We start from the raw sequence: 57671 nt of genomic DNA, 5'->3' as shown, positions 1-57671 counted from the left end.
CCCCGACCACACCGTCATACTGCCCTTCACGCGGCTGCAAGGCGGACCGATGGACTACACGCCCGGAATACTCGAGACCCAGCTCGGCACGTGGAGCGACAACCCCAACTTCGTCCACACCACGCTCGCCGGGCAGCTCGCCCTCTACCTGACCATGTACAGCCCGCTCCAGATGGCCGCCGACCTGCCCGGGAACTACAGGAAGTACGACGACGCCTTCCAGTTCATCCGCGACGTAGCCTGCGACTGGGACGAGAGCATCTACCTCGAGGCCGAGCCGGCACGCTACATCACCGTGGCGCGCAAGGCAAAGGGCACGGACAAGTGGTTCATAGGAGGCAAGTGCAACGAGGACGGGCACAAGAGCGTCATCAGGCTCGACTTCCTCGACAAGGGACGCACCTACGACTGCACCGTCTACGCCGACGCCAAGGATGCCGACTACGAGAAGAACCCGAAGGCATACGTCATCACCAAGAGAAAGGTCAGGAAAGGCGACGTCCTCAGGCTGACCGAGGCACGCGGCGGAGGCTTCGCCGTCAGCCTGATGTAAGTTTGCGAAAATACCTTACATTTTCGGACGCCATATACCTTCCCCGGAAAAACATCGTACGTTTTGCCCAAAAACATCGTACGTTTCGCCCAAAAACATCGTACGTTTTGTCCAAAAACATCGTACTTTTTCCCGAAAAGGTATAAAGGCGTTCCGAAGAAAGTAGCACCAAATCTGCAATGAGCTGATATTCAGACGATTGAAAAATCGAACTTTCACCCTCCGGCCATCCGCCTCCATTCGCTTCCGTCCGCTTCCATCCGCAGAACCATCTATAAAATATTTTTACAAAAACAATCCGATTATGAACATAAGACACTACATGGCAGCCGTCATCACCGCCCTCCTGCTCCCGCAGAACGCAACGGCACAGGAACAGTTCAACGAAGTATCCTACTCGCCCAAGGCAACCGTCTTCCGCCTCAACGCGCCCTCCAAGCCCACCCTCCGCCTCTACGAGGCCGGACAGGGCGGAAAGGCCTGCAAGAAAGTCAGGCTCGCATCCGCCGGCAGCAACCAGTGGACAGCCACCGTCAAGGGCGACCTCAAGGGCAAGTTCTACACCTTCGACATCGGACAGGGCGAGACGCCCGGCGTATTCGCCAAGGCCGTCGGATGCAACGGCAGGCGCGGTGCCGTGATTGACCTCGACGACACCGACCCCGAGGGATGGGACGCCGACCGCCGCGTGCCCACCAAAAGCCCGGCCGAGCTTATCATCTACGAGCTGCACCACCGCGACTTCTCCATCGACCCGTCGTCGGGCCTGACCCACAAGGGCAAGTACCTCGCCCTCACCGAGCCTAAAGCCATCGCCCACCTCAAGGCCCTCGGCATCAACGCCGTCCACCTCCTCCCCTCGTTCGACTACGCCTCGGTAGACGAGTCGCGCCCCGACCTTCCGCAATACAACTGGGGCTACGACCCGCTGAACTACAACGTCCCCGAAGGCAGCTACTCCACCGACGCCGCCCGGCCCGAACGCCGCATCACCGAGTTCAAGCAGATGGTGCAGGCACTCCACAAGGCCGGCATCCGCGTCATACTCGACGTAGTCTACAACCACACATTCGACCTCGCAGGCAGCAACTTCGAGCGCACATTCCCCAAGGCCTACTACCGCTACAATGCCGACGGAACACCTTCCGACGGCTCTGCCTGCGGCAACGAAACCGCATCGGAGAGGCCGCTCATGCGCCGGTTCATGCTCGAATCCATGAAATACTGGGCCGACGAATACCACATCGACGGATTCCGCGTCGACCTCATGGGCGTGCACGACATAGAGACGATGAACCTCATCCGCAAAGAAATGAATGCCACCGACCCTCCATCTTCATCTACGGCGAGGGCTGGAGTGCAGGCCGCTGCGCCTATCCGCAGGAAAAGCTCGCCATGAAGGCAGCCATACCGCAGATGCCCGGCATAGCCGCCTTCTCCGACGACATGCGCGACGCACTGCGCGGCCCGTTCTCCGACGACCACAAGGCAGGATTCCTCGGAGGCGTCGCCGGACAGGAAGAGAGCCTGAAGGCCGGAATCGCAGGCATGATAGCCCATCCGCAGGTAGACTACTCGAAGGTCAACTACTCCAAGCAGCCCTACGCCACCGAACCCACGCAGATGATTGCCTACGTCAGCTGCCACGACGACATGTGCCTCACCGACCGACTGCGCGCCTCCATACCCGAAACCGAATACGACGACGAGCAGCTCATCCGCCTCGCCCTCCTCGCACAGACCGCCGTCTTCACCTCTCAGGGCGTGCCCTTCATGCTCTCGGGCGAGGAGATGCTGCGCGACAAGAAGGGAGTGCACAATTCCTTCAACTCACCCGACAGCATCAACCACCTCGACTGGAACAACCTCGAAGCCTATCCGCAGGTGTTCAACTACTACAGCGGACTCATCCGTCTCCGCAAGCTCCACCCTGCCTTCCGCCTCGGCAGTGCAGACCTCGTCCGCAGGCACCTCGAGTTCCTCCCCGTTCAGGACTGCCTCGTCGGCTTCCGGCTGAAGAACCATGCCGGCGGCGACAAGTGGAACAACATCTACGTCATACTCAACGCCGGCAACGAGCTGCGCACCGTCAACATCCCGCAAGGCCAGTACACCATCGTCTGTACCAACGGCGAGGTCAATGAGGCCGGACTCGGCGAGATGGAAGGCGGCGAAGTGATGGTCGACGGACAGAGCGCGCTCATCCTACACGACTAAATCACCGAAACATTCCTCCAACCCTTCCACTCCGGAGGGGTTTCTGCGACGGCTGTCAGCAATGTCAGCCGCCAGTTACCCGTAAAATCCATATACAAGCAACAAAGTATAATATGATATCCCGACAGATTTTCAGCAATCTCAAACTCGCCTCCTCCCGGAGAAGTTGGCTTTTACTCCTTATGATTCTTCCTTTAGTGCTCAATGCACAGCCCATTACCCGCATTGACCCTACTGACTGGTATGCCGGCATGAAGGATACGTCGCTCCAACTGATGGTCTACGGCGACGGAATCAAGACGTCAGAGGTCAGCATCGACTATCCCGGCGTGAAGATAGATTCCCTCGTCCGTCTCGATTCCCCGAACTATCTGCTCGTCTATCTGAATTTGAAGGGCGCACAGCCGGGCAAAATGAAGATAAACTTCAGGAACAAGGGCAAGAAGTTCTCTTCCGCCTATCGGCTTGAGCAGCGCGAAATGGCGGGCGATGCCCGAAAGGGATTCGACAATACCGACGTGCTCTATATGCTGATGCCCGACCGTTTCGCAAACGGAAACCCTCAGAACGATGCCTTCAAGACGATGGAGGACAGGGACTGCAACCGAAACGAGCCGAGTCTCCGCCACGGCGGCGACATTGCAGGCATCCGTCAGCACCTCGACTACTTCACCGAACTCGGCGTAACTGCTCTCTGGTTCACTCCCGTGCTGGAGAACAACGGCCCCAACAACGGCAGGCACAGCACCTATCACGGCTATGCCACCACAGATTACTATCGCGTAGACCCGCGCTTCGGCACGAACGACGAGTACAGGGCACTGACGGATGCCTGCCACGCAAAGGGAATAAAGGTAGTGATGGATATGATTTTCAACCACTGCGGCGACTATCATCCGTGGAGCAAGGACGTTCCCTCGAAGGATTGGTTCAACCATCCCGGCTACGGACTCCAGACTTCCTACAAGCTCACACCCGTACTCGACCCATACGCAAGCAAGGTGGACATGGCCGAGACCGCAGACGGATGGTTCGTAAAGTCAATGCCCGACCTCAACCAGCGCAATCCTCACGTGATGAAGTATCTCATTCAGAATTCCGTCTGGTGGATAGAGTCTGCCGGCATCGACGGCATCCGTATGGACACCTATCCCTATGCCGACCGTGAAGCGATGGCACAGTGGATGAAAGTGCTCGACCGCGAATACCCCAACTTCAATACCGTCGGCGAAACTTGGGTTACCGAGCCTGCCTACACGGCTGCATGGCAGAAGGACAGCAAGCTCTCCGACACGAACAGCTATCTGAAAACCGTCATGGACTTCGCCTTCTACGACCGCCTTTCGATGGCGAAGAACGAAGAGACCGACGAATGGTGGAAGGGACTCAACCGCATCTACAACGTCCTCTGCTACGACTATCTCTATGCCAACCCGTCGTCCGTGATGGCGTTCGTCGAAAACCACGACACCGACCGTTTCCTCGGCAACGGCAGCGACACCGCAGCCCTCAAGCAGGCCTATGCCCTTCTGCTGACGATGAACCGCACGCCGCAGCTCTACTATGGTACGGAAATTCTCATGAACGGCACGAAGGAAGCAACCGACGGCAATGTCCGCAAAGACTTCCCCGGCGGTTTCCCCGGCGACAAAGCCGACAAGTTCACACGCGAGGGGCGGACCGCTGCCGAAAACGCCATGTTCGACTGGACAAGCCGCCTGCTCCACTGGCGGCAGAACAATGAAGTCATTACCCGCGGCTCGCAGACCCAGTTCATACCTTGGCACGGTGTCTACGTCATCGCCCGTCAGCAGAATGGCAAGAACGTCCTCACCATCCTCAACGGCAGGAAGGCCGACAACCAGCTTGAAGCAGCCCGCTATGCCGAGGTCATCGGCAGGCACACTACCGCCACCGACATCACCACCGGTGCAACCGTCGACCTCACCAAGAACATTCCGCTCGGGCCGCGCCAGACAATGGTTCTCTCTTTCTAAGAAGATGCCCAAGCCCAAGAGGAGTTATCCGTAAGCCTGAGGAGTCAGGGGAGTCAGGGAAGCCGGCGTTCCCTGCATCCGCCAAGGAGCTGAGCCAGCGCCATTAAGCCCCCTCGCTCCCTATACCATTATATAATAAGCACGGGCTGCCGAAAGCGGCACTTTCACCATGCGAGAACGGCACTTTCATCCTGCGAAAGTGCCGTTTTCGTTTTCCGAAAGTGGCACAATGAACATTCTCTTTCTTAATCCCCTGCGTGTCAATACGTTGCATCCGTCAGCCTGCCATAGAAGAAAGAAAGCCACCTTACGCATGCTCAGAATCGCAACATCAGAGCCTTGCACGGCTGAAAAATTTTGCACATATACCTGCAAACCATCAGAACAGCGCATGTTCCCGTATCAAGGCTGTGCCACGAAACACGTACCGCCTCCGAGCTTTCCTGTCCCTGACCGGGCGCAAACGTTTGCACACTATTTGTCGTTTGATGTATGTCAATTTCATATACTCCCCTCAATAAATTCGTACCTTTGCACAGATTTCACAGAGAAGCATTAAAAAGAATCTATATGAAGCGGATATTATCAAGCGTTTTCGCCTTGGGACTTTCACTTACCGCCCTTGCACAGGGCTGGCCTGCCAACTATGGCGGTGTCATGCTCCAAGGCTTTTACTGGGACTCCTTCGACGACTCCAAATGGACCGTACTCGAAAATAAAGCCAACGACTTCGCCGGCTACTTCGACCTCGTATGGGTGCCGCAGAGCGGAAAGGCGTCCGCCTCAACCTCCATGGGCTACGACCCACTTTATTATTTCAATCAGAACTCCTCATTCGGAACAGAGGCCGAGCTGAAGAGCATGATTGAGACTTTCAGGCAGAAGAACATCGGAACCATTGCCGACGTGGTCATCAACCATCACGGCACCGACAACGGATGGTTCGGTTTCCCTGCCGAGACCTACAACGGCACTGCCTATCAGCACAAGCCTGCCGACATCTGTGCCAACGACGACGGCGGAAAGGCTGCCACCGAAGCCGGGAAACAGGGAATAGAACTCAGCAGCAACTACGACGAGGGAGAAGACTGGGACGGCATGCGCGACCTCGACCACAAGAGTGAGAACGTGCAGACCATAGTCAAGGCCTACGAGAAGTTCCTTCTCAACGACCTCGGCTACACAGGATTCCGTTACGACATGGTGAAAGGCTTCAACGGCTCGCACATTGCCGACTACAATCAGGCTGCAGGCGTTGCCTACTCCGTCGGTGAATGTTGGGACAGCAAGCAGACCATCACCAACTGGATTGACGCCACCGGCCGGCACAGTGCCGCCTTCGACTTTCCATTCAAGTACAACGTCCGTGATGCAGTAGACGGAAGAGACTGGCGCAAGCTCAAGACTGACAATAATCTCATAACCGAGCCTGCCTATCGCCAGTATGCCGTAACCTTCGTAGAGAACCACGACACCGAGGTACGTGCCAGCGGCAACGGCAATGGCCCGATTCGTCGCGACACCCTCGCTGCCAATGCCTACCTGCTTGCCATGCCGGGCACTCCCTGCGTCTTCTACAAGCACTATCTTGCCTACCCCGGTGAGATTAAGGCAATGATTACTGCACGCAAACTGGCAGGCATTACCAACATGAGCAACTTCACCAACAAGTGGACCAACCAAGACCTGTACGCCAACGAGGTCAACGGAACGAAAGGTAACCTGTTGGTTGTCCTCGGCAACACGGCCAACTACCAACAAAATATCTCCGACTATGTACAGGTTCTTTCCGGCTACCACTATGCCTACTATCTTTCCAAGAGCATCAACTCGGCATGGGTAACCCTCCCCGGTGGAACCTACGACGGTGCACAGGAAACGACACTGAAAGCCATCACTGCCGATACCGACGCGCAGCTCGTCTACACCATGGACGGCAGCGAACCGACTGCATCCAACGGGACGAAGGCGTCAGACGGTACAACCATTTCCATCCCCGCGGGTGCAACAACCGTCCTGAAAGTCGGTCTGCTCATTAATGGCTCCGTTACAGGTATCGTCAGCCAGACCTACAGCCTTGTCGACTTCAAGCCCTACGACATCAAGGTATATGTAAATGCAGACGATGCCGGGGCTGCATGGGCCAGTGCCTCCACCACGGCAGCCAGTCCGGCCATCAATTCATGGATTTGGGGCGGCAACCATGCCACCAAGTCAGGCAAGTGGCCGGGCGACAAGATTACAACCCTTGAAACCGTCGACGGCAAGAAATGGTTTGTCCAGAACTTCACTATCGAAAACTCCTCAGACCTCGTGAACTTTGTCTTCAGCGTAGGCACAGGCAGTCCTCAAACCGTCAATGCCGAGAACATTAGGCAAAGCACCTTCATTACCGTCAACCCATCAACCGATGCACAGGGGCATTACAATCTCACTATTAATACGGCTACCGGCATCGACAATATAGAAACAGACAATGAGAAGCTGAACAACAGCGACCTTTACTACTATACGCTCTCCGGACAGCGTGTTGCCAAGCCTACTCAGCGCGGCATCTACATCCATCAGGGCAAGAAGATTATCATCAGATAATTACTCTTCAGTACAGCATCGTGAGATGCCATATAACCTTACAAACTCAAATAAGAATAACGACTGATGCAAAGACGGGCACTTGGGTGTCCGTCTTTTTTATGTACCCCCGGGGCGGTAAGGCATCATTACAACAACGCGGAAACAACTTTTCGTCAACTTTGCGGTTATCTTCAAAGGCAAAGACTAATTCGATGTAAAACTTGGAAAAATAAAAAAACTTTCATTAACTTTGCAACAAGGAGGAAACTAAAGCATCCCATCAAACGATTCACAAGTCTTTTGGCTATGGATAAAATCATAACACTGCTTTTCGCCTTGCTCCTGACACCTGTATTCGCCTTTCCGCAATACCACATACAGGGAAAAATAACTGACGAGAAAGGCACTGGAGTAAAAGGAGCCAGCATCTATCTTTACAAGAACGGAGAACTGACTGTACATACCCATTCGGCAGCCAGTGGTGAATACCATACCGGCAACATACCGCAGGGGAAATACAATATGGTTATAAGCCATATAGGCTTCCGCAATCAGGAAGATTCCGTGGCCGTCCCCAATCAGGACGTTACCTTAGATTTCATCCTTGAAACGGAAAGCACCATGCTCGACAGCGTCGTCGTTGAGGGAAGACTCAGCCGGACCACCTCAAAGGGATATGTCTTCTACCTTTCGCAGAAAGCCAAGGAAAGCGGAAACCCGTTTGTTGCCTTGCAGGAGATACCGCTCATCTACAGCGACCCTATCAACGAGAGCGTGCGCTCTGCCGACGGTCAGGCTATGGCCATACTCATAGACGGCATGCGCGTAAATTCAGGCATAAGTCCCATTGACCCGTCGCGCATCAAGTCGGTAGAGATAGAAGACGTGGTCGGAGCCAAGTATATGCGCCAAGGCGTGAAGCGCGTGATGAACATAAAACTGAAAAAGACCACCTCGCTATACACATACGAGCAGCTCTCGGCACGTGCAGACTATCCGAAGAAAGACTATTTCATCATGCCGAAGTTTGAAATCGGCAACAGCAGCATTTCGTTCTACGGAGACGCCTCACCCGGTGCAGGGCACAGCAGGAAAGAAAACAGGTACAGCCTCGTTACTCCCGTGCTTGCGAAAGAATATTGGGGAGAGTCGGAAAACAAGAACAGAGAATTTGACTATTCTTTTATGACAAAGTGGCGAATGGGCGAAAAAGACTATCTTGCAGCATATATTCAGGGCAACATAAGCAAGGAAACCAACGATTACCTCTCTCACGGCGAGCAGAACAAGCACAGCATTGTCCGCAACAACACGTCCGAATACCACTCGCATCTGTTTTCTGCAACAGCCTACTACAAGCACCTGTTTGCCGAAGATGAAGAGCTGGAGGCGTATGCCGTTTATTCCGACAACCGCGCTGACAACACCAACAACTTGGAAGAACACATAGACGGGAAAGGAGGAGAGAACTATCAGAAATACAGCAACGACCGCAAGCTGATGACCCTGACGTTAGACTATTCCAAGGACTTCGACAATGGCGGAAGCCTCAACTTTGGAAACGAGACGCAATACTCGTATGACAGGATTGAAAGCACAGGCACCGGAAGCCATCTTTACGGACACCACAGGCTGAACGAGTTTGTCTTTGCAGGCTACAGCGGCCAGCTGATGCGCAGACTGACCTATAACGCCATGGCAGGAATGGAGTATGTATCAATGAAGTCGGACAGCATTTCGCACCATTATCTCAAACCGCGGATGTCCCTTCACGCCTTCTACAACATCACCAACAGCATAAAGACAGGCGTCAGTTACAGATACAGCAACACAGCACCGGATGTAACTCTGCTGAATCCGTACAACACGTCAGCCGACACACTCCTTATCAGCCGTGGAAATCCATTCCTCATGCCCTCAAAGACGCACACTTTCGGGATAGATGTCTCTTATTTCGACAAAGGGCTGAGCCTCAGCGCAAACATGTCATACGGCATATCCAACGATATTGCCAAGTCTGTCAGCATGACACTGGACAACGGAGGACTGCTGACAACATACAGAAACGAGGACCGATTCCGCTCACTGAAAATGCAGCTCAACCTGCTTTGGCTGAAAAATGGATATACCCTTCTGATGAACACGGCACACAACGTAGACTACTATACAACCGCAGGAGCCAAGAAATATTTCACCGCCATGCTCTTTATCAGAAAGAAATGGGGCGACTTTGAGGTACAAACTTCACTCAATTACCAGAATTACATACACACGGAGTTCTCAAGAACAAAGAATTTTAACCCCACGAGTACGCTTGTCCTATCATACGGCTTTACTCCCGACATCGTTTTGTCGGTAGGATGCACGAGTTTCATCGGCAATCCCCGAAGCAAGACCACCATCAGCACAGGTGCCTACCGAAGTGTGTCCTACTCAACGGAAAGGACATTCACGCCATGGATACTCTTCCGATGGACCCTGAGGAAGAACGACAAAACCAAGATTGATTTCGACAACGACATCATGAAAGATCACGAAGGAAAGATAAGGCTATAAGGCTATTGCCAACGCCTCGCGCTCCCTGCCATGAAAGCCGTCGGGAACAAGACAAAAGCCAGCATCGGTGAAGCCGCAGCATGAACCGACTGACAAACCGCAGCGTGTTCCATGCCTGCTAATCCATACAGGCTACAGAACACATTGATATGACAAAAAGCCACGGGCAACCCGGCGTTCATGCAGTGAAACCTCCGCTGAACAACCTTTTCAGCATAAAGGGAATCGACATACAGACCTGAAAACAAACCAAGGATAAAATCGTAAAGGCAAGCATGCCGCAAAAAGCCATTCATGAGTATCCGACCTTACCAGTATTTTCAGGAGGAGAAACAAAGTGCAGAACCACGGGAATATCCTGAGGTTTGCCATTTCCCATCTTTTGCACATTGCCGTAGGACCGACCGAAAACGTATCATTCTCTCCGCGGCAGACAAAGGATGCAATCGGCAGTGTAGGAATACCAAGATATTTTAATTCGACAATAATCTGGTCGCCCTCTTGTGCATCAAACACACAATAATCCTTCTTCACGGAGCAAATCCTTATTCTTTGCCCGTTCTTGAATACTACGAGCCTTGCAGGGCTATATCCCAACCCTCGGCTAAATATAATTTTCATCTGATATAATGAGTTCCCTAAAACAGATTTATAGCATTAACCGGCTGAAACAAACGTTCACTTATTTTACAGCGAACATCATGCAGCACCAACAGAATGTGTCAAAGATACAAATAATATCTGAGAAAAATCCTGTCCTTGCCAAAATTTTCATACGATAAAGTTTTTTGGGCACCTTGACAAATCTCTCAAGGGCCTTTTGCGGCTCAAGGACTTCGCCGGCAAAGACCTGACCGGGATTGTCGGGAGCACCCATTCTTTACAGAAGAACAGAGAACAAGAAAGAAACGGAAGACCAAACAGAATTGCCCATACAATGAAAGTGCCACTTTCGCATGACGAAAGTGGCACTTTCATTGGGTCAAACGGGCTTGCTGACAAAACGGAAAAGACGCTTTCGCCCAACAGCAAGACAACTATCTGTTACTCAATCAATTATCAGTAAGTCTATTCGCGACTTTCTTACTTGGCTATCAGGCAGACCGCATACGCAGCCATGCCTTCCTCACGTCCCACAAAACCCATTTTCTCAGAGGTGGTAGCTTGATGGAGATGGCGTCCTCGCCGCAGCCAATGACCTCGGCAAGACATTTCTGCATGGCAGGGATATGGGGATTTATCTTCGGACGCTCTGCACAGATGGTGGCATCAATATTTCCGACGCGGTAGCCCTTAGCGGCAATCAGCTCAACGGTCTTGCGAAGGATTATCTTCGAGTCCATATCAAGGGTGGCATCCGACGTGTCGGGAAAGTGATAGCCGATGTCGCGCATGTTGGCAGCACCGAGAAGTGCGTCGCAGATGGCGTGAATGAGTACGTCGGCATCGCTGTGCCCAAGCAATCCAAGGGCATGGTCAATTCTGATTCCACCCAAGAAGAGGGCGCGACCTTCCACGAGCCTGTGGACATCGTAGCCCATTCCGACGCGGAAAGAGGGAACAACAGATAATTGAGAGTTTTGCATAATATGTTGAATAGAGCCTCCCCACGCCCCCAAAAGGAGGGAACGCAAGAAAGGACAGGTGATTTCCATAAGTCGGGCAGGGACTCCCCAAGCCCCTCCGAAAGAAAGAATGTGAGAAAGGAATTACCCTTTCCGTCAGGAAACAGCCTGCAATGGCAATCCTTCTCCCTCCCTTACAGAGAGGGGAAGGGGCGAAACCTTATCTTCTGTGAAACAAGTCCTTTATGCCGTCCATATCGAACGAAAGGGAGACACGCAGCGTCTGGTCGAGCGGATTGCTCTTGGCGGTGGCAATAACGTAGCCTGCATCGAGCGAGAAAACACTCATTTTGAAGCCTGCACCAACCGTGAAATACTTTCGGTTGCCCTTATTCTCGCTCTCGTGGTGATAGCCTGCACGCAGCGAGAAACGGTCGTTGTAGCTGTACTCGGCTCCCACGCTCCACTGAACCTCCTGCAACTCTTCGGAAAATCCGTTCGGTGCATCGTTGAAACTTTTGAAGATACCCGAGATAGACGACACTCCGTAATACTCCTTGTTAAGTCTTTCGGTATAGTCCGATGCCGACTCGCCTTCATTCTGCACAGGCACTGAAGGAACAAGGAGCTTGTTGGCATCTGCCGAGATCGTAAAACGGTTGAACTCGTCGACGGGAATCATCACCGAAGCTCCCAGCCTCATGTTGGTAGGAATAAACTCCGAACGGTTGTCTCCGCCAAAAGTAATCTTCGAACCTATGTTGGAGACATTCAGACCCAAGCCCAACTGGCACTCGCGGTCGCCCATGTTGAAGTAGTTCTGATAGTAACAGGAGATGTCGGCAGCAAAGGCCGACCCGGGAGAGGTGTCCTGCGTGTAGTCGTAGGTAAGGTCTGAATAAATCCAGCGGACGGCGGCACCAAGCGAGAAATGCTCGCTCAGCATCAGAGAGTAGGCAACATCGACTGACATCTCGTAAGGACTGATGGTCATGCTGCCGTCGTCGTCGAGCTGAACCTCACCCAAGGAGAAGTAGCGGAGCGAACCCGAGACGGCACTGTAGTCGCCGATGCGGTAGTAGCCCGCCAGATAGGCAAGGTCCATGTCGCTGACCAGCTGACGAAGCCAAGGCGTATAGTTGAGCGCAACGCCGGCACGGGAGATGGTGAACGGGTATTTTGCAGGATTCCAGTACTGCGAATTAACATCGGGGTCGGTAGCCGCGCCCACGTCGCCCATACCTGCGGCACGGGCATCAGGGGCAATGGTCTGTGAGGTTACGGAGTTCTTGATAGGGTTGAACATGTCTTTCTTGCTCTGTCCCCACACGGTGGCAGTGGCAGAAAGGAGGAGAGACAGCCCTATGAGCCTGTATGATTTATTCATGCTTCTATGATTACCATATCTCAATGCAGCAATAGGCATGCGCACGTTGATATTCATTATTTTGTTTCTTCACTATCGGAATACGCACAGCAATATTCCCTTATACCGCTTCTTCGCCATGGAAACATTCCATCTGCCATTTCACGATTTCATTCTTTCATTTTTCCAATATTCAAACGCCTCTACTGCGTCAATTATTGTTCAGGATGACGAGTTTCTTCGCCTTCGATTCCTTCATCGCACCATCGCACCCGAGCCTTACACGGTAGAGATAGACACCCGTCTTAAGGGCGGCACCGCCGTTGGAGACAAGATTCCATTCTACGGTATAGGTGTTGCCCGAAGACACTCCGGTCTCCTTATGCTGCCAGAGAATACGCCCGGATGTGTCGAAAACCTGAACCTCAACGTCTACATTCGACCCGATGTAGTCGTGGGCTACGATGAACGTCGTATTCGTCGTGGCAGGATTGTTCGTGCAGCTGATGCTCTCGATATTGGGGGCAAGCCCCTTTACCACCTTGAAAGTGAGGGTGGCCTCAGACGGATTGTTGAGAATGTCCCATACGCGGAACTTCAGCTGATGGACGCCCTCGGAGAGTTCGGGGATGGAGTAGTGGGTGCTGCCCTTGGTATAGCTGCCGAAATCGAAAGCGAAATTATCGTTCAGGGTGTATGTCTTAGCCATGTCGCCGTCGATGATAAGCTGCATGTCGTGCCCGATACCGTTACCTGATGCGTTGATACCGTCTTTGTCGCTCACTTCTGCCACGAAATACGGTGTGGTATTGACGCTGCCTCCGTTGACGAATGAGGGGCTATTGAGATAGCAGTAGACAGACGGGCCGATGGAATCGGTACTTACCTGCTCCGAGCCATTGATATAGAAACCTTCCTCGTCACCGTTGGCCATCAGCGTGTGCGCCTCATTGACGGCATAGATGTTGATAAGCCCCGTGCCGTCGGCATAGTTCAGGTCGCGCGGAACAGCAAAGATGAAAGAGAAACGCCCGTCCCTGACACTGCCGGAGCCGTTGTAGAGCACCTTCTGCCGGTCGTAGAACTGGAAGGCAGAAGCCGAGGTCTCCTCCTGTTTCTTGCAGGTTATCAGTTCGCGGGTATCGCGCACGGTAGCGGTCATCCTGCCTTGGAAATCAGACTGCAGCTCTCCCTCCCTGACAATGTGGCCCACCACTTTGGCAACGGCACCTCCTTTAAGCGTTATCTTCTGTGCGCCGCCTACGGGAATACCGTCAATAGAGTCGATGACAGCCTTTAGCCGTGGCAAGTTCAACGACAGAGCAGGGTCGCCAAGAAGGGCATATTGCAGCTTGTTCCGGGTCTGGTCGCTGCGCGAGTCTATCATCTCGCATTTTGCCAACCGCTGTGCCTCGCCGATAGTGGTAGCTTTCCGTCTGTAAAACTGAGAACATGGCGGAGAAATGCCGTATTAATGGCCTTGTTGTAGTTGGCATATACGGTTCGGGTTGTACCCCAAAAAGCCACCGAGCCGCCTTTTTTGTTAAGCATGCTCTCCTCGCCGATGGTGGCAATCGTGCCGTCGTAGGGCATGATGTCGCACGAGGCGGTAATCCATAGGGGAAGATTGTCGTTCGTAAAGTTCGTAAAGTCGTTCTGGCGGAGCACTGACTCGTGTGAGATTTGGATTTCCGAACCATGTCCGGCATAGTCCATGATGAGTGCTCCCTGTGCCTGCTGCTGCTTGATGAGCCTCGACACGTCCGGGTAAGCGTTACCTGTAGCAGACGTAACACGCGTATAGGCATCCCACATTACCTTTTTGACCTGATAGCCGGGATACTGCGACATGATGGTCTCGGCAGTCTGATTGACGTCGCGCATGTGAAGGTTGTTGTTACCATCGTCGCCCATGAACATTATGACGTTTTCCCAACTTCCGGCATTGGCGTTCTCAGCATACGATATGGTCTTGTCTACCATTGTCTGGGCATCGCTGACGTTGCTTACTGCAAAGCGTCCCACACCAAGGTCTTCCCTGTCGCGCGACAAGAGGTCGCCTCCCTCGCCATCGTCCATCAGGGTCAGCCATCCATCGTTGACATAGCAGTCGGTCAGGCTGAACGAGTTCTCGCTCTCGTACGCCAAAAGGTAATTGTCGGGGTCAAGCTGACTGCAATCGGCAGTAAGCATGCGGTTATCCCAGACGCAGTCGCCGAAGAGCAGAAGCGACTTGGGCAGCTGGCTATCGTCCTCTGCACGGTCGTACATCATCTTGAGATAGCGGCGATAGGCCATCGCGTCGGGAGTACCGCTGGAGTATTCGTTATATAGCTCGTCGGCAGGCACGACTCTGACCGTGACGCCATCGTGCTGCTGGTGGAACTCAGCCAGCCGCTGAGCCTGTGGCAATAGTTTCTGATTGGTAGGGATAATGATGACCATATCGACATTTTTGTCAGAGTGATGGTCCTGATTGGTTATATTGTACACGAACTCGGGCGTGGCAAACGAACCTGCTGACAGATTGGGCATAGGCCGTGGACTATCGTAGGCAATGGAAATATAGTCCAAACGGGCCGGCCCGCCTCCCGAAACAATGATGGAGATGGTATCTGTGGCCTGCAAATTGCGTACGGTATAGACACGTTCAAGTTCATATCCCTTGTCGAACATGTCTCCGGGCTTCACCGTTGCAGTACCAAGGACAGAGTCGTTGAGGGCAATAGAGACAGAAGAGGAATATATGCCCGTAGTTATCCCTACCGAGAGTTTCCCGTTTTTTGTCTTCGCTGCGTTCGGAAGCACATACTTGTAGGTCTTTCCAGCATACAGCGGAGTCTTGTCGAAAAGGTTTCTGCCACCTGCGAACCATGCGTAATTGTCAACCTCATACAGCGAATGATAATCGTCAGCCTTCGGGTAATTCTCGTTGAGGAAAGCAACAGAGTCTACCGTCAGCGGCTCCGCATCGCTTTCGGTCAGGAAATAATACCCATATTGCGAATAGGGATTGCGCGTCCGGCGCGTCGCATCCTTGCTTTCCCAGCTGACAGGGCCGCGTCCGTAGAACAGCCGCTTCCCGTCCACCGTGCAGGTAGGCACTTCGGGCAGGTCGTCGAACTTCCGCAGATAGTCGTCAACAAGAGTCTCGTTCTGCAAATTTCCTCCATAGCCATACACCTTCACCTTATCGGGATGGCTGAATCCTGCCTGCCGTATAAGGGCAGGGGTCAACTGATAGATGCCGTTGGCCGGTACACGAATCTTTGCCCATTTGCCGGAGGCAAAACCGAGTGTCCGGCATAACGGGACGACTTAGCCGGGGCGTGCTGCATGGCTTTGCGGACTGACCGGGAAACAGGCCGGGAGGTCAGGGCTATCATGAAACTGACAAGAAACTGCTTCTTTCCCCCACGCTCCACAATGGGAACAAGCGAAAATTCCAGTGTTCCCTTCTTTCTGGCGATGGTAATCTGCTGATGAATTTCGGGTAAGGCTGCAGGCACTTCCGCCGTGATGGCATTGTAGAGAGCCTCGTCATCCTTACTCATATCAATGAACTCGGGATAGCGAATCTCCAAGTCATAGACCGAATCGGCATAATTCTCGCCCAAAGGAATGGCATACGAGAACTGAGGCAGCACAGAGTCGATAGCGACATCCTCCACCGTGAGGTTGAAGAAACGCTGAGCCTGCGCACTTGCCGTAAGGCAAGCAAGCCACGAAAGGATACCTATTATTGTTCGCTGGATATTCATTTGCATCTTTATATCGGGGATTTGGGGTGAATAAAAAGAGGACAAGAGAACTATTTGCAGTTAAATTCAAGCACCTTGCGTTCCTCCAAGTAACCTTCGAGATGGTCGTCTATCTGCACGGGGCCGCAGCCCGTGGGACAGCCAGTATAGAGAATGTCGCCCGTCTTCAGCGTAAAGAACTGGCTGACATAGCTGATTATCTCGTCAATCCTGAAGAGCATGTCTGCCGTACAGCCTTCCTGAACGGTCCGCCCGTTAATATCAAGGTGGAAACGAAGCCGCTGAAGGTCAAGAAACTTCTCCTTCGGCACCCACTCACCGATAACTGCCGAACCGTCGAAGCCCTTGCAGAGCTCCCATGGCTGTCCTTTCGCCTTGAGCTTCTGCTGCAATTCGCGCGCGGTAAAGTCAATTCCGACCGTAACGGCATCGTAATAGCGGTGGGCAAACCGCTCGGGAATGGTCTTGCCAAGACGGCTAATACGCACCACGACTTCCGTTTCATATTCTATACGTCCCAAATGGTCGGGGATGAAGAAAGGCTTTCTGTCCTTCAGAAGGGCGGAATCCGCTTCGTAAATATTACGGGCGTCTCTGGTTTATCTAACGCTCCATGCAGCGATTTATTGTGTTCGGCATAGTTCATGCCGACGGCAAATATCTTCATAATGATAGTTGGATTTTTGATATTGGGCCATTTTCCTTGTCAGGGTTATGAGGCCGGCATAACAACGGCCTGAATAAAAAAGGAGCTACAGGAGCCTGAATAGGCCATCCTGCAACTCCTGTTTATCTTTCTTGAAAAAGAAGCGCGGTTACTCGGCAGCGAGCGTGAACCGACGATAATCAACCACCTTCAGTTCCTTGTCCTGCTGCTTCAGCCATTCAGCCACATTTACCTTGTCGCCTTCGCTGAACTGGAATTCCTGCTCTACAAGACAATTGTCCTTGAAGAACTTGTTCAGACGCCCCTTGGCGATGTTCTGAATCATGGCCTCGTTCAGATTGGCAGCCTTCTCAGCACTTACGGTCTTCTTAATCTCAATAGCCTTGTCTGCCTCCTCGCGGGTCAGCCAGCCCTTGTTAATGTTAGACTCGATGTGATCGTCGCTGTCTACGAGATTGGCATTGATGCCTGCCTTCTTGATAGCGGCAACAACAGCCTTCTCTACCTGCTCCTCCTTGGTCTTCTGCACAGCCACGTTGAACTCCTCGTCCTTTACAGACTGCGGTACAGAAGCCTCGTCAAGAGCTACCGGCTTCATGGCAGCAACCTGCATGGCAACCTTGTGACCTGCCTCCTCGTTGTTCTTGTTCAGCAGAACCATAGTAGCGAGGGTGTGCTTGCCCATGTGGTCGTAAACGGAAACATTCTCACCTTCGAGGAAATTGTAGCCATCGAGTTCCATCTTCTCGCCAGTGATACCCGAACGGTGCTGAACAGCCGTTGCAGCATCGTCTCCATTAGCGAGCTTCAGAGCCTTCACCTCGTCGAGAGACTTAGCCTTTGCTGCTACAGCAGCGTCGAGAATGTCCTGAACGAGGGCTATGAAGTCCTGTCCATTGGCAACGAAGTCGGTCTCGCACTTAACGGCTACCATGGCAGCAAAGCCGTCAACAGCCTTTACAAGTACACAACCATTGGATGTCTCGCGGTCGGAACGCTTTGCAGCAATAGCCAAACCACGCTCGCGGAGCAACTCCTTAGCCTTGTCGAAATCGCCTTCAGCCTCGGTGAGAGCCTTCTTTACATCTGCCAAGCCTGCACCAGTCATAGTGCGGAGCTTCTTGATATCTTCAATAGATACAGCCATTTTATTTCTTTTGCTTTAGATTATAGTTATAAATAATGTGGGCGTTGACGGGTGCTGATGGAAGTCGCGAAACTCCCATGAGCACTCACCAATGCCCATTGATAGTATTGCTTATTCAGCAGCCGGAGCAGCTTCCTCTGCAGGAGCAGCCTCTTCTACCTTGCGAGCAGCGCGTCTTGGCTTTGCCTCAGCAGCTTCTTCGGCCTGCTCGGCAGATGCCTTCTCGTCTGCCTTCTCTGCCTTGCGCTCTTCCAGACCCTCTGCGATAGCAGCGCAGCAAGCGGTCAGGATAACCTCAACCGAATCCTTTGCGTCGTCGTTAGCTGGAATTACATAATCGATATTCCTTGGGTCGGAGTTGGTATCAACGATACCGAACACAGGAATACCCAGACGGTTGGCCTCCTTAACGGCAATGTGCTCCTTCATTACGTCTACTACGAAGAGTGCAGACGGCAGACGGGTCAAGTCGGCAATAGAGCCAAGGTTCTTCTCGAGCTTGGCACGCTGACGTGAAATCTGGAGAAGCTCACGCTTGGAGAGGTTAGAGAAAGTTCCGTCGCTCATCAGCTTGTCAATGTTCGTCATTTTCTTCACAGCCTTACGGATGGTTGGGAAGTTGGTCAGCATACCGCCGGCCCAACGCTCGTTTACGTATGGCATGTTCACAGCTGAAGCCTTCTCGGCAACAACTTCCTTAGATTGTTTTTTAGTAGCGACGAACAGAATCTTCTTACCGCTCTTGGCGATGCCCTTGAGAACCTCGGCAGCCTCGTCAATCTTGGCTACGGTCTTGTGAAGATCGATGATGTGGATACCGTTGCGTTCCATATAGATATATGGCTTCATAGCCGGATTCCACTTGCGATGGAGGTGGCCAAAGTGGCATCCTGCCTCCAGTAATTGGTCAAAACTTGTTCTTGACATTGTTGTTTCGTTTTGTTTGTTTACTTTCTTTTTAATTCTTTCTTGGCGAATGAGCTTCGCCGAGCTTTTGTTAGAATCAACCGACGGGTAGTCCCCCGATAAAAGGAATCGCGCCAGTTTAGATACTAAACGATTCGGACTTGTGAGTTACGGGCTTAGAACGGGAAGCCGTATTGATGGGCAGCTGTGCTTTATGAATCAAGAGCCTTGTGTGCAGGAATTCCGAATTATGAATAAACTCAACATTCCTGACAGAGAAAGCTCATCATTCTCCAACAACCATTCCCAATAGAGGGAAATCCAACATTCGAGATTCGCAACTCGACAATCCAAATATTAACGCTTGCTGAACTGGAAGTGAGCACGTGCCTTTGGCTGACCCGGCTTCTTACGCTCGACAGCACGGCTGTCGCGTGTCAGGAATCCGTGGCTCTTCAGGTTCTTCTTGTCCTCAGCGTTCACCTTGACGAGTGCACGGGCGATGGCAAGGCGGAGAGCCTGGCTCTGACCTGTGAAACCGCCACCGTCGAGGTTAGCCTTAATATCGTACTGACCTTCGACACCGAGCAACTGCAGGGGCTGCTTTACAACGTACTGCAGGATAGCCGATGGGAAGAACTCAGTTAAGTCTTTCTTATTGATTGTGATCTTGCCGGTACCTTCTGAAAGATAAACGCGAGCAACTGCGCTCTTGCGGCGACCGATTGTATTGATTACTTCCATCTTACACCTATATTATTTATACTGGTTAATATCAATTGCCTTCGGCTTCTGAGCCTCAAGTCCGTTGAGTTCCGCACCCTCGATGACGTGCAGGTTGTGCAACAAAGAGCGACCGAGCGGGCCTTTGGGCAACATACCCTTGACAGCGTGGCGGAGCATCTTGTCGATACCGTTATGAGCCTTGCGGAGCTGTTCCGGGGTATTGAAACGCTGACCACCCGGATAACCAGTATAGCGAGTGTAAACCTTATCGGTCTCCTTCTTGCCGGAGAACACAACCTTAGCTGCGTTGATAATGATTACGTTGTCTCCACAGTCTACGTGCGGAGTGAAGTTTGGCTTGTACTTTCCGCGGAGCAGCTTCGCAACCTTAGAGCAGAGACGGCCTACTACCTGATCGGTAGCGTCTACAACGACCCACTCCTTCTTAGCTGTTTCCCTGTTGGCGGAAATAGTCTTGTAACTTAAAGTGTCCATTCTAAAAAATTAATAATTTTACTACTAAAAAACGTTTTCTTTTGTTGCCCGTGAGATTCACTAACCGTACAGCTCGGCCAAAAGCTGACACTATTAACACGCACGTGCCGGAGGCTCTAAGTCAACCTCCATTTAATAATCGGTCTGCAAAAGTACACATTTTAATTAGAGTAGCAGCACCGCGGGCATGCCACGACTTTCCTTTTATGAAAGTTTAACAAGTTCATCGTCGCAAAATCTCCATTCCGACCTACAACTACTGAAAAGACAGACTCCTCGTATAGAATACAACAAACACCACATTGCCTCCAGACGCATGCCCGACTGCGGCCGGAACCTCGTCTTTTCTACGGTTTCAACGCTACACGGAAACAGAGAGAAACACATTTCACGGATAGCCATCCCCTATCCTCTCAAGAAACAGATACGGAAAGCCAGCTACCCGAAGGTGTATATCCATGATTATCGCAAAACTGAAGCCGGACAGGCCGCAATCTGCCTTCCGTTGACGAAAACGGCACTTTGACCTTGCCAAACGGGCACTTTCACAGGACGAAAGTACCGTTCTCGCATGGTGAAAGTGCCACTTTCGCACCCTCATTCACAAATCACTTTATATCAGCCTATTACGAACGACAGACTAAAAGCAGCAAGAAGCCCGCAGAAATAGCCTTTCCTCTTCGCGCTTCAACAGCTCAAAGCCACCCTTCCCATGCGATTACCGCGACCTCTGCACTTTCTTGTTCCTTAGAAATTCATCTATTGCCCGACGCTATTCAGGCTTTCAAAACCATCGTCGTAGACGGTGCCGAGATACAAAGTATGCCTGAAAGGGCCATGAATTTCTTCTATACTGAACGTCCCGGTATTGGTAACGAAACCCGGATGCTCAATAACCTGAAGGTCGCCATCGCTGTAAATCATCACCTCTTCCGAAGGATTGACAAGACAGACCAAGGACTGAAACAAAAGAAGAAGCGGAACTAAACATATCACGGCAGTCATCAGACAACCCGAAAGCGCATTGCCGTCGTCGCCTTTCCATCGCCTCCACGCATAGAGACCACCCAAAACGACAATACACCACGGCAGTGTCCAAAAGATGAACCAGCCCACTCTCGCCCTTGCCTCCCATCCGTTGAGCAGTGCGAAAACGATATAGGCGGCCTCGGCGAGGAGCAGAGACAACAGCAGACGGACTATTGCTTTTCTTGTTTTCGGGATGGCTGTCATGCTCTTTCTGAAGTCTGTTTCTGCAAACAAAATGATAAATACCAAGAAAAGAACTATTTTTCCCGATGATTATTGCGCGTTCTATATTTCTTTTATTACCTTTGCGGACAGATAAACCTCGGATTCGTCCGAGCATGGGGTGCCGTTCCGTTGAACGTGCTGAGATGATACCCGTATAACCTGATGCAGGTAATGCTGCCGTAGGAAGTGCGAATATGGAAGATTTGCGTTTATCCGTTCATTCACCATTGGAATGTGCATCCCGTGTCCTTACTTTATTTCAAGCGGATGCCATGTATTATGTCAAGACTTTAACGGTTGCCGGCTCCGACAGTTGCGGAGGGGCAGGCATACAGGCCGACATCAAGACCATGTCGGCACTGGGCTGCTATGCGGCTTCGGTGGTAACTGCGGTAACCGCCCAGAACACGACGGGCGTAACGGCCATACAGCAGATGACGCCCGAAATGGTACGGGCACAGCTGCGCGCCGTGCTCGACGACCTCCGTCCGCAGGCGGTCAAGGTGGGGATGCTGGGCGACAGGGCGACGGTGCAGGCCGTTGCCACTGAGCTTGCAGGATATTCTGCCGTGCCGCTCATCGCAGACCCCGTCATGGTATCCACGTCAGGCAGCAGACTGATGGAGCCGGATGCCGTAGAGGAATTCTGCAAACGGCTGCTGCCGATGGCAACTCTGCTCACACCGAACATTCCTGAAGCCGAAGTGCTGTCGGGGATGTCCATCCAATCGGAAGGCGACATGGACAGGGCAGCACGACGGATTATGGACCGGGGATGCAAGGCCCTGTTAATAAAAGGCGGACATACGGACGGAGCGGAGAAGGCCGACCGCCTCTACTTCGCAGACGGAAGGCACAAGGCTTTCCGCGGAAAGACCATCGAGACACGCAACACGCACGGCACGGGCTGCACGCTCTCGTCTGCCATTGCAGCCTATATGGCACGGGGAGAGAAGCTGCCGGAAGCCGTACGCCGTGCCAAGGAATATGTAAGCAACGCGCTGGCAGCCGGTGCCGGCGTGGAGACGGGCGGCGGACACGGCCCGGTAAATCATTTCTTCCTGCCCGAAAAACTCATCATACAATGAACAACATACAATATATCACACACAGCAACGACCGCTTCGACCATATAGAGGGAGCCGAACTCGCGCTGAAGGGCGGCTGCCGGTGGGTGCAGCTGCGCATGAAGGATGCTACGGACGAGGATTTCCTCGCGGCCGGGCGCAGGGTACGAGAGCTTTGCAGTGCGTTCGGGGCGACATTCGTACTCGACGACCGCGTGCATCTGGTAAAGGAACTACAGGCCGACGGCGTGCATCTCGGCAGACTTGACATGCCCGTAGACGAGGCCCGGAAGTATCTTGGCGACGGCAAAATCATCATAGGCGGAACAGCCAACACCTTCGACGACATACTAAAGCTCGCCCGCCAAGGTGCCGACTATATCGGCTGCGGCCCGTTCCGCTATACAGCGACCAAGAAGAGGCTGGCCCCGATACTCGGCCTTGAAGGCTATTCGCGGCTCACCGGGCAGATGAAGGCCCACGGCCTGCACGTCCCCATCCTTGCCATCGGGGGAATCCTGCGCGAGGATGTTCCCGCCATCATGGCAACGGGTGTCAGCGGCATCGCTGTCAGCGGAGCAGTGCTGAACGCAGACGACCCGGCAAGGGAAATGGAGCGGTTCATCAACACATAAATATTTATCCGCCTGATGAAAGGGCGTGCAGGGAGATGGCAAAACGCCTCCCCGGCGGAACGACTTCCAAAAGGCAAAACTATCATAACATGAAGAGAACAGACATAAGGATTTCCTACCCCTCATCGGAGAAAATCTACATGAAGGGCGAAATCTATCCCGACCTGAGGGTGGGAATGAGACGAATCAGCCTGACGCCGACCGTAACGATGGAAGACGGCAGGAGAGTGGAGAGGGAGAACGACCCCGTCATCGTCTACGATACGAGCGGACCCTACAGCGACCCGAACGTGGAGACAGACCTCGAACGGGGGCTGCCCAAGCTGCGGCAGCCGTGGATTGACCGCAGACGGGGCACACAGATGGAGTGCGCCAAACGGGGCATCATCACTGAAGAAATGGAGTATGTGGCCATCCGCGAGAACATGAACTGCCGCGAGCTGGGCATCCCGTCGCACATTACGCCCGAGTTCGTCCGTCAGGAGGTGGCGGCTGGCCGGGCCGTCATCCCGGCCAACATCCGCCACCCCGAGAGCGAGCCGATGATTATCGGCACGCGGTTCGCCGTGAAGATAAACACCAATATCGGCAACTCGCACGCCCATTCAAGCATTGAGGAGGAAGTGGAGAAAGCGGTGTGGAGCTGCAAATGGGGCGGCGACACGCTCATGGACCTCTCGACGGGAAGCAACATCCACGAGACGCGCGAGTGGATACTCCGCAACTGCCCCGTGCCCGTGGGGACGGTGCCGATGTATGAGGCGTTCGAGAAGGTCGGCGGACGGGCGGAAGACCTGACGTGGGAGATATTCCGCGACACGCTCATAGAGCAGTGCGAGCAGGGGGTGGACTACTTCACCATCCACTGCGGCATCCGCCTGAAGAACGTGCCACTTGCCAACGGCCGTCTGACAGGCATGGTGAGCCGCGGCGGCAGCATCATCTCCAAGTGGTGTCAGGTGCATCAGGAGGAGAGCTTCCTCTACAGCCACTTCGACGACATCTGCGACATCTGCGCCCGGTACGATGTGGCCATATCCTTGGGCGACGGACTCCGGCCCGGCTCCACCTACGATGCCAACGACGCGGCCCAGTTTGCCGAGCTTGACACGATGGGCGAACTCGTCGAACGTGCATGGGCGAAGAACGTGCAGGCGTTCATCGAGGGACCGGGGCACGTCCCGATGCACAAGATTCGCGAGAACATGGACCGCCAGATAGAGAAGTGCCACGGTGCACCATTCTATACGCTCGGGCCGCTCGTTACCGACATTGCCCCTGCCTACGACCACATCACGAGTGCCATCGGTGCGGCGATGATCAGCTGGTACGGAACGGCAATGATATGCTACGTAACGCCGAAGGAGCATCTCGCCCTGCCCGACAAGGACGACGTGCGCACGGGCGTCATCACCTACAAGATTGCCGCCCATGCCGCCGACCTTGCCAAGGGGCATCCCGGTGCAACCGTGCGCGACAATGCCCTGAGCCGGGCGCGCTACGACTTCCGGTGGAAAGACCAGTTCGACCTCGCCCTCGACCCCGAGAAGGCTCTTGAATACTGGAAGACCTCCAACGAGGTGGGCGGAAAGTACTGCACCATGTGCGGCCCGAACTTCTGCGCCATGAGGATTAGCCAAGAACTAAGCTCAGGATGTCCCACCGAAAAGGCATAAAGAGTCCCATCTGCAGGCGTATTTCATACCCAACCCGCTGGGTATGAAAGCACTCTTCAGTTGGATACTAACTATTTAATTTCAAGCTATTTGCGAAATACGAAAAACAACGCCCCAGCCCCTTTTCCATTCTTTGGGAGCAGCTCAATCCCCAAGGGGCAGAAAGGCATTTATCACATCAAGCATCATGATAGAAAAACAAGTATCAAGAGGTATCATCCGTACCTATTTCGACAAGCTCGACAAGTGTCTCGAACTCGACGTAGCCATCGTCGGCGGAGGCCCGTCGGGCATCGTGGCAGCCTACTACATGGCGAAAGCCGGACTGCGCGTGGCTCTCTTCGACCGCAAGCTCTCACCCGGCGGAGGCATGTGGGGTGGCGCAATGATGTTCAACCAACTCGTCATTCAGCAGGAAGCACTCGGCATCATTCAGGACTTCGGCATCAACTACGAGCCTTACGAGGACGGACTCTTTACCGCCGACTCCGTAGAGAGCACTTCCGCGCTTCTCTACCATGCCGTGCATGCAGGTGCGACCATCTTCAACTGCTATTCAGTAGAGGACGTGGTCTTCAAGGACAATGTCGTCAGCGGCGTGGTCGTAAACTGGACCCCCGTGCTCCGCGAGGGACTGCACGTCGACCCGCTCAACATCATGGCCCGATTCGTCGTTGACGGCACGGGGCACGACAGCGAGATGTGCCGCGTCGTAGCCAGCAAAAACGGCATCCGGCTCAGCACCGACACGGGCGACGTCATTGGCGAACGCTCGCTCGACGTAGCCGAAGGCGAGCGTCAGGTAGTCGAAGCCACGAAGGAAATCTATCCCGGCCTCTACGTCTGTGGCATGGCATCCTCCGCCGTCGGCGGCACACCACGCATGGGGCCTATCTTCGGAGGCATGCTCCTCTCGGGAAAGAAAGTGGCGGAGATGATTATTGAGAGAGTTGGCAAGTAGACGAGTTGCATGCAGGGACAGACGCACTCTTCTGTCCCTGCTCTTTCATACATTGCCTGTAGGAGACACGCCCTGCCTGTCCGTCTTCACTCACTTCGGACAAACGAGGACATCTCTCCCTACAGATACCCTGCACCCTAAAAGAGTATTATCCAAACTCCCTTAACTCCTTTAACTCCTTTATTCCCTTAACTCCCCTGACTCCAAGAGCCATGCTCCTCATCGCTATCACCTCTCCCGACTTCTTCCCCGAAGAAACCATGATTATCCCCAAGCTGTTGGACTGGGGCATCAGCCGCATCCACCTCCGCAAGCCCACCGCCTCATATCAGGACTGCGCCCGACTGCTGTCTGCCCTGCCCTCCGAGTGCTACAGCCGCATCGTTGTCCACGACCACTTCGGCCTTGCCCACACCTTTCCTCTGCACGGCATCCATCTCAACCGCCGCAACCCCGTCGCCCCTCAAGGCTTTACAGGCTCCGTTTCCTGCTCCTGCCATTCCCTGAACGAAGCAGAACAAGCCAAAAGCCGCTGCAACTACGTCTTTCTCAGTCCTGTCTTCGACAGCGTATCAAAGTCCGGCTATCGCTCCGCCTTTACCCCAGACACACTCACCGCAGCAGCCTGCCGCGGAATCATTGACAGCAAAGTCGTCGCCCTCGGAGGCGTGTCTGCCGACCGTCTGCCAACCCTCAAGTCTCTCGGATTTGGTGGTGCCGCCCTGCTCGGCGATATATGGAACCGTATCCACGACGCCAACTTTGAACAATATGTCCGCAGCTTGTCCGCCGCCGCAAGCGAGTGAAGCCGTTCATCGCAGATTTACCTACCCTCCTGTCCGCACAGCCATCATTTCACACCTTTTCCTTTTGTATATCCGTTATTTAATGCTATTTTTGCAACCACTAAGCAATTAAAGTATGATAGAGACTTTCAATACGGGCGAGACGCAGGAGACCCTCCGGCAGGAGTACAACCCCGACGGGTCGGTACTCCGACGGGCACAGCTGCGGATGCTCGACATGGCCATCTATTTGCAGGAGACCGCCCGGGAAATAGGCGTCCCCTGCCGGCTCGACGGGGGCAACGTGCTCGGTGCTTTGCGCCACGGAGGCTTCATCCCATGGGACGACGACGTAGACATGGTCGTCAGCCAAAAGGATTTCAAAAAACTCTGCGACTATCTCAAGTCCCACCCTCATCCGCAATATGTCCTGCAAGACAACGATACCGACCCCGGATTCTACAAGGAATGGGCCGTGCTGCGCGACCTGAAGAGCGAGAACCGAAGCCACGACAGCGAGAGCAGTGCCGACCGAAGGATGCACGAGGCACAAAAATACCGTGGCCTTCACGTTGACATCTTCCCCTACGAGGGAAACATGATACCTTGGCTGCAACATCTGGCAGCCAAGCTCTCGGTGAACGTCAACCTGCGGCTGGCCGGCCGGCATCCCCGTCTGGCGCAGTGGGGGTACGACATCCTGCACTATGCCGTCTTTCCCTCGTTCCGCCTCGTCGGAAAACTCTTCGGCAGTCCCGGACGATACATGCACTCATACGGGGCATGGTTCTACGAACAGAACCCCAAGCGGTGCATGGTGCCTCACAAGGACATCGTCTTCGAGGCTACACCTTCGAAGGTCCTGCCGACCCCGACGAGATATGCCGCATCGCCTATGGCAACTATATGAACCTGCCGCCACGCGACAAGAGGGACAGGCACAAGGTGGACGTAGTGTTCTTGGATTAATCCATTATTCAAAACCCTTCATTCAAACAAACTTCTCACTCAACACTCCTAATTCAAAGCTCATGAACATCGCCGTCATTTTCGCAGGAGGCTCAGGACTCCGCATGCACACCAAGTCGAGACCTAAGCAGTTTCTCGACCTCAACGGGAAACCCATCATCATCTATACCCTCGAACTCTTCGACAACCATCCGGACATCGATGCCATCGTTGTAGCGTGCATAGAGGCTTGGATTTCCTTCTTGGAGAAACAGCTGCGGAAGTTTGAAATCAACAAGGTCGTGAAGATTGTCCCCGGGGGCAGCACGGGGCAGGAGTCCATCTACAACGGTCTCTGTGCTGCCGAGAGCATTGCCGACGGCCGTGAAGCAAACGTGCTGATACACGACGGCGTGCGTCCGCTCATCACCGAGGAGACCATCACCGACAACATACGAAAGGTGGAGGAACAGGGCAGCTGCATCACCTGCATCCCTGCAACGGAAACGTTCGTCGTCAAACAACCCGACGGCTCTCTGGAGATTCCCTCCCGTGCCGACTCCCTCATTGCCCGTGCACCTCAGAGCTTCCGATTGTCCGACATCCTCACCGCCCACCGCCGTGCCATTTCCGAAGGACGGAACGACTTTATCGACTCCTGTACGATGATGAGCCACTATGGCTACCGGCTCGGTACGATTATCGGACCGATGGAGAACATCAAAATCACCACGCCTACCGACTTCTTCGTTCTGCGTGCCATGGTGAAAGTCCATGAAGACCAACAGATATTCGGATTGTAGAAGGCATATTGACAATAAGACAGCAAGCCCTACGAAGCCGACTGACTCTGCACCCAAACGGAGAAGCAAGATAAGAAAGCTACAAGGCAACCAAATCAATGGAGAACAACATATCAGAAAGAGACGTCGCCGAATTTGCCGAGAGCTTCCCCTTGAGCGAAGCATTAAGAGGCAAATCCATAGCCATAACAGGGGCAACGGGCCTTTTGGGAGCGTGTATGGTGCGCTGCCTATTGGCATTAAACAAGTATCGGGAGCTTCATCTCCGCGTGCTTGCCGTGATAAGAAACAGAGAGAAGGCCGTAGAGATACTGGGCAACGAATGTAAAGAACTGGGATTCTACTGCCACGACTTCGCCCGGAATGAGGCTTTCGCCCCCGATGAAAGGATAGACTATCTGCTGCACTTTGCCGCGCCCACCGCCTCAAGGTCCTTTGTAGACCAACCCGTGGAGGTGATGAACACGGTCTACGACGGCATGCGCAATATCCTAAGCTATGCACGCGGACACAGACTGAAATCAATCGTACTGGCCTCCACCCTCGAAGTCTACGGAACGATAACCGACGACAGCCGCCCACTCACCGAATCCGACCAAGGCTATCTTGACCCGATGGCTGCCCGAAGCAGCTATCCGCTCGCCAAGCGGGCTGCCGAAGGACTCTGCACAACTATGCCGCAGAGTATGGCGTACCCGTCAAGGTGGCACGACTCGCCCAAACCTTCGGTGCCGGTGTGTCGAAAACCGATAACCGCGTCTTCGCCCAGTTCGCCCGAAGCATCGTCAACGGCACAGACATCATCCTGCACACCACAGGCGAGCTATCCCGATGCTACTGCTATACGACGGATGCCATTTCGGCCATGCTCTATATTCTCATGAAAGGCGAGGACGGAGAAGCCTACAACGTGGCCAACGAGACGACCTACATATCCATCCGCAAGATGGCACAATATCTGTCGGAAACGTTCAACCCTGCGGTAAGGGTCGTCGTCGACTTGCAGGACGGTCTCGGCTATTCGCCCACCACCAAGCTCCGCCTCGATACAGACCGCATCCGTTCGTTAGGATGGGAACCACGATACGGAATGAAGGAAATGTTTGCCCGCCTGATAGCCTCACTGAAAGAAGAGTAAGCCCATGCCTATACTAAAAAGAATCACGGACAGCATCTTCCACGTCTACGAACGACGCAACCTTACGCCTTGGGAGCACCGTCCCGACACGACGCTTCCCATCTACGGGGTCTACCATGCCATGCTCGACACGGGATGGGAACGTCTCGTAGGCAGACAAATAGACAACCTGAAGAAGAGTGGTCTGCTCGATGCTACGTCTACTTTCTATATCAGTTGCATTGCCTCCAACTTGCAGGATGTAGAGCGGCTTCGCTCAATGATTGACAGCGACAAGACCGAAATCGTCTCCTGCCTCACCGACCCCAAACGCTACGAATATCCGGCTTTGGAGTTCATCAAAAGCCTGAGCGAGCGCGAAGACTGTATCGTCTATTATTTCCACACGAAAGGCATCTCCTACCAGTCGCTCGACAGCTCCGACCAAAGTTTCCTTTCCTTCCGCAGGAAAATAGAAGCGTGGAGAGAAATGCTCGAATACTTTATCTTCGACAAGTGGCAGGTGGCAGTCAATGCTCTCACCAACGGCTACGACACCTACGGCTGCTACCGCTGGCCACCCCGAAACTACACGATGTATTCGGGCAGCTTCTGGTGGGCGCGCTCAGAACATATCCGTCAGCTGCCCGATTTCCGTCCCCCGGTCATCGCCACCAACCGTTTCTACTCTGAAACATGGCTCTTTGAGCGCAAGCACCGGCAGTTCTCTGCTTTCGACAGCATTGCCGACCTCTATTTTGTCCGTATTCCCCGTTCAGTTTATACCGACGGCACACCCTGCCTGCGGGATAAAATCGGCTTCTCTCTCATGTACAACCTGAGGAAGATAGAGAAGCATATCTTCCATTATAACTACAAGCAGAGATGCCAAAAGAAGTTTCAGAAACTGAAACAAAGCATTTAGAGAAACTCCTGCCGGAAGAACTTGCCGCCACTCCGTCAGAAAGCCATCGCCAAGGGCTGATTCTTACGACTTCTCGCACTGCCAGTCGCTCACCGTGCCTGTCTCGAAACTGAAGGTGCAGCCAATGCGGTAGACGGAACGGTTGAGCTGTACTCGAAGATGCAGAGGTACTTCGGGGTCTCTGTTACGAAATCGGTACGGCCCTGATTCGTCTGCTTCTCGTGGTAGATTTACTTCAATCAGGAAAACGAAAGTGCCGTTCTCGCAAAGTGAAACGGGCTTGTTCGCATAGTCAAAGTGCCCGTTTCGCAAAGTGAAACGGGCACTTTCGTTTTACGGACATTACAGGGCGGTGAAGATATTCCCAATCTATCCCTGTCAGCCTACGCCTTATCTTGAAGTTGTCCCGGCTCAATCAGCCCGTCCGACCAACATCAAACCATCTCCTACGTGTAAGGCCAGAGGCTCCAACCCTATCCGCTGCCGCCGTCATATTTCGGACGGACAAGGCTTCTGCCGCTGCTTCTTGCGTTCAGGAGCAATCTTTCGGCGTACCCCCAAGACGCACCATTCTACCTCTTGGCAACCTTTCGTCCGTCTATGACATACACGCCGGCCGGCAGAAGGTCGAGCGACGTACCGAGACGCACACCGTTCAGGCCGTAGACCGCCTTGGCCTTGTCAGACCTCAATGCGGTAGCAGACGAAACACCTGTTACCTTCTTCTTTGTAAAGTATCCAGTTTCAGGATTGGCCATCCTTGCGTCAACCCAGTTCTTATCGTAAGCCACTGCGCCCACAAGCTTCGTGCAATTCTCAAACATCCGCTCTGAATTTCCGCACACCCACGAGTCGTTGCAGAAGATGGTCGTCAGGGAAAAACAATCAGAGAACATGCGAGACATCGCGGATACAATATGAGTATTGAAGTTCAAGACGTCAAGCGAAGTTAAAGAGGAGCATCCGGAGAACATGTAGCTCATGTCAATTACATTCAGAGTGCTGAAACCTGACACGTCAAGCGAGGTCAGTGATGAACAGCCCGAGAACATATAGGACATCGTGAATACATTCTGAGTGTAGAAGCCCGACACATCAAGCGAGGTCAGGCCCTTACAGGAATGGAACATATACGTCATACTAACAACTTTCGCCGTATTGAAGTTTGAGACATCAAGAGAGGTCAAAGCAAAACAGCCAAAGAACATACCATTCATATCGGTTACTTCAGACGTATTGAAACTGGAGACATCAAGAGAGGTCAGGCTTTCACATCCCCTGAACATATAGACCATGGTGGTTACTTTCCCGGTAGCGAAGTTAGAAAGGTCAAGAGACGCCAAGGAAGAGCAGCCCGAGAACATCTGTCCCATATCGGTTACTTCAGACGTATTGAAGTTTGAGACATTAAGCGAAGTCAGGCCATTACAACCTAAGAACATACTGTTCATATCGGTTACCTTCTCCGTGTTGAAGTTTGAGACATCAAGAGAAGTCAAGGAAAAACAGCCCAAGAACATACTACTCATATCGGTTACTTCAGACGTGTTGAAATTGGAGGCATTAAGCGACGTCAGGCCTTTGCAACCTGAAAACATACTGTTCATATCGGTTACTTTCTTCGTGTTGAAGTTTGAGACATCAAGAGAAGTCAAGGAAAAACAGCCCAAGAACATACTACTCATATCGGTTACTTCAGACGTGTTGAGGTTTTCCATGCCTATAATTTGCTTCAGTTCCTTGCACCTGAAAAACCACGAACGGGTGCTTGTGGGGCGGAAGGCCTTTAAGGATGCGTCAAACACGGCAGTGGTAACGGTTTTGTTCTCTCGGACAAAAGTCCCCGTCCAAGCCGGATAGAGATTTTTGTATTCATCTTTCTGCGTGTCGCTGATGCCCCACACGGTGCCCTTTCTGCTCGCACGCTGCGCGTCATAGTAGAAAGTGAGGGTTGTCAGGTCTTCACTACACACTACGTAGGCTTCCTTGCTCTGTGCCTCCGCCTGTTGCGGAAAAGCAAGCAGGGCAACGAACAGCGCAATAGCCGCTGCTGCCATGTTCTTAAGTAAATGCGTTTTCATAAGAAAGGTGCCTCTCTGTTGAATCCCCATTACTATTCTTCGGTCAGCCAACGCTATTCGGGGACAACGCCTTGTAAGAGGTGTGGGCGTTCAGGATTAATTAGGTGTTTGGTTCAAAATTATGCTTCGGCAGGCTCAGGTAGAACGGATTATGGAGTTGGGAAACCTCCATCATCCCAGGCCTATGCCTGCAAATATAGTCCTTTTTAACGAAAATTGCAAACAATCAATGGGAAAAAGTGTCGCATTAATAGCTTTCCCATCCTACCTTACCCGCTGCACAGAAGACAAGAACCCAAATTCTTTTCCCTTCAGGGTAAACAATCTTGTTTCTGAACATCGATAGTCTACGACAGAAAAGACAGACTTTCTGTCAAGCCATCAAGACTTTTAACATTTCAGCACTTGAGGGCCAAGCAGTTATACCATCTTGACAGCATGACAGAAAAAAAGGAAAATAAAATAAAGGACTTCATCTGATTAATCAGAAAGAGTGAACTTCCTGCCTGACTGCCCCGATAAAGTATTATCATCTGACCGGCTAAAGAGACCCTGTCCGGCATAGACATAGTGCATGTCCTGAAGAAACTATCTTCCGTCAGGGGGATTTCTGCCGGTCAGGCGTACATATATGTTTATCTTTCTTCCCTCCAACTGGCAAAGAAACAACTATACTCACTGCAGAAAAGTAGCTGTCCGATTCCGATGAAACGGCTGTTTTTCCGCACAGGAGAATATTCCTCACCTTGCCTGCACCGTAAAGTAGCAAAACAAGATTACAGACGGCAAAGTGTTAATTGCCTGCTTTTGCCTTGCCATATCACAAATTTGCATTAACTTTGCTTAAAATTTGAACATTGATGAAGTTCTTGGAAATCGCAGGAAACTTACTGAGCAAGGCGTTTGAACCGATTCGTCGAAATGCCTCGTTCTTCTTTTTCATGTATCTGCTGGGCATAGTCGTCTCCTACATGGAGCTTCCCGACAATCGCCCGGATGCTGAAGTGTATTCCCATCTTTGGTTAGAAATGTTCCTTGACCTTTATCTCGTCTGCCTGCTGTTGTCGTTTATTCCATTGAAAATACGCCGATGGATTCGCGGATTTTTATATATCATCGTTTACGCCACCACCATAGCCGACCTGTTCTGCTGGGAGAAGTTCCAGTCTACGCTCAACCCGTCCATGCTCCTCTTGGCAGGTGAGACCGACGGACGCGAGGCGAGCGAATTTGTCAGCAGCTATATTACTCCCGACCTTCTTTTTTCAGGTGTAGGCATCATCCTGCTCATAGCCTTGATACAGCTTCTGCTGTCGATTGCCAAGATATTAAGACACCGTTTTTGCAAACGTTTCCCACTGCGGTTCACCATTCCCCAACAACTGTCTATGAGACTGCAGTCCCTTGCAGGACTGGCTACCATCGTCCTCCTGTCATGGGGCATAGCGTCGTCTGCCCACAACAAGAAAGAGATGGTGCAGATGTTCTCTCTCAATACAATCGGTGCGGTGGAGCACGAACTTACCACACAAGACTGTGCGCAATTCTATCTGCCCGTCTACCGACTGGCGTTCAGCGTCTTCTCCAACGGACTGGCAGCCCGGCAGATAGACAGCCTCATCGTGGCGAAGGACAAGGCAAGGGTCGACAGCTGCTCGTTCAGGTCGCCCAATATTGTGCTGATTATCGGAGAAAGCTACGGCAAGCACCACAGCCAGCAGTATGGCTACTTCATGCCGACCACCCCACGGCAGATAGAACTCCAGAAGTCGGGACGGCTCATTCCGTTCAGCGATGTCGTGTCGCCGTGGAACCTGACCAGCTTCGTCTTCAAAAATGTCTTTTCCCTTCATGTTGTGGGGGAGAAAGGCGAATGGTGCGACTATCCGCTCTTCCCCGAGCTGTTCCGAAAGGCAGGCTATCACGTCAGCTTCATCACCAATCAGTTTCTCCCGAAGGCAAAAGAGGCCGTCTACGACTTCAGCGGCGGCTTCTTCCTCAACCATCCCGAGTTGTCGGAAGCAATGTTCGACACGCGCAACGACCGTCTCTTCCGCTTCGACCGCGGCCTGATAGACGATTACGACAAAAACCTGAAACAACAAAACAAAGAGCACAACCTCATTATCTTCCATCTTATCGGCCAGCATGTGTCTTATCGGCAGCGTTATCCAAGCGACCGCCACCGCTTCTCTGCCGACGACTATACGGGGAGACGGGCAGACCTGAGCGTGAAACGACGCGGAATACTTGCCGACTACGACAATGCCGTCCTTTACAACGACTCTATCGTCGACGGAATTGTGAAGCGGTTTGAGGACGAGGAAGCCATCGTCATCTACATGCCCGACCATGGCGAGGAATGTTACGAGGGCAATCGTGGATTCATCTGCCGTAACCACTCGGCCGCCATTGACCGCGACTTGGCGCGATACGAGTTTGAAATACCTTTCTGGATATACTGCTCGCCCAAGTACATTGCCAAGCACCCCGATATATTCAAGCAGATAGCCGATGCGAAAGACCGCAGGCTTATGACCGACGCCCTACCGCACACACTCCTCTATCTTGCCGGCATCCACTCAAAGGATTACCGTCCCGAGTACGATGTACTGAGCACGAAGTACAACGAAAAGCGTCCAAGACTGCTGAAGAACAAAACCGATTATGACAAGCTGTGAGCCTTGCCTGCAAAAATCCTCACCAAGACTTTCCGAAAAGGAGGAATGTGCCTAACGGAAGATTCATCATCACCAAATAGAAAGATACATTATATGTTCAATAAAAAACTTCACCGCACAGAGACAACTTCCCATCCTCTCCTCCGGAAGGGCTTGGGGAGGCCTTCTACTGATGAGGGAGGTTTGCTTACCCGAACGGAATGTGATGCCATGCGCGGCATTGCCATCCTCGGAATATTCCTGCACAACTTCTGTCACTGGCTTTCCCCGGTGGTCAAGGAGAACGAATACCAATACTTTCAGCACCACGTCGACTGGTTCAACGATGTGATGTCCCGTCCTTGGAACGAACTAACCCTTTTCCACATCCTTTCGTTTTTCGGACACTATGGCGTACCCGTGTTTCTCTTCCTTTCCGCCTACGGACTGGTAAAGAAATACGAAAGTCCTTCAAATTCTTCGGTTTCATCGAACAATCCCAGTGCATTGAGCTTCATCGGCTATCATTGGAAGAAGTTGTTCCGCATGATGATAGTCGGCTTCGTGGCGTTTACGATGGTCGACGCCATCACACCGGGACAGCACCACTACGCTGTCATGGACATCATTGCACAGATGGGGCTTTTCAACAATCTGCTTCCACATCCCGACGACATTATATGGCCCGGCCCCTACTGGTTTTTCGGACTGATGATACAGCTCTACATTGTTTACCGTCTGCTGCTCTACCGTCGTCATTGGGCATGGGTAGTCGGACTGACAGCCGTCTGCTGCATCGTCCAACTGAGCTGTCCGCCCGAAAGCGAAGCCCTCAACCGCTGGCGGTACAACTTCATTGGCGGCATGCTGCCGTTCGGTGCAGGACTGCTCTATGCCAAATACATGAAGCCGGTGCATCCGGCCCTCTCTGCGGTTCTATTCCTTGTGTCAATGGCTGCCCAGCGTTTTATGAGCCTGAACTACTACACATGGTACATTGTTCCGTTGTTTGTCTGTTCCGCATGTATAGGTTTCGTCCGCTTCATCGGCTGGTCGGGAAAATACAACAAGCTCAGCCAGTGGATTATCAACCGGCTCTCATGGATGGGAAGCATCTCCGCCGCCCTCTTCGTCTGCCACCCTATCACACGCAAGATATTCATCCCGATTTCCCGTAGCGGCGACTATTGGACGGGGCTGCTCCTTTATGCCATCGCCTCCGTGTGTCTGGCATGGCTCTTCCGTGAGCTGATGAAGAAAATTCCAAGCCCGAAACTGAAATGAAAATCAAAGACATAGAATTGGCAAACATCAGCCGTTACCGTGGCGAACTGATGGGAATGGCGATGCTTTTCGTCATTCTCTTCCATGTAGGGCTGCCCCGGGACGACGCCTTCTTCGGTCTTCGGCGCATGGGGAATATCGGTGTCGACATGTTTCTCTTCCTGAGCGGTGTCGGGCTGTGGTTCTCTTGGACGAAACATCCGTCCCTCCGGCAGTTCTTCTCCCGCCGTTTCATCCGTATTTATCCCACGTGGATAATCATGGCGAGCTCTTCTACATTCCAGACCTTTACTTTCCCGACGTCGTCGGGCATGGCGGACACAGCGAAAACATCACCGACCTTATCGGGGACATCACCGTCAACTGGGACTTTTGGCTCCACGACGAGCTGACCTTCTGGTATATACCTGCCACGATGATGCTTTACCTCTTCACACCGGCCTATATGATTCTCATCATACGCCACCCTGTCTACCGCTGGCTGCCCGTTATGATGATTATGTGGTGTATTCTCGTACAATACGTTACGCCCATCCATCAGGCTGTAGGGCATTTGGAAATATTCTGGAGCCGTGTGCCCATCTACTTCATCGGCATCAATCTCGGTGCAGCCATACAACGGAAGCAAACCATGGACGGCACTTCGATATGGATGATTGTCCTCATGTTCGTCATGGCACTGGCTTCGAGCATCTTCCTCGAGCAGGTACGGCACGGAGAGTTTCCGCTCTTTTTGGAGCGGATGCTCTATATTCCGCTTACCGTTACCTCCATCCTGATGCTCAACCGAGTATTCCGCCGCATGCCGAAATGGTTCAACAAATCGTGCAAATTCATCGGGGCACTGAGCCTTGAGGCCTATCTCATCCACGACCATTTCGTCCTTCAGTACATCGAACAGCAGCACTGGACCTACTGGCCCACCTTTCTGCTGACCGTAGCTCTGACCCTTCCTCTCGCTTGGTTGCTCCATACCCTTATAGACAAAGCCGTTACACCCATAGAAAGGAGAATGAAATCATGAAGAATTTACTGCGGTTGATTCGTCCCCACCAGTGGATAAAGAATCTCGTCGTGCTGCTTCCCGTCTTCTTCGGAGGCGCACTCCTTCGTCCCGAAGCCCTTTTCTCGGGACTCGTTACGATACTGTCGTTCAGTCTCGTAGCCTCGTCCATCTACTGCCTCAACGACATCATCGACGTAGACGACGACCGTCGCCACCCCGTCAAGCGCAATCGGCCCTTGGCATCGGGTGCCGTCAGCATGGCACAAGGCTATATGCTCATGGCACTGATGGCCGTTCTCTCCATGTGCACTCTCCTTCTGCTTCCCGGCAACAGGATGGAAACTGCCGGAATCATCGCTTTCTACTGGGTACTGAACGTTTTCTATTGTCTGAAACTGAAACAATACGCCATCATCGACGTTTGTATCGTCGCCTTCGGCTTTGTCCTGCGCATCCTTGCCGGGGGTATCGCCACCTCCATCAGCCTCAGCAAGTGGATTGTACTGATGACCTTCCTCCTCATGCTGTTCCTGTCGTTTGCCAAACGCCGCGACGACGTACTCCGAATGAACGAGACCGGCGAGGCACCCCGGAAGAACACGAGCCGATATAACCTCACTTTCATCAATCAGGCCATTACCATCACTGCCTCGGTAACGCTGGTCTGCTACATCATGTACACGGTAAGCCCGGCAGTAATAGCCAATTTCCACACCGAGAACCTCTACTTGACGAGCGTCTTCGTACTCGTCGGACTGCTTCGGTACATTCAGATAGCAGTAGTCGACAAAAAGAGCGGCGACCCGACCAAGGTCATCCTGCACGACAGGTTTACACAGCTGATAGTCCTTGCCTTTGGTCTCGCCTTCCTATTCATTATATATGTGTTGAAATGAAAGTATCCGCATTTGACTTCGACGGCACTCTGACGACCAAAGATACCTTCATCGAGCTGATACGCTACGTTCACGGAACACGCAAGATGTATCTGGGCTTCCTCCTGTTCCTGCCGGTTCTCATCCTGATGAAGCTGCGCCTCTATCCCAACTGGAAAGCCAAGCAACGGGTATTCTCGTGGTTTTTCAAGGGCATGACACTCGATGAGTTCGACCATTATTGCGCTGCCTTCGCCTTGGACCACCAGAGCCTCATCCGTCCCAAGGGGATGCAGGCCATCCGCGATGCCCTCGTCGAGGGGGCAAAGGTAATCATCATCAGTGCGAGCATCGACAACTGGGTGCGCCCCTTCTTCTCCGACATGGGCGAGATAGTGGTAGAGGGGACGCAAATAGACGTAAGGGACGGAGTGCTGACGGGCAAATTCCTCACCAAGAACTGCTACGGCAGGGAGAAGGTAAAGCGTCTTCAGAAACACTTTCCATACCGACAGACCTATCAACTGACAGCTTTCGGAGACAGCCGGGGCGACAAAGAATTGCTGAACTATGCAGACAAAGGATATTTTAAGCCGTTTCGGGGTAAAAGACAGCGAAAAGCTCGGTGAAATCGTACGTTTCGGAATCGTCGGGACAGCCGCTACCGCCATCCAGTACGGGGTTTACCTCCTGCTGATACGGTGGCTTCCGCCCACCTTTGCCAACACCATCGGCTATCTGGTGAGCCTTACCTTCAACTATATAGCCTCCACTCATTACACCTTCAGGGTGAAGTCAACTGCCCGACGCGGGGCAGGCTTCGTTCTGTCGCACGTGGTCAACTATCTTCTACAAACGGTTTTCCTTAACCTTTTCCTCTGGCTAGGACTCGAAAAGCAGTGGGCGATGATTCCCGTCTTCTGCATCTGTGTACCGATTAACTTTATCTTGGTCAGATTCTTCCTGAAAAAGAAATGAGATTCCTAAGCGTTTTCCGAATCAGGAGAGACGAACGACTCCTCGCCTGCCTTGCCCTTGCTGTATTTCTGCTGCTCAACGCCCTTGTCGTATGGAAGTATTACGGGCTGTTCAGTCCCCTGTCGGGCAACAACTGGGACATTTTGGTGAAGAGCTTCCATATCTCCGGCTTCGATTCCATCACCTACTACATAGTCAGCGACTGGCATGCGCGCTACAATGTCTACCGGCACCCGTTGTTGTCGTTCGCCATGTACGTGCCCTATCTGCTGAACCTGTGCCTCATGAAACTCACGGGCATCAACTGCGCCCAGTTCGTTGTCGCCACCATGCTGACGGTCTCGTCTGTCTACAGCGTCCTCTTCTTCCACCGGCTCATGCGCGAAATCATCGGAACCGGGCGGAGAGACAGCCTCCTCCTTACGGCCTTCTTCTTCTCCTTTGCCTACATCCTGCTGGCAACCATCGTCCCCGACCATTTCGCCTACTCGCTCTTTGCCCTCCTCCTCACCCTGTACATTTCCGGGCGGATGATGAAAGAGCACCGCCAGATGAAGATTCGCCACACCGTGCTGCTCTTCCTGCTCACCGCCGGCATCTCGCTCAACAACGGCCTGAAGGTTTTCCTTGCCTCGCTCTTCACCGACGGCAGAAGGTTCTGGCATCCGCGGCACCTCGTCCTCGCCGTCATCCTGCCCTCGCTGGCCATCTGGAGCTTTGCCCGCTTTGAATATTACCACTTCGTCTGGGCAGACGAGAAAGCCCGGCATGAAATGAAGCACACAGAAAAGCCGAAAAGCGAAAAATACACATAGCACAGCTGAAAGCACAGGCCGATTCCGTCAACCGCGCCAACCGCCAGACCGGGGAGCAGAAAAAGGCCGTCGTAAAAACTTTCAGGCGGAAGCGCATCAAGGCACAGGGAACTCCCATCACACACGGAGAGTTTATGAACTGGACCGATATTTCCACGCCACGTATTGAAAGCATCGTAGAGAATCTTTTCGGAGAGTCTATCCAACTGCACGAAAACTGGGTTCTGGGCGACGTCTTCCATGGCAGGCCTGTCATTATCGCCTATTCCACACCGATGAAATGGGCGAATTATACTATTGAAGCTCTCATTTTCCTACTTTTCGTCGTCGGTATCGCCGCCGCTGTCCGCCACCGTTTCTTCCTGATGGTGGGCAGCTGGTTTCTCCTCGACATGTTCCTGCACGTCGGCCTCGGCTTCGGGCTGAACGAAGTCTACATCATGGCAGCCCACTGGGCATTTATCATTCCTATCGCCATTGGCTATCTACTGTCAGCCAGTCCTGCATCTGTCCGCCGGAAGCTGCGTGCCGTCTTGCTCGCCCTGACCTTCTTCCTGTGGATGTATAATGGTTCGCTGCTGTTGGGGTATATCTTCGACTGATGGGGAATCACCTTTTCAGCCATATCTTCCGTCAAATAGAAGGATTGACCGTCTTCCCCATACACCCCTGACTAACAGCCATTTATGTATCAAGAAACGAAAGTGCCACTTTCACATAATGAAAGTGGCACTTTCGTAATGCCATTCGGGCTTGTTCGCTTTGCGGAACAGGCACTTCCGCTTCGCCAGTACGGAAAATATCCGTCAGGACGGTGTCTCCACAAGTAGCACGTCATGTCTTTCGCTCTCCACTGGCTCCCACACCAAACAATGCAAAATCGCCACGTACAGGGTCGTCGGGAAAGGCCTGACGGAGAACGGCAGTCAGTCTGAGCGCAGCAGACATGGATGCGACTTGCCCGTAACGAGACGAAGGCGGAGAGCCTCCTGCAGGACATGGGTGTCAAGGGGAATGATAAGCGAACGCGGAGCAATGAAATCGGACCAGATGCCGAGGTCGACGGGAGAGTTTTCCCGCACCATCCAGCGCAGGAACATGCAGACACGCTTGCAGCAGGAGCGCGTATCTTTGGGTACAATGCCTACGACTCCCCGCCCGGCAAAGAACTCACAGAGGGCCTCAATGGCTTCTATGGCCTCAATTCGGCCGGTTTCATCGGTTATGTTTCCCGGTTTTGTCATACAATAGTCCTGAATATAGGCCCTGATACAGCCATGCCCGGTCAGCATTTCCTGTAAGGCGGAAAAGAAAGCAACCATCAGATGATTGTCGTACAAACGGTAGAAACAGGCGGAATCATCGGGAATATACTGCCGGAAAAGTCCCTCCTTAATCCACGCATAGGGTTCGCGACAGGAGCAGTCGAGCAAGAACTGGATACGGGGAAGGAACACCTGCCGTGAGCCATAGCTGAGACAGGAGCGATAAACGCCATAACCTCTTGGTTGCCTTTCCCTTCGACTTGGTGCATGAACCACGACGGGTCGCCCTTGAGGAAGTCTGCCGTCTCGTAAGTGTCGGCACAGCGCACGAGGAGTTCCCGTTTCTGCTTTGAAAGCCGCCTGATAGTTTGCATGGGAATGTTTGATATAATAAAAAGGTGGAAGACCTTCGCCTTCCACCGTCAATATTGTCTGTAATTTATTCAGCCTCTGCTGCCTTCAGTATCTGCTCGGCATGCTCCTTCACCTTGATTTGCTTGGGAGTAAACACCTGCTCGATGATGCCTTCCTCGTTGATGATAAAGGTGGTGCGGAAGGTTCCCATATAGGTGCGGCCATACATTTTCTTCTCGCCATAGACACCAAACGTCTCGTTGAGCGTCTTGTCCACATCGGCTATCAATGGGAAGGGAAGGTCGTTTTTCTCTATGAATTTCTTGTGCGACTTCCCGTCCTGAATGCTCACGCCGAGCACCTCATAGCCTTTTCCCGTCAGTTCCGTGTAGTGGTCGCGCAGGTTGCACGCCTCGGTGGTGCATCCCGACGTGGAGTCCTTGGGATAAAAGTAGAGCACGAGTTTCTTTCCCTTGTAGTCGCTGAGTCTGATTTCGCGTCCGTCCTGATCGGTTCCGAGCAGTTCGGGAGCCTTTTCTCCTATGTTCATCATTGCTGTCTATTGTTTTGTTAATATACGATGGAGGAATCGGTAACGGCCTTCTCCTCCGCCATTGATTGTTTGCAAAGATAAGAAATCTTTCCTATCCGATGTCCAAACGGGGTGCGAAAAGATGTAAAGAAGCCGCGATTTGTGCCACACGAACTACCTTTTGAGCTAAAAGAGGGCGTATGCCAGTGGAAAAGTGTAAGCCTATCCCCATCCCGTATCGCCGATAGCCGAGCCCCGTCCTTTCAGATTGCCACCTAAAGAGTACAGATTGCATAATTTGAGACAGAAACAGGCAAATGCCGCACATAGGGTTAAATAGGGTTAAATAAAAGGATTTTATCCCCTTTATGAATGTCGGTAATGTTTTATTTCTTTATATTTGCAGTACGAATACAAAGATGAAATCAACCTGAACCGGCAGCTCCCATGACAAGCGCAATCACTGCTGTCTAATTATCGTTTGACACTTGAAGCCCATTCCTGCATGCAGCCGTCGGGGTTTGCCTTTCGTCGTAGACTATTGTCAGCAATATCAATATTCCTAAAATATTATTTAACTATGACAACTGAAACCAACAACACAGAGAGAAAGTACCGCGTAGAGAGCGATCTCTTAGGAGAGCTCCAAGTACCTGCCGAGGCTTATTATGGCGTACAGACCCAGCGCGCCATCAATAACTACCACATCTCTCGCAAGAAGATGTGCGACTATCCCGACTACGTGATAGCTATAGCCTACGTAAAACTCGCTGCTGTGGAGACAAACCGCCAGTTAGGCGAAATCAACGACGAGATTTGCGACGCCATGGCGCAGGCTTGCCGCGAGATTATCGACGGTAAGATGCACGAAGACTTCGTTACCGACATGGTACAGGGCGGTGCGGGTACATCCGTGAACATGAATGCCAACGAGGTTATTGCCAACCGTGCATGCGAAATCCTCGGCCACAAGAAGGGAGAATTTCAGTATTGCTCACCGAACGACCACGCTAACTGCGGTCAGTCTACCAACGACGTTTATCCGACGACCATCCGCCTGACCTTCATCCGCATGAACAAGAACCTTACTGACAGCCTTGCAAAGCTCGTAGCAGCCTTCCGCAGAAAGGGAGAGGAGTTCAAGAGCGTCATAAAGATGGGTCGTACACAGTTGCAGGATGCAGTTCCAATGACCAGCGGTCAGGAATTCAACGCCTATGCCAATACTTTGGAGGAAGAAATTGCCAACCTCAACCGCAACGCTGCCCTCCTGCACGAAATCAATATGGGCGGTACGGCTATCGGTACCGGCCTTAATGCTGCTCCGGGCTTCCCGAAAATCTGCGCCCAGAAGCTCAGCGAGCTGACGGGAATGGAGTTTGTTGCAGGTTCCGACTTGGTAGAGGCTACTCCCGATACAGGTGCCTACGTAAGCTACTCCGGCGCATTGAAGCGTCTGGCAGTGAAGCTCTCTAAGATTTGCAACGACCTCCGCTTGCTCGCATCCGGCCCTCGCTGTGGTCTGAACGAAATCAACCTGCCGCCGATGGCACCGGGTTCAAGCATCATGCCGGGCAAGGTGAACCCAGTAATCCCCGAAGTTACCAACCAGACCTGCTTCAAGGTAATCGGCAACGACACCACTGTAACGATTGCAGCCGAAGCCGGCCAGTTGCAGCTGAACGTTATGGAGCCTGTCATTACAGAGTGTCTGATTGAAGACCTGACTTGGCTGCCAAACGCAATGGACACTTTGCGTGAAAAATGTATCGACGGTATCACCGTCAACAAGGAACGTTGCCTTGACATGGTGAAGAACTCAATCGGCATTGTTACTGCACTCAACCCATACATCGGCTACAAGAACAGCACGAAGATTGCCAAGGAAGCCCTCAAGACCGGCGGTTCCGTTTACGACCTCGTGCTTGAGCAGGGTATCCTGACCAAGGAGAAGCTCGACGCTATCCTTGCACCGGAGCACATGCTCGACTTTGAAGAGAAGATTCAGTAATCAGTCTGACTTCACGTTATAGTTCAGGCATCTTGTCCATTCCACCGAATGGATAAGGTGCCTTTCTCGTTTTTGTAAGGCAAGGATGCTGCGATGGCAAGGCCAATGCCCAATAATGGCAGAACGGAGAAAAAAGAAAGGAATATCAGAAGTGGGATAGTCCCAACCACCGTATCGTGGAGAAACTCCGGGAAATGACGGAAAACAGACCATCAACACAACTAAAAGCAGCAACAGAAAACAGGAAGCCCTTCCGTTCCGACATCCCTTTCGGGATACAGCAGGAACGGAAGGGCTTCCTGTTATACGAACAACGCTGTTGCCGAATAGCCTATCGGCAACAGCGTTTCGTCCAGTTTCCTATGGGCGAAAGTAAATGGGCAGCTGGCACTTCGTCTGTACCGGCCGGCCGTTCTCTGTGGCAGGCTGCCACTTCGGCATCGCATTGACAAGGCGGACAGCCTCACGCTTATAGTACTCCGTGGTCTTATCAATCAGTTCCTGCTGGTCTTCGGGGCGCAGTTTGGCGTACTTCGGTCCGATGGCGCGCACATTGTCGGTCTTGATGACACGCGCTCCCGTTATGCTGCCGTCCATCTCCACATTGAAGGTTAAGGTCATATCGGCCTGCACCTGCATCTTCTTCGCACGGGGAGGGATGCGCTGATAAATGGCGATATACTTGTCCTGTGCAGCCTGTCCGCCCATAAACTGGGCTGCAACCATGTCCTTTTTCTTATCGGCAACATTGGTAGTAAGACCCGGACGAAGCTCTTCGAGCTTGGCACGGAGCTTACCGACTTCAACAGTACCGAGTACCACCTTGCCGTCCGGGTCGATAAGATACATTGTCGGAATCCAGTCAACCTTATAAAGACGGTCGGTCGTAGTCTCCTTCTTCCATTTCTTAAGTTCGCTCACCTGCGTCCAAGTCATCTGATACTTGTCCCAATAGGTCTTCACCCATGCTGTCCTGTCGGTGTCATACGAGATTCCGAGGAAACTGACGTTATAGTCCCGGAAGTCCTCAAAGAGAGCTTTCACCTCGGGAATGGCCTTACGGCAATCCGGACACCACGAGGCCCAGAAGTCAAGTACCACGTAGTCGCCGCGATACTGGCTCAGCCGGATATCCTTACCGTCGTAGGTGCGGAGCGTAAAGTCGGGAGCAGCAGTGCCGGGCGTCAACAATCCTTGGGCGTACCGGGCGTCAAGGTCCTTCTCCTGTGCCTGTACCCCGAATATGGAAGTCAGCACCAGTGCTGCTATCAAACAGATTTTTCTCATGATTCGTTCTATATTTTACTATGATTTTGAATAATATATGATGGTGGTATTCCTCTCCCGCACCCCGCCTGTTACGTTTCGTCCGCCTTACCGGGACAGATTCCCCACCCGACCGAAGCCGGCAGGACAATACCGCAAGACGAGGTGGCTGTTCTTACAAGAAAGGACGAACACCCGTTCTCTGCAAAAGTACGACGTTAAATCCAAACATACAAGTGTTTTCTATACTTTTTCGATGGTCAGAGTCTGGTCGCAATACTCTATGACGGCAGGACGATGAGTGATGAAGATAATGGTCTTGTCGTGCCCGGAGAGGATATTCCTCAGCAGTTGCCGCTCAGTTTCAGGGTCGAGGGCAGAGGTTGCCTCGTCGAAAAGCATGATGCCACGGTTTCGGAGAAGCGAACGGGCAATGGAAATGCGTTGCGCCTGTCCCTCGCTGAGACCTCCTCCCTGTTCGGAACAGAGAGTATCAAGCCCCTGCGGAAGGTCGAAGACAAAATCGGCACAGCTTGTCCGCAATGCTTTCTCCATCTCCTCGACGGTGGCATCGGCCTTTCCCAAGAGCAGATTCTCGCGTATGCTGCCACTCATCAGCATATTGCCCTGCGGCACGTAGACGAAGTTGGCACGCAGGCGTGGCGTCAGCTCGTAAGCCTTGTGCCGGTTGTAGATTTCCACCCTGCCACCCTGCGGACGCAGCAGGGCAAGAATCATGCGGACGAGCGTTGTCTTTCCCGACCCCGTCTCGCCAAGAACGGCTGTGCAGGAACCCGGATAGAAGTCGAAGCTGAGGTCTTTCAGCACGTTGCCGTCAACGTCGTCGTAAGCATAGGAGACATGGTCAAGGCGGATACCGCACGGTGTTTCCAGCTCAATAGGCTCGCCCTGTTCCTCCAACGGATTCTCCCCGAGTTCCATCAGCCGCTCGGCAGCCGTGAAAACAGAGACAAACGAAGGCACGAGCTTGGTCAGCTGCCGTGCCGGCGACTGTATTTTGTTGACCAGCTGCAAAAAGGCCGTCATACCGCCAAAGGTGAGCGTACCCACCGACATGCGCACAGCCGCCCACATAAAGGCCACAAGATAGCCTGCCGAAAAGCCGAGATTAAGAATCAGATTGGAGAATACGGAGAACTTCGTGCGCCTCACCACCTTGCTGCGGAGTTCGCTCTGCGTGCCCTCGAGCCTGTCCACGGCAGCCCCGTCGCTTTCGAGCGTCTTGATGAGCATGCGGTGCTGAATGGTTTCCTGCAACACGCTCTGCACCTTCGAGTCGGAATTTCGCACCTCGCGCGTGAGGCTGCGCATCTTCCATACATAGACTTTGCTGAAAAGAACAAAGACCGGAATCATCACGACTATGATGATGGCGAGCCGCCAGTCCACCAGCAACAGATAGCAGAAAGCCCCAAGAAAAAGAGCGAGCGTAGACAGGGCGTTGGGGATAACCTCCGTAAGAAAGCTGACAACATTGGTTACATCGAACTCCAACCGATTGAGCACGTCGCCCGAATGGTGGCTTTCCCTGCCGCGCCATTCCGACCGCAGAATACGGTCGAGGAGACTTTGCTGCATCCGATTCTGCGCCTTGATGCCGAGAATGTTGCGAATCCATATAGAAGCTATGCTGAGCGCGAAGTCGCAGAGTATCAGTGCGCCCATCAACGCCACCGCCCAATAGATGCTGCCGGACGTTACGTGCGAAGCCACATCAATGGCATGCTGAACCGCCCATACCGAGGCGAGCGAGACAGCGACACCCAGCAGTCCCACGGCGGCATTGAGAACAGCCTGCAGCCGGTTGCCGCGCCACGCCCTCCAAAGCCACCAGAAAATCTCACGGGTAGTATAGCGCGAATCGGGAATACGAAAAAGGGATTTTATCTTGGCCGTCAGTCTCATGTTGCTTTGTTTCTGCCACAAGGCGGTTACTAAGTGCAAAGGTACGGCATCTTATCGAATAACCGACGATAATGAGAGAGAAAACTGGCTTTTCTACTATTTATGGGGTAAAGCGTGCACCGTGGAAACACTTTCACACGCATGTCCTGACGGGCCTTTGCCGAGACTTTTCCGTCAACAGCTATGCTCTCGGAGAGGCCGGGAAGCCGAGTTCCGCTTTGCGAAACCATAACACAGAATGTAAAACAAATTCACAACAACAAGACAATACCGCCCCTTTCATCTGCCGAAAGTGCCGTTCCGGCATGGTCAAAACGGCACTTTCGCACTGAGAAAACGGCACTTTCACCATGCAAAGACGCCCCTTTCGGGCCGTCATTGCAAATCGCTGTCAGACAGACTCTTACATGGTCAGTCTGTCGGGCTGCGTTCAAGGCTTCAGAAAAACAAGCATCTGAGATTGTAAAATAAATTCACCGCAGTCCCAAGCCATCGGCACAGCGTGCCTGCCGAAGAATCCCCACCTTCAGGAGAAGCCGGTCTTAATCTTCCCTCTCGCGCGTATCCGCCCCCCACATCAGCTTATCGCGAAGCGTGGCAAAGTAGTGGTAGCCCCTGCACTTGACGATACGCACCTTGAAAGGGGCCTTGCGGATGACGACAACCGTCCCTTCCCGCAGCTTCCCGGAACGGCCATCGACAGCGACCAGATAGTTGTGGCTGCGGCTTTCCACCTCAAGCCGGATGACAACATCGTCGCTGACGACTATCGGACGGATGTTCAGACTATGCGGTGCAACGGGGGTCAGGCTGATGGTGCCGGTGTGCGGAACAAGAATCGGGCCACCGTTGGAAAGCGAATAGGCCGTAGAGCCGGTCGGGGTGCTCACGACAAGCCCGTCGGCAAGATAGGTTACCAAGTACTCTCCGTCGAGACTGGCACGGATGGAAATCATGGAAGCATTGTCGCGCTTGAGTATGGCGATGTCGTTGAGGGCGTACGGATTGCTTGCCACAGGCTCGCCCTCAAGCTCCATTTGAATGACCGACCGCTCGTCGATGGAGAAATTGCCCTTGTAAATATCGTCCAGCATCTCCCGTATCTCCGTCGGCGAGACGTTGGCGAGAAATCCCAGCCGTCCCATGTTTACCCCGATGATGGGCGTCTCCTTCGCCCCCACCTTGCTCGCAGCCTGAAGGAAAGTGCCGTCGCCCCCCATGGAGATGGCGAAATCGACATCGAAGTTGACACCATCGAACGTCCCGGCTATGTTCAGGTTTCCGCTGAACACCTTCCTCAACGCCCGGTAGAACAACTGCTCTATGTAAATCTCGGCATTGCGCTCCGTCAGATAGTCTGTCACTTCCCGTATCTGCACCGGCTCCAAGGCCTTGTAGTCGTTGCCGAAGATGGCAAAGCTCATTCTCTTTCCTGTCATATTTCCGCGCTTTATCTATCTTTTCGCCTTGCAAATGGCTCTTAATCGCAAGAATTTAGTATATTTGCAAGTGCATTGGATTGCAAATGTAAAGAAATAAATTGATAATTCGGACTTTAAGACTAAAATATTATGGCAAAGGTTTATGAATTTCTCGCTACGGGCTTCGAGGACATTGAGGCTCTGGCACCAGTAGACATTCTCCGCCGCGGAGGCGTTGAGGTGTGCACGGTCAGCATCAGCGGAACAGAGTGGGTGGAGTCGGCACACGGTGTCAGCGTCAGGGCCGACTTGAAGATAGAGGATGTCAGCGACTTCGACGATGCCGACATGCTGCTCGTTCCGGGCGGTATGCCGGGAGCGCAGAACCTGAAGGACGACGAACGCGTGGGACAGGCACTGCTCCGCCACTCCGGCAGCGGAAAGAGGGTCGGTGCCATCTGCGCCGGACCGATGGTGTTGGGGGCCTTGGGCATACTGGAGGGGAAGCGCGCCACCTGCTATCCCGGATTCGAAAAGTTCCTGACGGGCGCAGAATACACGGGCGAGCTATGCACCGTCGACGGCAATGTAACGACAGGCAAAGGCCCTGCCGCTGCCGTCATGTACGGATTCAAGATTCTCGAACAGCTGACCTCTGCCGGGAAAGCCAACGAGGTGAGGGAAGGAATGTTGATAAACGAGCTGACAGCCCTGCACTGACGAACATGAACTACGTAATCATCGTTGCCGGCGGCAAGGGACTCCGAATGGGCGGAGACGTCCCGAAGCAGTTCCTGCCCGTGGGCGGCAAGCCCGTGCTGATGCGTACCATAGAGCGTTTCCACGCCTACGACAATGCGCTAAGGGTCATACTCGTACTGCCGAAAAGCCAGCAGTGCTATTGGAAGGAGCTGTGCCGGCAATACGGCTTCCATGAATCCTACGTACTGGCAGACGGAGGCGACACACGCTTCCAGTCGTCGAAGAACGGGCTGGCTCTGATTCCCGATGGCGAGGAAGGACTGGTCGGCATACACGACGGGGTACGCCCGTTCGTCTCCCTTGCCACCATCGGCCGCTGCTACAATGCTGCCCAAGAGAACAAAGCAGCCATTCCCGTACTCCCCGTTACCGACACGCTGCGCCATATCGGAGAGCACGGAAGCGGAAGAAACGTGCTTCGGAGCGACTACCGCATCGTTCAAACGCCGCAGGTATTCGACATTGCGCTCATCAAGCAGGCTTTTCAGCAGGACGAAAAGGCATCGTTCACCGACGATGCCAGCGTCGTAGAGAGCCTTGGCTGTCAGGTTGCAATGGTCGAGGGAAATAGGGAAAACATCAAGCTCACCACCCCGTATGACCTGACGGTGGCAGAGGCTGTGTTAAATCATAATTCATAATTCACGGTTCATAATTATGATTGCCCGAGGTGGGCGTTATGGCTTCCGCCCGGAGACATGCTGCCGGCGGCACAGCGAGGTGTTTATGGCTCAAACAGGACATATAATAAGGTCGGGACAGGCAAGTCCCGGCTCTATACGGAAATATCGGCAGAATCATCTGTTCATAATTTGGAGTGATAAATTATGAATTGTGAGTCAGCAAACGGCTTCTTTATGGATATATTATCTCAAGACATCATGTACTTACCGGGGGTGGGGCCCAACAGGAAGACGCTGCTGAGCAATGAGCTTGGCATCAATACCTATCGCGACCTGCTGGAGTGCTTCCCTTATAAATATGTGGACAGGACCAAGGTGTACCTCATTTCGGAGCTGACACCCGACATGCCGTTTGTCCAGATAAAAGGGCATATCGTGAGTTTTGAGGAAATAGATACGGGCAAACGGCGGAAACGAATCATCGGGCACTTCACCGACGGGCACGGCATCTGCGACCTCGTCTGGTTCAATGGCGGACAATACATCTACAAGAGCTACGCTGTAGGGAAGGAGTTCGTCGTCTTCGGCAAGCCGACCGTCTATGGCGGACGGTTCCAGTTTTCACATCCCGACATGGACGACGCTTCTCAACTACAGCTCAACGACATGGGGATGCAGCCGTTCTATTCGACCACGGAGAAGATGAAGAAGGCAGGAATGACCTCCCGCGCCATGGAACGGCTGACAAAGACGCTTCTCTCCAAGCTGAACGAGCCTTTGCAGGAGACCCTGCCCGACTTTATCACGAGCCGGCTTCACCTTATCTCGCGCGATGCCGCCCTGCGGAAGATACATTATCCGAAGAGCGTCGACGACACGCAGCGCGCCCGTCTGAGGCTGAAATTTGAAGAATTGTTCTATATTCAGCTCAATATTCTCCGCTATGCAAGCGACCACCGCCGCAAATACCGGGGCTACGACTTCCGCCACGTGGGGGCGCAGTTCAACTGGTTCTACACCCATAATCTGCCGTTTGAACTGACCGGCGCACAGAAACGGGTAATGCACGAGATTCGCAACGACATGGGAAGCGGACGGCAGATGAACCGTCTGCTACAAGGAGACGTGGGTTCGGGAAAGACGCTTGTCGCCCTGATGTCGATGCTCATTGCCATCGACAACGGCTTTCAGGCCTGCCTGATGGCTCCGACGGAAATTCTTGCCGAGCAGCACCTACAGACCGTCAAGGACTTTCTGAAAGGAATGAACGTCCGCGTAGAACTGCTGACGGGAGTGGTAAAAGGAAAGAGGCGACGCGAAGTGCTTGACGGACTGGTCGACGGCTCTGTCAACATACTGGTAGGAACCCATGCCGTCATCGAAGACAAGGTGCAATTCAGCCGCCTCGGGCTTGCGGTTGTCGACGAGCAGCACCGGTTCGGCGTAGCGCAACGTGCCAAGCTGTGGGCAAAAAGCGAGAATCCGCCACACGTTCTGGTGATGACCGCCACACCGATACCCCGCACCCTTGCCATGACTATCTACGGCGACTTGGACGTAAGCATCATTGACGAGCTTCCACCGGGGCGCAAACCCATCGAGACCATACACCGCTACGACAAGCAGACTACCTCGCTGTATGCCGGCATCCGCAAGCAAATACAGCTCGGGCGGCAGGTATATATCGTCTTCCCGTTGATAAAGGAGAGCGAAAAAATGGACTTGAAAAATCTGGAAGACGGATTCGAGACCCTGAAAGAGGCTTTCCCGGAGTTTCGCCTCAGCAAAATACACGGAAAGATGAAGGACAAGGAGAAGGAGGCGGAGATGGAAAAGTTTGTCAGAGGCGAAACACAGATGCTTGTAGCTACCACCGTCATAGAGGTGGGGGTAAACGTTCCCAATGCGAGTGTGATGGTTATTCTTGACGCGCAACGCTTCGGGCTCTCGCAGCTCCATCAGCTGAGGGGGCGCGTCGGGCGTGGCGCAGAGCAGAGCTATTGTATTCTCGTTACAGGCTACGAACTGGCGAAGGAGACGCGAAAGCGCATTGACATCATGTGCCAGACCAACGACGGATTCGAGATAGCCGAAGCCGACCTGAAGCTCCGCGGCCCCGGCGACTTGGAAGGAACACAGCAAAGCGGCGTCGCCTTCGACCTGAAGATTGCAGACATCGCACGCGATGGACAGCTCGTACAGATGGCACGCGAAGAAGCGCAGAAGATAGTAAACGACGACCCAACTTGCAGTAAATCAGCCTATAGTCTTCTATGGACAAGGCTAAAAGAGTTAAGAAAGACTAATATCAATTGGGCTGCCATCTCTTAAACAAAAACTGCGGCAGTTTCCCGTAACCACCCGATTATAAGGACATAGCAGCAACGGAGAACGGCCGGCCTCAAGTATTTCCAAGGTGTTAATCTGACGATAAAATCTGTTAATCTGATAATTAAACAGCCTTTTTTTTATTATCTTTGCAAAGTCTTTTAATTCTTTGTTGACGTTTGTTGTGTTCAACTAAAGTTTTGGAGAGGAACCGAAAGACTGGTTTCACGCAGATTTAATAACCGAACAAAGTAACCGATTTATGACTTTCAAAAGAATAGTAAGATATTTTGCGCTTCCGACAATATTGACCCTTGCAGCCGTTCCTGCCTGTGCTCAGGACCTGTTGGCGCGTCAGGCACCTGTCGACCGAAGAACAAAAGCAATTGATACCATCGTTGTAAAGAGACTTCAGGAAGCAGAAAATACCGAAGAGCCCTCTTCCGAACTTTACGATGACTGGAACAACACATACGCACACCGGGCCGGCACACTGCCCGATGTGTATAAAATTGACCTCCGCGGTTTCCACATGCCGACACCGAGCCGCGTCATCACCAGTAACTTTGGCCGTCGTTGGGGTCGCCGGCATCAGGGACTCGACATTAAGGTCTATATAGGCGATACCATCCGTGCAGCCTTCTCCGGTAAGGTTCGTATCGTGAAATACGACAGAAACGGATACGGGAAATACATCGTCATCCGCCATAACAATGGCTTGGAAACTATTTACGGACATCTTTCCAAGCAGATTGTTTCTGAAAATCAAACCGTCCGTGCCGGTCAGCCCATCGGCCTTGGAGGCAATACCGGACGCTCTACAGGTTCGCACCTGCATTTCGAGACACGCCTTTGCGGCGTAGCTCTCAACCCAGCCCTCTTCTTCGACTTTGCACATCAAGACGTTACAGGCGACTACTATGTGTTCCGCAGGAACAATATAGACAGGGAATCGGCACAGGCAACGGCTCTCCGCGGTACTTCTTCAAGCCTTGGATACTCTAAGGAAAACATTCAGGGACGCAGCGGCAGCACAGGCGGTTCATGGAAACAACGCAACGAGCGCACCTACAACACCGACTATTCAAGCCGTGAGCGCAATGCAACCAGCCAGCCTGCCAGCGGACAGATTCTATATCATAAGGTTTCATCGGGCGACACGCTGAAATCAATAGCTGAACAGCATGGTGTTACCGTTGAACAGCTCTGTAAGCTCAACCATTTGGGGCCATACACCCGACTCAACGTAGGTCAGATACTGCGCTACAGCTAAACTTTGTGGTTAGCGTTCACGTCGTTTCAACAGCGACAGAAGACATAAAAGCCCGTCAGAAGTTTCTGACGGGCTTCTTATTGTCTCCAACGCACCTGCTTCTCTACTCTGATTGAAATTTCGTCCGTGGCAGTATGGAGCGTCCTTCTTGCAACACTCCTATTATAATAAGGTATAGAAAAACAAACGGGGACATGCCCAAAAGCACGTCCCCGTCCGCTATTTATGCAGGCAATCTGTCTATTTGGACTTCTTGGCATTAGGACATTCAGCACATTCTGCCTTTGTAGGCTTACAGCCTTGAGGCTGTTTGCGGCAATTTGCCTTAGCCTTGTCGCACATGACAGCCTTGTCCTTATTGCATCCTTTCTGTCTATCGCACTTGGCAGATGCCTTTGCACAGTCCTTGGAACCATCACACTGCTGACGGCAAGACGCCTTGTCGCACGACTTCTTACCATCGCAATTCTGCTTCATTCCTGCCCGGCAGGCCTGTGCCTGCTGATTACAGGCAGCCGCCTTACAGCCATTCTCTGACGTCTTTTTGGTATTGTCTACCTGCATAGTGGCACCTGTATTGGCATCGGTCTGTGCAGATGCGGTCGCTGAAAAAGTCATGGCAGCAAAAAGAAGTGCTGCCGCTAAAATGAATTGTTTCATGTTCTTTCCTTTGTTAAATCTAAATTAAGTTGGTACAAGGCTGCCGACAGATTGCCGGCTGCCGCTTTTGTCGTTTTTAAACGATGATTTGCCCAACTTTATTGTAGCTATGGCCCATAATAAACGCTAATATCTTCTAAAGAACATGGTATTACCGCTTTTTGATTACGTTTCTGACAACAAACCAAAGGTGGAAAAGAACAGTGGGAAACAGCCCGTAATGGCGACGCATCACATCGAACCGCTCGTGCAGAGATTCCTTATGATGCCGTGTAGTCTGCCCTTCCTCCATATAGTTGGCTACTACCGCATGGATATTCCGAAGGAGAAGTCCGCGTCGCTCTCCCTCTTTCATCACACGGATGCACCAGTCCACATCAGCAGAATACTTGTACTGCGTGTCGTAAGGCAGCTGTTTGGCTATGTCGGTACGGGCATAAAAAGCCTGATGACAGACCAACATGCCATGTCGGAACGACCTCCACGTCAGCCGTTCAGGCGGCTGTAACCGACGATGATAGAGGAAATTGCCGTGCTCGTTGACTATATCGGTATTTCCGAAGAGTACTGCCGGACGTTCCTCACCGTCGCCTGCCTCGGCAGCCAAGACCACCTGTTCGAGCGTGTCGGGGGCAGGAAAGCAGTCGCCGGCATTGAGAAAGACTATGTAGTCGCCAGTGGCACGCTCCAGTCCCTTGTTCATTGCAGGATAGAGACCTCCGTCCGGCTCGCTCTTTATCTTGATTGCATGTCCATTTTCTGCCTCATCCGACTGAATCTTATAGGCTTCCGCCATCTTCACCGTCGCGTCGCAAGAAGCTCCGTCGACTATCAAATGCTCCACATGGGGGTAGGTCTGCATCATCACACTATCCAGTGTGGGCTGCAATACGTCCGCAGCGTTGTATGTAATGGTAACTACCGTAAAGGTAATCATAATTTATAGTGTTTGAAGGCTATCGCCTCGTTATATACATCAATGTATTTCATTGCCACGGTTCGTTGAGAATAACAGCGTTGAACCTTGCGAACGGCCTCATCGGAAAGGCTTTTATAATCGGCCTCATCAAGCACCCAGCGGATGCCTTCGGCCAAGTCGGCGGCATCGCGCCCGGCAGCAATATAGCCATTCTGCCGGTGGTCTATCATCTCCGGGATGCCCCCGACCTTGAATCCCACACAGGGAACACCGCAGGCAAGCGATTCCATAATGGTGTTCGGGAGATTGTCTTCAAGCGATGGCAGCACGAAGACATCGGCCGCACAATAGACGGACCTAATGAGCTTTTGGTCGCTGACATACCCCAGAGGGTAGACAGGCAATGCAAGCCGTCCCTCCAATTCCTCCGCATGGCCGCCAAGGATGGCAATGCCCGTATTCTCCTTCATGCCGGGATGCTCCTTTGCAAGACGCTCTACGGCAGAAATGAAGTAGTCCATGCCCTTGCGCTGATCGGTAACACGCTGCGAAACGAAGAGGATTATGCGCTTATCAGCAGGCAGGGAAAGCAACTTGCGGGCCCCGGCCTTATCCTGCGGACAGAAGAAATTGGTATCAATAGGGTTGGGAATACTCGTAATCATCTGGTCTTTTATCAGCCCGCTCGCCTTCGCCTGCCTTCCGAGCCACTGGCTACACGTTACGAACCATACGTTATGATGGTCGAGCATTTCCCTTTTCCGCCTCCAAACTCTTGCCGAAAGGTCGTTCCTGCCACCGCCTCCGGGCAGCAGGGGACAATTGCCGCATGCGTTTCGGAACCGGCCACAGGTATGGGCGTAGTGGCAAATAGAGGACGCCGGCCACAGGTCGTGCATGGTCCAGACAACGGGTTTGCCCGAATCGAGTATCTTCCTGATACCGTTCAGCGAGAGCATGCCTTGATTTATCCATGACAGGTGAATCACATCCGCCTCGCGAAACTCCCGCGTCCGCGTGATGTCGGTGCCGGAATTGGCAATGTCAATCTCAAACAAGTGATTGCGAGAGAGGCGGAGCTGCAGGAAAATACACCATCGTTCCCAAAGCCGACTCCACTGCATGCGCCATCCATTGCCGACACCCGAAACGGTAATGTCGTCGGTTTCCTTGTCCCGGACAAGCATCTTCGCCTTCACGCCATTATTGTTGAGTGCGTCTTTCAGCCGGTTAGCAGCCACGGCCGCCCCTCCTGTATTCTCGCTTGTGTTTACTATAAGAACCCTCATCGCTTTGCTATTTGTCTGACAAAGGTACAAGAAAACGCACAGATAACGTAGAAAAGTTGTAAAATATTCATTGTTCACGCACACAGAACTTTGATTTACGTCAAGAAAGAGGCCAATTGATATAGATATATCACGTAAATTATTGGGTGATTATGAAATTTTCCCTACCTTTGCATTGTCAAAAGGTTAATAGATTGTTTAGGTTAGTAGTAATAGATTTAGGTTTTTAGTTATTTATTAAGGTAAAGTTTAACAGATTGTCCAAGGATGACAAAAGGTTGCCGAGAGGCTACTTTCCAACAAAGAAAAGGATTTTAGTTAAACATAATTTGGATGTCGGTGCTCGCAGAGAGTGCCGGCATTTTTTTATTTCCTGACTTTCATCCCATCTAACAGAGGATTTTCCACATCAGTACCGCCACGCATTTTCTCCTGCTGCTTTCTCACCATCTCCTGACAAAAGCATCCGCATTGCGGAGGGACGGATACGCGCCTGTGAAAATACTGCCCGCGAGCCGAAAAAAACAGAGGTTTCGGGCAGCCGGAAAGCCGTTTGCGGCAAGTGAAAAAATTATATACGGCAAGCAGAAAAATTATATACGGTTAGCGGAAAATTTATATACGGTTAGCGAAAAATTTATA

38 protein-coding genes, 8 pseudogenes and 1 riboswitch (1 of these 47 running past the window's edge) are annotated in these 57671 nt (G+C 52.6%); of the genes and pseudogenes, 27 read left to right on the top strand and 19 right to left on the bottom strand.

Features of this window, described 5'->3' with window-relative positions; translation table 11 throughout:
* From JCM15908_RS15720 to JCM15908_RS08925, 5 genes and pseudogenes are all read left to right on the top strand, one after another.
* A protein-coding gene (locus JCM15908_RS15720) for a glycoside hydrolase family 97 C-terminal domain-containing protein (protein ID WP_506256110.1) crosses the window boundary here: on the top strand, positions 1-553 show its 3' portion. 113 nt of this gene lie to the left of the window's left edge; only the last 553 of its 666 coding nucleotides appear in the window; the start codon falls outside the window, past its left edge; the stop codon is at positions 551-553.
* 304 nt (positions 554-857) lie between these two features.
* Positions 858-2770, top strand: a pseudogene (pulA, locus tag JCM15908_RS13335) (type I pullulanase).
* 182 nt (positions 2771-2952) lie between these two features.
* A complete protein-coding gene (locus JCM15908_RS08935; RefSeq protein WP_036893052.1) occupies positions 2953-4767 on the top strand; it encodes a glycoside hydrolase family 13 protein in 1815 nt (604 codons plus the stop codon).
* 570 nt (positions 4768-5337) lie between these two features.
* The gene (locus tag JCM15908_RS08930; RefSeq protein WP_025003082.1) at positions 5338-7359 is read left to right on the top strand and encodes an alpha-amylase family glycosyl hydrolase; all 2022 of its coding nucleotides are present in this window, start codon (positions 5338-5340) and stop codon (positions 7357-7359) included.
* Between the two features lie 288 nt (positions 7360-7647).
* Positions 7648-9897: an outer membrane beta-barrel protein gene (locus tag JCM15908_RS08925; RefSeq protein WP_025003081.1), complete on the top strand. Its 2250-nt coding sequence runs from the start codon at positions 7648-7650 to the stop codon at positions 9895-9897.
* Positions 9898-10980: 1083 nt separating this feature from the next.
* Here JCM15908_RS08925 and ispF read toward each other — a convergent pair.
* From ispF to JCM15908_RS08865, 9 genes and pseudogenes are all read right to left on the bottom strand, one after another.
* Positions 10981-11483 (bottom strand): annotated as a pseudogene (gene ispF / locus JCM15908_RS13330) (2-C-methyl-D-erythritol 2,4-cyclodiphosphate synthase).
* Between the two features lie 199 nt (positions 11484-11682).
* The gene (gene porV, locus JCM15908_RS08905; protein ID WP_025003078.1) at positions 11683-12849 is read right to left on the bottom strand and encodes a type IX secretion system outer membrane channel protein PorV; all 1167 of its coding nucleotides are present in this window, start codon (positions 12847-12849) and stop codon (positions 11683-11685) included.
* A gap of 190 nt (positions 12850-13039) precedes the next feature.
* A pseudogene (gene porU / locus JCM15908_RS13325) lies at positions 13040-16589 on the bottom strand (type IX secretion system sortase PorU).
* A gap of 50 nt (positions 16590-16639) precedes the next feature.
* Positions 16640-17256: pseudogene (locus JCM15908_RS13320) on the bottom strand (fumarylacetoacetate hydrolase family protein).
* Positions 17257-17404: 148 nt separating this feature from the next.
* On the bottom strand, positions 17405-18403 hold the full coding sequence (tsf, locus tag JCM15908_RS08890; protein ID WP_025003077.1) for a translation elongation factor Ts: 999 nt from the start codon (positions 18401-18403) through the stop codon (positions 17405-17407).
* Positions 18404-18514: 111 nt separating this feature from the next.
* Complete coding sequence (rpsB, locus tag JCM15908_RS08885; RefSeq protein WP_025003076.1) at positions 18515-19330, bottom strand: 30S ribosomal protein S2; 816 nt, start codon at positions 19328-19330, stop codon at positions 18515-18517.
* Positions 19331-19666: 336 nt separating this feature from the next.
* Positions 19667-20053 (bottom strand): 30S ribosomal protein S9, encoded by a 387-nt coding sequence (gene rpsI, locus JCM15908_RS08880; RefSeq protein ID WP_025003075.1) that lies wholly within the window; start codon positions 20051-20053, stop codon positions 19667-19669.
* Positions 20054-20065: 12 nt separating this feature from the next.
* Positions 20066-20530: a 50S ribosomal protein L13 gene (rplM, locus tag JCM15908_RS08875; RefSeq protein WP_025003074.1), complete on the bottom strand. Its 465-nt coding sequence runs from the start codon at positions 20528-20530 to the stop codon at positions 20066-20068.
* A 759-nt stretch (positions 20531-21289) separates the two neighbouring features.
* Positions 21290-21763 carry a hypothetical protein gene (locus JCM15908_RS08865; RefSeq protein ID WP_025003072.1) on the bottom strand — a complete coding sequence of 158 codons (474 nt, stop codon included), beginning with the start codon at positions 21761-21763 and terminating at the stop codon, positions 21290-21292.
* 125 nt (positions 21764-21888) lie between these two features.
* A riboswitch (TPP riboswitch) is annotated at positions 21889-21988 on the top strand.
* A 68-nt stretch (positions 21989-22056) separates the two neighbouring features.
* Between JCM15908_RS08865 and thiD the strand changes: the two genes are divergently transcribed.
* The 9 genes and pseudogenes from thiD (at position 22057) to JCM15908_RS08820 (ending at position 30701) form a co-directional block, all read left to right on the top strand.
* A complete protein-coding gene (gene thiD, locus JCM15908_RS08860) occupies positions 22057-22872 on the top strand; it encodes a bifunctional hydroxymethylpyrimidine kinase/phosphomethylpyrimidine kinase (RefSeq protein ID WP_025003071.1) in 816 nt (271 codons plus the stop codon).
* The gene (locus JCM15908_RS08855; RefSeq protein ID WP_025003070.1) at positions 22869-23486 is read left to right on the top strand and encodes a thiamine phosphate synthase; all 618 of its coding nucleotides are present in this window, start codon (positions 22869-22871) and stop codon (positions 23484-23486) included. The genes thiD and JCM15908_RS08855 overlap by 4 nt, the downstream gene beginning before the upstream one ends.
* 89 nt (positions 23487-23575) lie before the next feature.
* Positions 23576-25162: a phosphomethylpyrimidine synthase ThiC gene (gene thiC, locus JCM15908_RS08850; protein WP_025003069.1), complete on the top strand. Its 1587-nt coding sequence runs from the start codon at positions 23576-23578 to the stop codon at positions 25160-25162.
* Between the two features lie 187 nt (positions 25163-25349).
* Positions 25350-26123, top strand: coding sequence for a sulfide-dependent adenosine diphosphate thiazole synthase (locus tag JCM15908_RS08845; RefSeq protein ID WP_025003068.1), 774 nt, complete (start codon positions 25350-25352; stop codon positions 26121-26123).
* A gap of 212 nt (positions 26124-26335) precedes the next feature.
* Complete coding sequence (locus JCM15908_RS08840) at positions 26336-26929, top strand: thiamine phosphate synthase (RefSeq protein ID WP_025003067.1); 594 nt, start codon at positions 26336-26338, stop codon at positions 26927-26929.
* Between the two features lie 115 nt (positions 26930-27044).
* A pseudogene (locus JCM15908_RS13315) lies at positions 27045-27877 on the top strand (LicD family protein).
* 62 nt (positions 27878-27939) lie between these two features.
* Positions 27940-28659 carry an IspD/TarI family cytidylyltransferase gene (locus JCM15908_RS08830; protein WP_025003066.1) on the top strand — a complete coding sequence of 240 codons (720 nt, stop codon included), beginning with the start codon at positions 27940-27942 and terminating at the stop codon, positions 28657-28659.
* A gap of 98 nt (positions 28660-28757) precedes the next feature.
* A pseudogene (locus JCM15908_RS13310) lies at positions 28758-29797 on the top strand (NAD-dependent epimerase/dehydratase family protein).
* Between the two features lie 4 nt (positions 29798-29801).
* Positions 29802-30701 carry a hypothetical protein gene (locus JCM15908_RS08820; RefSeq protein WP_025003065.1) on the top strand — a complete coding sequence of 300 codons (900 nt, stop codon included), beginning with the start codon at positions 29802-29804 and terminating at the stop codon, positions 30699-30701.
* Positions 30702-30764: 63 nt separating this feature from the next.
* Here the strand turns inward: JCM15908_RS08820 and JCM15908_RS14675 are convergent, their stop codons facing one another.
* The gene (locus JCM15908_RS14675) at positions 30765-31013 is read right to left on the bottom strand and encodes a hypothetical protein (protein ID WP_148295563.1); all 249 of its coding nucleotides are present in this window, start codon (positions 31011-31013) and stop codon (positions 30765-30767) included.
* A gap of 260 nt (positions 31014-31273) precedes the next feature.
* A complete protein-coding gene (locus JCM15908_RS08815; RefSeq protein ID WP_025003064.1) occupies positions 31274-32782 on the bottom strand; it encodes a BspA family leucine-rich repeat surface protein in 1509 nt (502 codons plus the stop codon).
* A gap of 860 nt (positions 32783-33642) precedes the next feature.
* Here JCM15908_RS08815 and JCM15908_RS13305 point away from each other — a divergent pair.
* From JCM15908_RS13305 to JCM15908_RS15205, 8 genes and pseudogenes are all read left to right on the top strand, one after another.
* Positions 33643-35463 (top strand): phosphoethanolamine transferase, encoded by a 1821-nt coding sequence (locus JCM15908_RS13305; RefSeq protein ID WP_036893043.1) that lies wholly within the window; start codon positions 33643-33645, stop codon positions 35461-35463.
* Between the two features lie 93 nt (positions 35464-35556).
* Positions 35557-36726 (top strand): acyltransferase family protein, encoded by a 1170-nt coding sequence (locus JCM15908_RS13300; protein ID WP_084607854.1) that lies wholly within the window; start codon positions 35557-35559, stop codon positions 36724-36726.
* A pseudogene (locus tag JCM15908_RS13295) lies at positions 36723-37750 on the top strand (acyltransferase family protein). Before JCM15908_RS13300 ends, JCM15908_RS13295 begins: the two are co-directional and overlap by 4 nt.
* Complete coding sequence (locus JCM15908_RS08795) at positions 37747-38628, top strand: decaprenyl-phosphate phosphoribosyltransferase (RefSeq protein ID WP_025003063.1); 882 nt, start codon at positions 37747-37749, stop codon at positions 38626-38628. The pseudogene JCM15908_RS13295 and the gene JCM15908_RS08795 overlap by 4 nt, the downstream one beginning before the upstream one ends.
* The gene (locus tag JCM15908_RS08790; protein ID WP_025003062.1) at positions 38625-39236 is read left to right on the top strand and encodes an HAD family hydrolase; all 612 of its coding nucleotides are present in this window, start codon (positions 38625-38627) and stop codon (positions 39234-39236) included. The genes JCM15908_RS08795 and JCM15908_RS08790 overlap by 4 nt, the downstream gene beginning before the upstream one ends.
* The gene (locus JCM15908_RS08785) at positions 39178-39585 is read left to right on the top strand and encodes a GtrA family protein (protein WP_025003061.1); all 408 of its coding nucleotides are present in this window, start codon (positions 39178-39180) and stop codon (positions 39583-39585) included. Before JCM15908_RS08790 ends, JCM15908_RS08785 begins: the two co-directional genes overlap by 59 nt.
* Positions 39582-40400 (top strand): DUF6080 domain-containing protein, encoded by an 819-nt coding sequence (locus tag JCM15908_RS15210; RefSeq protein WP_234396424.1) that lies wholly within the window; start codon positions 39582-39584, stop codon positions 40398-40400. The genes JCM15908_RS08785 and JCM15908_RS15210 overlap by 4 nt, the downstream gene beginning before the upstream one ends.
* A complete protein-coding gene (locus JCM15908_RS15205; protein WP_306303722.1) occupies positions 40391-41002 on the top strand; it encodes a DUF6080 domain-containing protein in 612 nt (203 codons plus the stop codon). The genes JCM15908_RS15210 and JCM15908_RS15205 overlap by 10 nt, the downstream gene beginning before the upstream one ends.
* Positions 41003-41234: 232 nt before the next feature.
* Here JCM15908_RS15205 and JCM15908_RS13280 read toward each other — a convergent pair.
* Positions 41235-42039 (bottom strand): annotated as a pseudogene (locus JCM15908_RS13280) (TIGR02757 family protein).
* 65 nt (positions 42040-42104) lie between these two features.
* Complete coding sequence (gene bcp, locus JCM15908_RS08770) at positions 42105-42569, bottom strand: thioredoxin-dependent thiol peroxidase (protein WP_025003060.1); 465 nt, start codon at positions 42567-42569, stop codon at positions 42105-42107.
* 562 nt (positions 42570-43131) lie between these two features.
* Between bcp and aspA the strand changes: the two genes are divergently transcribed.
* Entirely contained in the window at positions 43132-44562 is a 1431-nt protein-coding gene (gene aspA, locus JCM15908_RS08765) for an aspartate ammonia-lyase (RefSeq protein ID WP_025003059.1), read from the top strand.
* Between the two features lie 360 nt (positions 44563-44922).
* Here the strand turns inward: aspA and JCM15908_RS08760 are convergent, their stop codons facing one another.
* The 3 genes from JCM15908_RS08760 to JCM15908_RS08750 all read right to left on the bottom strand — a co-directional run bounded on the left by JCM15908_RS08760 (position 44923) and on the right by JCM15908_RS08750 (position 49193).
* Positions 44923-45849, bottom strand: coding sequence for a redoxin domain-containing protein (locus JCM15908_RS08760; protein WP_025003058.1), 927 nt, complete (start codon positions 45847-45849; stop codon positions 44923-44925).
* Positions 45850-46071: 222 nt separating this feature from the next.
* Positions 46072-47754, bottom strand: a complete 1683-nt coding sequence (locus JCM15908_RS08755) for an ABC transporter ATP-binding protein (RefSeq protein WP_036893038.1) — start codon at positions 47752-47754, stop codon at positions 46072-46074.
* A 542-nt stretch (positions 47755-48296) separates the two neighbouring features.
* On the bottom strand, positions 48297-49193 hold the full coding sequence (locus tag JCM15908_RS08750) for an NAD kinase (protein ID WP_025003056.1): 897 nt from the start codon (positions 49191-49193) through the stop codon (positions 48297-48299).
* Between the two features lie 132 nt (positions 49194-49325).
* Here JCM15908_RS08750 and JCM15908_RS08745 point away from each other — a divergent pair, with 132 nt between their 5' ends.
* From JCM15908_RS08745 to JCM15908_RS08730, 4 genes are all read left to right on the top strand, one after another.
* Positions 49326-49895, top strand: a complete 570-nt coding sequence (locus JCM15908_RS08745) for a DJ-1 family glyoxalase III (protein ID WP_025003055.1) — start codon at positions 49326-49328, stop codon at positions 49893-49895.
* 5 nt (positions 49896-49900) lie between these two features.
* A complete protein-coding gene (locus JCM15908_RS08740) occupies positions 49901-50578 on the top strand; it encodes a 2-C-methyl-D-erythritol 4-phosphate cytidylyltransferase (protein WP_025003054.1) in 678 nt (225 codons plus the stop codon).
* Between the two features lie 216 nt (positions 50579-50794).
* Positions 50795-52891 (top strand): ATP-dependent DNA helicase RecG, encoded by a 2097-nt coding sequence (recG, locus tag JCM15908_RS08735; protein WP_025003053.1) that lies wholly within the window; start codon positions 50795-50797, stop codon positions 52889-52891.
* 259 nt (positions 52892-53150) lie between these two features.
* Entirely contained in the window at positions 53151-54161 is a 1011-nt protein-coding gene (locus JCM15908_RS08730) for a peptidoglycan DD-metalloendopeptidase family protein (RefSeq protein WP_025003052.1), read from the top strand.
* A 240-nt stretch (positions 54162-54401) separates the two neighbouring features.
* Here the strand turns inward: JCM15908_RS08730 and JCM15908_RS08725 are convergent, their stop codons facing one another.
* The 3 genes from JCM15908_RS08725 to JCM15908_RS08715 all read right to left on the bottom strand — a co-directional run bounded on the left by JCM15908_RS08725 (position 54402) and on the right by JCM15908_RS08715 (position 57029).
* Positions 54402-54821, bottom strand: a complete 420-nt coding sequence (locus JCM15908_RS08725; protein WP_025003051.1) for a hypothetical protein — start codon at positions 54819-54821, stop codon at positions 54402-54404.
* 151 nt (positions 54822-54972) lie between these two features.
* Entirely contained in the window at positions 54973-55758 is a 786-nt protein-coding gene (locus JCM15908_RS08720) for a glycosyltransferase family 2 protein (RefSeq protein WP_025003050.1), read from the bottom strand.
* A complete protein-coding gene (locus JCM15908_RS08715; protein WP_025003049.1) occupies positions 55755-57029 on the bottom strand; it encodes a glycosyltransferase family 4 protein in 1275 nt (424 codons plus the stop codon). The genes JCM15908_RS08720 and JCM15908_RS08715 overlap by 4 nt, the downstream gene beginning before the upstream one ends.
* Positions 57030-57671: the final 642 nt, after the last annotated feature.

This window comes from Prevotella dentasini JCM 15908 (assembly GCF_000614065.1).
Taxonomy (GTDB): Bacteria; Bacteroidota; Bacteroidia; order Bacteroidales; family Bacteroidaceae; genus Prevotella; species Prevotella dentasini.
This window is presented reverse-complemented; position numbering and strand designations above follow the sequence as displayed.

Bases quoted from the DNA above. Each gene is read 5' to 3' on its own strand.
- JCM15908_RS08935 (WP_036893052.1), top strand. From the start codon at position 2,953: ATGATTCTTCCTTTAGTGCTCAATGCACAGCCCATTACCCGCATTGAC.
- JCM15908_RS08930 (WP_025003082.1), top strand. From the start codon at position 5,338: ATGAAGCGGATATTATCAAGCGTTTTCGCCTTGGGACTTTCACTTACC.
- JCM15908_RS08925 (WP_025003081.1), top strand. From the start codon at position 7,648: ATGGATAAAATCATAACACTGCTTTTCGCCTTGCTCCTGACACCTGTA.
- porV (WP_025003078.1), bottom strand. From the start codon at position 12,849: ATGAATAAATCATACAGGCTCATAGGGCTGTCTCTCCTCCTTTCTGCC.
- tsf (WP_025003077.1), bottom strand. From the start codon at position 18,403: ATGGCTGTATCTATTGAAGATATCAAGAAGCTCCGCACTATGACTGGT.
- rpsB (WP_025003076.1), bottom strand. From the start codon at position 19,330: ATGTCAAGAACAAGTTTTGACCAATTACTGGAGGCAGGATGCCACTTT.
- rpsI (WP_025003075.1), bottom strand. From the start codon at position 20,053: ATGGAAGTAATCAATACAATCGGTCGCCGCAAGAGCGCAGTTGCTCGC.
- rplM (WP_025003074.1), bottom strand. From the start codon at position 20,530: ATGGACACTTTAAGTTACAAGACTATTTCCGCCAACAGGGAAACAGCT.
- JCM15908_RS08865 (WP_025003072.1), bottom strand. From the start codon at position 21,763: ATGACAGCCATCCCGAAAACAAGAAAAGCAATAGTCCGTCTGCTGTTG.
- thiD (WP_025003071.1), top strand. From the start codon at position 22,057: ATGTATTATGTCAAGACTTTAACGGTTGCCGGCTCCGACAGTTGCGGA.
- JCM15908_RS08855 (WP_025003070.1), top strand. From the start codon at position 22,869: ATGAACAACATACAATATATCACACACAGCAACGACCGCTTCGACCAT.
- thiC (WP_025003069.1), top strand. From the start codon at position 23,576: ATGAAGAGAACAGACATAAGGATTTCCTACCCCTCATCGGAGAAAATC.
- JCM15908_RS08845 (WP_025003068.1), top strand. From the start codon at position 25,350: ATGATAGAAAAACAAGTATCAAGAGGTATCATCCGTACCTATTTCGAC.
- JCM15908_RS08840 (WP_025003067.1), top strand. From the start codon at position 26,336: ATGCTCCTCATCGCTATCACCTCTCCCGACTTCTTCCCCGAAGAAACC.
- JCM15908_RS08830 (WP_025003066.1), top strand. From the start codon at position 27,940: ATGAACATCGCCGTCATTTTCGCAGGAGGCTCAGGACTCCGCATGCAC.
- JCM15908_RS08820 (WP_025003065.1), top strand. From the start codon at position 29,802: ATGCCTATACTAAAAAGAATCACGGACAGCATCTTCCACGTCTACGAA.
- JCM15908_RS08815 (WP_025003064.1), bottom strand. From the start codon at position 32,782: ATGAAAACGCATTTACTTAAGAACATGGCAGCAGCGGCTATTGCGCTG.
- JCM15908_RS13305 (WP_036893043.1), top strand. From the start codon at position 33,643: ATGAAGTTCTTGGAAATCGCAGGAAACTTACTGAGCAAGGCGTTTGAA.
- JCM15908_RS13300 (WP_084607854.1), top strand. From the start codon at position 35,557: ATGTTCAATAAAAAACTTCACCGCACAGAGACAACTTCCCATCCTCTC.
- JCM15908_RS08795 (WP_025003063.1), top strand. From the start codon at position 37,747: ATGAAGAATTTACTGCGGTTGATTCGTCCCCACCAGTGGATAAAGAAT.
- JCM15908_RS08790 (WP_025003062.1), top strand. From the start codon at position 38,625: ATGAAAGTATCCGCATTTGACTTCGACGGCACTCTGACGACCAAAGAT.
- JCM15908_RS08785 (WP_025003061.1), top strand. From the start codon at position 39,178: ATGCAGACAAAGGATATTTTAAGCCGTTTCGGGGTAAAAGACAGCGAA.
- JCM15908_RS15210 (WP_234396424.1), top strand. From the start codon at position 39,582: ATGAGATTCCTAAGCGTTTTCCGAATCAGGAGAGACGAACGACTCCTC.
- bcp (WP_025003060.1), bottom strand. From the start codon at position 42,569: ATGAACATAGGAGAAAAGGCTCCCGAACTGCTCGGAACCGATCAGGAC.
- aspA (WP_025003059.1), top strand. From the start codon at position 43,132: ATGACAACTGAAACCAACAACACAGAGAGAAAGTACCGCGTAGAGAGC.
- JCM15908_RS08760 (WP_025003058.1), bottom strand. From the start codon at position 45,849: ATGAGAAAAATCTGTTTGATAGCAGCACTGGTGCTGACTTCCATATTC.
- JCM15908_RS08755 (WP_036893038.1), bottom strand. From the start codon at position 47,754: ATGAGACTGACGGCCAAGATAAAATCCCTTTTTCGTATTCCCGATTCG.
- JCM15908_RS08750 (WP_025003056.1), bottom strand. From the start codon at position 49,193: ATGACAGGAAAGAGAATGAGCTTTGCCATCTTCGGCAACGACTACAAG.
- JCM15908_RS08745 (WP_025003055.1), top strand. From the start codon at position 49,326: ATGGCAAAGGTTTATGAATTTCTCGCTACGGGCTTCGAGGACATTGAG.
- JCM15908_RS08740 (WP_025003054.1), top strand. From the start codon at position 49,901: ATGAACTACGTAATCATCGTTGCCGGCGGCAAGGGACTCCGAATGGGC.
- recG (WP_025003053.1), top strand. From the start codon at position 50,795: ATGGATATATTATCTCAAGACATCATGTACTTACCGGGGGTGGGGCCC.
- JCM15908_RS08730 (WP_025003052.1), top strand. From the start codon at position 53,151: ATGACTTTCAAAAGAATAGTAAGATATTTTGCGCTTCCGACAATATTG.
- JCM15908_RS08725 (WP_025003051.1), bottom strand. From the start codon at position 54,821: ATGAAACAATTCATTTTAGCGGCAGCACTTCTTTTTGCTGCCATGACT.
- JCM15908_RS08720 (WP_025003050.1), bottom strand. From the start codon at position 55,758: ATGATTACCTTTACGGTAGTTACCATTACATACAACGCTGCGGACGTA.
- JCM15908_RS08715 (WP_025003049.1), bottom strand. From the start codon at position 57,029: ATGAGGGTTCTTATAGTAAACACAAGCGAGAATACAGGAGGGGCGGCC.